Origin of the sequence: Thauera sp. 27, from assembly GCF_000310125.2 — a bacterium.
GTDB classification, from domain to species: domain Bacteria; phylum Pseudomonadota; class Gammaproteobacteria; order Burkholderiales; family Rhodocyclaceae; genus Thauera; species Thauera mechernichensis.
In genome coordinates this window covers 1-57,671 of record NZ_AMXB01000008.1, presented here as the reverse complement: position 1 = coordinate 57,671, position 57,671 = coordinate 1, and the positions used below count along the sequence as shown (strand labels likewise).

At 67.3% G+C, this 57,671-nt stretch carries 46 protein-coding genes and 1 pseudogene (1 of these 47 running past the window's edge); 29 read left to right on the top strand and 18 right to left on the bottom strand.

Annotated elements, in window-relative coordinates; genetic code table 11:
- The 9 genes and pseudogenes from B447_RS05915 to B447_RS05875 form a co-directional block, all read left to right on the top strand.
- Positions 1–29, top strand: partial view of a methyl-accepting chemotaxis protein gene (locus B447_RS05915; protein WP_002925463.1) — the end only. The gene continues 1,246 nt to the left of window position 1, outside the view; only the last 29 of its 1,275 coding nucleotides appear in the window; the start codon falls outside the window, past its left edge; its stop codon occupies positions 27–29.
- A gap of 8 nt (positions 30–37) precedes the next feature.
- Positions 38–358 carry an STAS domain-containing protein gene (locus B447_RS05910; RefSeq protein WP_002925465.1) on the top strand — a complete coding sequence of 107 codons (321 nt, stop codon included), beginning with the start codon at positions 38–40 and terminating at the stop codon, positions 356–358.
- 18 nt (positions 359–376) lie between these two features.
- On the top strand, positions 377–2,602 hold the full coding sequence (locus tag B447_RS05905; protein ID WP_002937648.1) for a chemotaxis protein CheA: 2,226 nt from the start codon (positions 377–379) through the stop codon (positions 2,600–2,602).
- Between the two features lie 39 nt (positions 2,603–2,641).
- Positions 2,642–4,862 (top strand): annotated as a pseudogene (locus tag B447_RS05900) (methyl-accepting chemotaxis protein).
- Between the two features lie 28 nt (positions 4,863–4,890).
- Positions 4,891–5,430: a chemotaxis protein CheW gene (locus B447_RS05895; protein WP_002934334.1), complete on the top strand. Its 540-nt coding sequence runs from the start codon at positions 4,891–4,893 to the stop codon at positions 5,428–5,430.
- On the top strand, positions 5,430–7,898 hold the full coding sequence (locus B447_RS05890; protein WP_002937647.1) for a methyl-accepting chemotaxis protein: 2,469 nt from the start codon (positions 5,430–5,432) through the stop codon (positions 7,896–7,898). The genes B447_RS05895 and B447_RS05890 overlap by 1 nt, the downstream gene beginning before the upstream one ends.
- Positions 7,899–7,935: 37 nt before the next feature.
- Positions 7,936–8,526 carry a chemotaxis protein CheD gene (locus tag B447_RS05885; protein WP_002937646.1) on the top strand — a complete coding sequence of 197 codons (591 nt, stop codon included), beginning with the start codon at positions 7,936–7,938 and terminating at the stop codon, positions 8,524–8,526.
- 20 nt (positions 8,527–8,546) lie between these two features.
- Complete coding sequence (locus B447_RS05880; protein WP_002937645.1) at positions 8,547–9,410, top strand: CheR family methyltransferase; 864 nt, start codon at positions 8,547–8,549, stop codon at positions 9,408–9,410.
- Positions 9,407–10,471: a protein-glutamate methylesterase/protein-glutamine glutaminase gene (locus B447_RS05875; protein WP_002937643.1), complete on the top strand. Its 1,065-nt coding sequence runs from the start codon at positions 9,407–9,409 to the stop codon at positions 10,469–10,471. Before B447_RS05880 ends, B447_RS05875 begins: the two co-directional genes overlap by 4 nt.
- 5 nt (positions 10,472–10,476) lie before the next feature.
- Here the strand turns inward: B447_RS05875 and B447_RS05870 are convergent, their stop codons facing one another.
- A complete protein-coding gene (locus B447_RS05870) occupies positions 10,477–11,565 on the bottom strand; it encodes a substrate-binding domain-containing protein (RefSeq protein ID WP_002937638.1) in 1,089 nt (362 codons plus the stop codon).
- Positions 11,566–11,693: 128 nt separating this feature from the next.
- Between B447_RS05870 and B447_RS05865 the strand changes: the two genes are divergently transcribed.
- Positions 11,694–12,527 (top strand): extracellular solute-binding protein, encoded by an 834-nt coding sequence (locus tag B447_RS05865; protein WP_002937636.1) that lies wholly within the window; start codon positions 11,694–11,696, stop codon positions 12,525–12,527.
- Between the two features lie 25 nt (positions 12,528–12,552).
- Here the strand turns inward: B447_RS05865 and B447_RS05860 are convergent, their stop codons facing one another.
- A complete protein-coding gene (locus tag B447_RS05860) occupies positions 12,553–13,023 on the bottom strand; it encodes an Lrp/AsnC family transcriptional regulator (RefSeq protein ID WP_198291753.1) in 471 nt (156 codons plus the stop codon).
- 171 nt (positions 13,024–13,194) lie between these two features.
- Here B447_RS05860 and leuA point away from each other — a divergent pair, with 171 nt between their 5' ends.
- Positions 13,195–14,907, top strand: a complete 1,713-nt coding sequence (gene leuA / locus B447_RS05855; protein ID WP_002937633.1) for a 2-isopropylmalate synthase — start codon at positions 13,195–13,197, stop codon at positions 14,905–14,907.
- Positions 14,908–14,925: 18 nt separating this feature from the next.
- On the opposite strand, the gene B447_RS05850 is transcribed toward leuA, so the two are convergent.
- The 3 genes from B447_RS05850 to B447_RS05840 form a co-directional block, all read right to left on the bottom strand.
- A complete protein-coding gene (locus B447_RS05850) occupies positions 14,926–15,270 on the bottom strand; it encodes a TFIIB-type zinc ribbon-containing protein (protein WP_157384644.1) in 345 nt (114 codons plus the stop codon).
- A gap of 122 nt (positions 15,271–15,392) precedes the next feature.
- A complete protein-coding gene (locus tag B447_RS05845; RefSeq protein WP_002937628.1) occupies positions 15,393–15,656 on the bottom strand; it encodes a hypothetical protein in 264 nt (87 codons plus the stop codon).
- A gap of 80 nt (positions 15,657–15,736) precedes the next feature.
- Entirely contained in the window at positions 15,737–16,618 is an 882-nt protein-coding gene (locus B447_RS05840; RefSeq protein WP_002937617.1) for a DUF2059 domain-containing protein, read from the bottom strand.
- A 282-nt stretch (positions 16,619–16,900) separates the two neighbouring features.
- Here B447_RS05840 and B447_RS05835 point away from each other — a divergent pair, with 282 nt between their 5' ends.
- The gene (locus tag B447_RS05835) at positions 16,901–17,734 is read left to right on the top strand and encodes a DUF3025 domain-containing protein (RefSeq protein WP_002937612.1); all 834 of its coding nucleotides are present in this window, start codon (positions 16,901–16,903) and stop codon (positions 17,732–17,734) included.
- 171 nt (positions 17,735–17,905) lie between these two features.
- The gene (locus tag B447_RS05830) at positions 17,906–18,787 is read left to right on the top strand and encodes a DNA ligase (protein ID WP_232431547.1); all 882 of its coding nucleotides are present in this window, start codon (positions 17,906–17,908) and stop codon (positions 18,785–18,787) included.
- Positions 18,788–18,805: 18 nt separating this feature from the next.
- On the opposite strand, the gene B447_RS05825 is transcribed toward B447_RS05830, so the two are convergent.
- Entirely contained in the window at positions 18,806–20,611 is a 1,806-nt protein-coding gene (locus B447_RS05825; protein ID WP_037982470.1) for an ABC transporter transmembrane domain-containing protein, read from the bottom strand.
- 143 nt (positions 20,612–20,754) lie between these two features.
- Between B447_RS05825 and B447_RS05820 the strand changes: the two genes are divergently transcribed.
- Positions 20,755–21,363, top strand: a complete 609-nt coding sequence (locus B447_RS05820; protein WP_002937599.1) for a DUF924 family protein — start codon at positions 20,755–20,757, stop codon at positions 21,361–21,363.
- 11 nt (positions 21,364–21,374) lie between these two features.
- Here B447_RS05820 and B447_RS05815 read toward each other — a convergent pair whose 3' ends face one another.
- On the bottom strand, positions 21,375–25,235 hold the full coding sequence (locus tag B447_RS05815) for an EAL domain-containing protein (protein ID WP_002937596.1): 3,861 nt from the start codon (positions 25,233–25,235) through the stop codon (positions 21,375–21,377).
- A 227-nt stretch (positions 25,236–25,462) separates the two neighbouring features.
- Between B447_RS05815 and B447_RS05810 the strand changes: the two genes are divergently transcribed.
- A complete protein-coding gene (locus tag B447_RS05810; protein ID WP_002937594.1) occupies positions 25,463–25,975 on the top strand; it encodes an LEA type 2 family protein in 513 nt (170 codons plus the stop codon).
- Positions 25,976–26,012: 37 nt separating this feature from the next.
- Positions 26,013–26,801 carry an enoyl-CoA hydratase-related protein gene (locus B447_RS05805; RefSeq protein WP_002937593.1) on the top strand — a complete coding sequence of 263 codons (789 nt, stop codon included), beginning with the start codon at positions 26,013–26,015 and terminating at the stop codon, positions 26,799–26,801.
- 48 nt (positions 26,802–26,849) lie between these two features.
- Here B447_RS05805 and B447_RS05800 read toward each other — a convergent pair whose 3' ends face one another.
- The gene (locus B447_RS05800; RefSeq protein ID WP_002925512.1) at positions 26,850–27,662 is read right to left on the bottom strand and encodes a helix-turn-helix domain-containing protein; all 813 of its coding nucleotides are present in this window, start codon (positions 27,660–27,662) and stop codon (positions 26,850–26,852) included.
- Positions 27,663–27,970: 308 nt separating this feature from the next.
- On the opposite strand from B447_RS05800, the gene B447_RS05795 reads away from it, so the two are divergent.
- From B447_RS05795 to B447_RS05775, 5 genes are all read left to right on the top strand, one after another.
- Positions 27,971–29,440, top strand: coding sequence for an alanine/glycine:cation symporter family protein (locus tag B447_RS05795; RefSeq protein ID WP_002937586.1), 1,470 nt, complete (start codon positions 27,971–27,973; stop codon positions 29,438–29,440).
- Positions 29,441–29,513: 73 nt separating this feature from the next.
- A complete protein-coding gene (locus B447_RS05790; protein WP_002937584.1) occupies positions 29,514–30,917 on the top strand; it encodes an aspartate ammonia-lyase in 1,404 nt (467 codons plus the stop codon).
- The gene (locus B447_RS05785; protein WP_002937580.1) at positions 30,914–31,918 is read left to right on the top strand and encodes an asparaginase; all 1,005 of its coding nucleotides are present in this window, start codon (positions 30,914–30,916) and stop codon (positions 31,916–31,918) included. Before B447_RS05790 ends, B447_RS05785 begins: the two co-directional genes overlap by 4 nt.
- A gap of 133 nt (positions 31,919–32,051) precedes the next feature.
- Positions 32,052–33,968 carry a B12-binding domain-containing radical SAM protein gene (locus B447_RS05780; protein WP_002937577.1) on the top strand — a complete coding sequence of 639 codons (1,917 nt, stop codon included), beginning with the start codon at positions 32,052–32,054 and terminating at the stop codon, positions 33,966–33,968.
- Positions 33,969–34,058: 90 nt separating this feature from the next.
- Positions 34,059–35,750 carry a DUF342 domain-containing protein gene (locus tag B447_RS05775; protein WP_002937575.1) on the top strand — a complete coding sequence of 564 codons (1,692 nt, stop codon included), beginning with the start codon at positions 34,059–34,061 and terminating at the stop codon, positions 35,748–35,750.
- 38 nt (positions 35,751–35,788) lie between these two features.
- Here B447_RS05775 and tpx read toward each other — a convergent pair whose 3' ends face one another.
- From tpx to phnD, 4 genes are all read right to left on the bottom strand, one after another.
- A complete protein-coding gene (tpx, locus tag B447_RS05770; protein WP_002937574.1) occupies positions 35,789–36,307 on the bottom strand; it encodes a thiol peroxidase in 519 nt (172 codons plus the stop codon).
- A gap of 99 nt (positions 36,308–36,406) precedes the next feature.
- On the bottom strand, positions 36,407–38,416 hold the full coding sequence (locus B447_RS05765; RefSeq protein ID WP_037982489.1) for a PhnE/PtxC family ABC transporter permease: 2,010 nt from the start codon (positions 38,414–38,416) through the stop codon (positions 36,407–36,409).
- A gap of 37 nt (positions 38,417–38,453) precedes the next feature.
- Positions 38,454–39,269: a phosphonate ABC transporter ATP-binding protein gene (locus tag B447_RS05760; protein ID WP_002925525.1), complete on the bottom strand. Its 816-nt coding sequence runs from the start codon at positions 39,267–39,269 to the stop codon at positions 38,454–38,456.
- Positions 39,270–39,337: 68 nt separating this feature from the next.
- Positions 39,338–40,258 carry a phosphate/phosphite/phosphonate ABC transporter substrate-binding protein gene (phnD, locus tag B447_RS05755; protein WP_002937572.1) on the bottom strand — a complete coding sequence of 307 codons (921 nt, stop codon included), beginning with the start codon at positions 40,256–40,258 and terminating at the stop codon, positions 39,338–39,340.
- A gap of 307 nt (positions 40,259–40,565) precedes the next feature.
- On the opposite strand from phnD, the gene B447_RS05750 reads away from it, so the two are divergent.
- Positions 40,566–41,702 carry a toll/interleukin-1 receptor domain-containing protein gene (locus B447_RS05750; protein WP_002937571.1) on the top strand — a complete coding sequence of 379 codons (1,137 nt, stop codon included), beginning with the start codon at positions 40,566–40,568 and terminating at the stop codon, positions 41,700–41,702.
- 5 nt (positions 41,703–41,707) lie between these two features.
- Here B447_RS05750 and htpX read toward each other — a convergent pair whose 3' ends face one another.
- The 3 genes from htpX to def all read right to left on the bottom strand — a co-directional run bounded on the left by htpX (position 41,708) and on the right by def (position 44,111).
- Positions 41,708–42,547, bottom strand: coding sequence for a zinc metalloprotease HtpX (gene htpX, locus B447_RS05745; RefSeq protein ID WP_002937570.1), 840 nt, complete (start codon positions 42,545–42,547; stop codon positions 41,708–41,710).
- A gap of 101 nt (positions 42,548–42,648) precedes the next feature.
- Positions 42,649–43,608, bottom strand: coding sequence for a methionyl-tRNA formyltransferase (fmt, locus tag B447_RS05740; protein WP_002937569.1), 960 nt, complete (start codon positions 43,606–43,608; stop codon positions 42,649–42,651).
- A complete protein-coding gene (gene def, locus B447_RS05735; protein WP_002937568.1) occupies positions 43,608–44,111 on the bottom strand; it encodes a peptide deformylase in 504 nt (167 codons plus the stop codon). The genes fmt and def overlap by 1 nt, the downstream gene beginning before the upstream one ends.
- A 187-nt stretch (positions 44,112–44,298) precedes the next feature.
- On the opposite strand from def, the gene B447_RS05730 reads away from it, so the two are divergent.
- The 4 genes from B447_RS05730 to B447_RS05715 all read left to right on the top strand — a co-directional run bounded on the left by B447_RS05730 (position 44,299) and on the right by B447_RS05715 (position 49,791).
- Complete coding sequence (locus B447_RS05730) at positions 44,299–45,333, top strand: LysM peptidoglycan-binding domain-containing protein (protein WP_198291752.1); 1,035 nt, start codon at positions 44,299–44,301, stop codon at positions 45,331–45,333.
- A 37-nt stretch (positions 45,334–45,370) separates the two neighbouring features.
- Positions 45,371–46,537: a DNA-processing protein DprA gene (gene dprA, locus B447_RS05725; protein WP_002937564.1), complete on the top strand. Its 1,167-nt coding sequence runs from the start codon at positions 45,371–45,373 to the stop codon at positions 46,535–46,537.
- Between the two features lie 113 nt (positions 46,538–46,650).
- A complete protein-coding gene (locus B447_RS05720) occupies positions 46,651–47,121 on the top strand; it encodes a DUF494 family protein (RefSeq protein WP_002937563.1) in 471 nt (156 codons plus the stop codon).
- 105 nt (positions 47,122–47,226) lie between these two features.
- Entirely contained in the window at positions 47,227–49,791 is a 2,565-nt protein-coding gene (locus tag B447_RS05715; protein ID WP_002937562.1) for a DNA topoisomerase III, read from the top strand.
- 145 nt (positions 49,792–49,936) lie between these two features.
- Here the strand turns inward: B447_RS05715 and ipdC are convergent, their stop codons facing one another.
- On the bottom strand, positions 49,937–51,565 hold the full coding sequence (gene ipdC / locus B447_RS05710; RefSeq protein ID WP_002937561.1) for an indolepyruvate/phenylpyruvate decarboxylase: 1,629 nt from the start codon (positions 51,563–51,565) through the stop codon (positions 49,937–49,939).
- Between the two features lie 121 nt (positions 51,566–51,686).
- On the opposite strand from ipdC, the gene B447_RS05705 reads away from it, so the two are divergent.
- Positions 51,687–52,208: an Lrp/AsnC family transcriptional regulator gene (locus B447_RS05705; RefSeq protein ID WP_002932997.1), complete on the top strand. Its 522-nt coding sequence runs from the start codon at positions 51,687–51,689 to the stop codon at positions 52,206–52,208.
- A 67-nt stretch (positions 52,209–52,275) separates the two neighbouring features.
- Here B447_RS05705 and B447_RS05700 read toward each other — a convergent pair whose 3' ends face one another.
- Both B447_RS05700 and B447_RS05695 read right to left on the bottom strand, forming a co-directional pair.
- On the bottom strand, positions 52,276–52,746 hold the full coding sequence (locus B447_RS05700; protein ID WP_002932999.1) for a Dps family protein: 471 nt from the start codon (positions 52,744–52,746) through the stop codon (positions 52,276–52,278).
- 118 nt (positions 52,747–52,864) lie between these two features.
- Positions 52,865–53,815 carry a hydrogen peroxide-inducible genes activator gene (locus B447_RS05695; RefSeq protein ID WP_002933000.1) on the bottom strand — a complete coding sequence of 317 codons (951 nt, stop codon included), beginning with the start codon at positions 53,813–53,815 and terminating at the stop codon, positions 52,865–52,867.
- Between the two features lie 134 nt (positions 53,816–53,949).
- On the opposite strand from B447_RS05695, the gene B447_RS05690 reads away from it, so the two are divergent.
- Complete coding sequence (locus tag B447_RS05690; RefSeq protein ID WP_002937558.1) at positions 53,950–55,998, top strand: TonB-dependent receptor plug domain-containing protein; 2,049 nt, start codon at positions 53,950–53,952, stop codon at positions 55,996–55,998.
- 154 nt (positions 55,999–56,152) lie between these two features.
- Positions 56,153–57,622 carry a DegQ family serine endoprotease gene (locus tag B447_RS05685; protein ID WP_002937556.1) on the top strand — a complete coding sequence of 490 codons (1,470 nt, stop codon included), beginning with the start codon at positions 56,153–56,155 and terminating at the stop codon, positions 57,620–57,622.
- Positions 57,623–57,671 lie beyond the last annotated feature (49 nt).

The following is a 57,671-nucleotide window of genomic DNA, read 5'->3' as shown; positions in this document are numbered from 1 at the left end:
CAGCAAATCCAAAGATCGAACTTTTCTGAGTACGACCATGCCTGCGCGCAAGAAAAAGACCGGGGATCGCATCGCCATCGCCGAGGACATGAGCATCTACCACGCTGCAGCACAGAAGCAGCAGCTCATCGACGCACTGCACCACGCAGCCGAGCGCCTTGAGATCGACCTCTCCGGCGTCGCCGAAATCGACACCGCCGGCTTCCAGCTTCTGATGCTGGTCAAGCGCGAGGCACGCCGACTCGGCAAGGAGGCACAGATCATCGCGCACAGCGAGGCAGTACGCGACGTGCTCGATTTCTACAACATGGCAGCCGAGTTCGGCGATCCGCTGCTTATCCCGGCAAACCAGGCCTGATTCCGGACGCGCAGAACCATGGACGAGATCACCACCGTATTCGTCACCGAGAGTCGCGAACAACTCGCAACCCTCGAGTCGGCCCTGCTGCAACTCGAGAACAGCCCCGACGACGACGACACCCTGAACGCGATCTTCCGTAGCGCGCACACCATCAAGGGGGGCGCCGCGGTCATCGAATGCGGTTACATCGTCGCCTTCACCCATGTGGTCGAGAACGTACTCGACAAGTTGCGCAACCGCGAGATCAAGCTCGACTCAGACCTCATCGCGTTGCTGCTGGGCTGCGGCGACCACATCGGCAATCTGCTCGGCGTGCTCGAATCCGCTGCCAGCAGCCCCGACCCCGACCTCGCCGCCGAGGGCGAAGGGCTGCTCGCCCGCCTGCAGCGCGACTGGCTGTCGGAGACGAAGGCCGACTCGAGCTCGGGGCCGCCAAGCGCCATGCCGCCACCGATCGAGAGCAGCGGTGGCGGCATGGTCGAAACCGATTGCTGGCATATTTCGCTGCGCTTCGGCCCCGACGTGCTGAGGAACGGCATGGACCCGCTGTCCTTTCTGCGCTACCTCGGCAGCATCGGGCGCATAGAGCGCCTGGAGACCATCGCCGACGCCATGCCGAACGCGGAGGACATGGATCCCGAGGCCTGCTACCTCGGCTTCGAGATCAGCTTCTCGTCCAATGCCGACAAGGCCGCCATCGAGCGCGTCTTCGACTTCGTGCGTGATGACTGCAGCCTGCACATCCTGCCGCCGCACAGCCGGCTGGACGACTACCTGGCGCACATAAACGCCCTGCCCGAAGACCCGATGCGCCTGGGCGAGATCCTGGTGAAGGTGGGTGCGCTGACCCAGGCCGAACTCGACGAGGGGCTCAGGCTGCAGCACGCGGACGACGGCGAAACCGTGCTGGCCGAGGCTCAGGACGCTCCCGCCGAGCCCCACCCGATCGGCGAGATCCTCGTCGAGCACAAGGTCGTCCAGGCCGAACTGGTCGATGCCGCGGTCGCCAAGCAGAAGCAGGTCACCGAAAAGAAGGTCTCCGAGGCGCGCCTGATCCGCATCCAGGCCGACAAGCTCGACCGCCTCATCGACCTCGTCGGCGAGCTCGTCATCGCCGGCGCCAGCGTCAGTCTTCTAGCCAGTCGCAGCGGCCTGGGCGAGCTGGTCGAAGCCAACTCCATTACCAGCCGCCTGGTCGAGAGTATTCGTGACGCTGCGCTGCAACTGCGCATGGTGCAGATCGGCGAGACCTTCAACCGCTTCAACCGCGTCGTGCGCGACACCGCACGCGAGATGGGCAAGGACATCGAGCTGGTGATCAGCGGCGGTGAAACCGAGCTCGACAAATCCATGGTCGAGAAGATCGGCGACCCGCTGATGCATCTGGTGCGCAATGCCATGGACCATGGCCTGGAGCAGCCTGCGGCGCGCGAGGCCAAGGGCAAACCGGCGCGCGGCCGGCTCGAACTCAACGCCTTCCACGACTCGGGCAGCATCGTCATCGAGGTGGCAGACGATGGCGCCGGCCTCAACCGCGACCGTATCCTCGCCAAGGCGATCGAGCGCGGACTCGCCCAGCCTGGCCAGGCCCTGTCGGACGCCGAGATCTACAACCTGATCTTCGAGCCCGGCTTTTCCACCGCCGAGAAGGTCACCAACATTTCCGGCCGTGGCGTCGGCATGGACGTCGTCCGCCGCAACATACAGAGCCTGCGCGGCAGCGTCGAGGTCAGCTCCGAGATCGGCAAGGGCTCGCGCTTCGCCATCCGCCTGCCGCTCACGCTGGCGATCATCGACGGCTTCCTCGTCGGCATCGGCGATGCCGCCTACGTCATCCCGCTCGACAGCGTGGTCGAGTGTGTCGAGCTCTCGGTGGATGGCTTCACCCGCGACTACGTCAACCTGCGCGGCGAAGTCCTGCCCCTGGTGCGGCTGCGCCAGATGTTCGACATGGCGGGCGAGGCACCGGCGCGTCAGAACGTGGTCGTCGTACAGTACGCCGGGATCAAGTCCGGCATCGTGGTCGATCAGCTGATGGGCGAATTCCAGACCGTCATCAAGCCGCTCGGCAGCATTTTCCGCCACATCAAGGGGATTGGCGGCTCAACCATCCTCGGCAGCGGCGAGGTCGCACTCATCCTCGACGTGCAGGCATTGGTTCAGCGCTGCGCTTCGAGCGAGGAGCAACGCGCCGGCGGCCACGCCACCACGCGCGCACCCGCCTTGGCAGCCCGCAACTGACGGCGACCTGGCTCGCATCGATTTTTCCTGGAGTACATCATGAAGAACCTGAAGATCGGCATCCGGCTCGGCATCGGCTTCGCCATCGTGCTGCTGCTGCTGGTCGCCATCGCGGCCGTGGGCAGCCTGCGACTGAGCAACCTGCAGGCCGAAATCACCGACATCGTCAGCGACAAGAACGTCAAGCTGTCGACCTCGAACGAGATGATCGCGTCGATCAATCTGATCGGGATGTTGCACCGGAACATGCTGATCATGCGCGGCGAGCAGGACCTGCGCGACTTCGCACAATCAACAAGCGCAGAACGCGCCAAGCTGCTTCAGAACCTGGAAAAGCTCAACGGCATGACGTATGGCGCTGAAGGCGCGCGCTTGCTGGAAGCCATCAAGACCACCCGGCAGGCTTTCATGGGCCTGCAGCAGGAGTTCGAGGGGCTGACCCAGCAGCGTGACTTCGACGCCGCGGCCACGATGTTCTCGGCAACCTATCGCCCAGCCTTCCTCGCCTATCTCGACGCCCTCAACGGGTTCATCGCCTATCAGACCACACTGACCCAGGAAACCGGCCGCAATGCCGAGACGCTCGCCGAGCGTTCCGTTACCGTACTGATCGGGCTGGCGATCGCCGCGCTGCTGGTCGGTATCGGCTTTGCCATCTTCATCACGCGCTCGATCACGCGCCCGGTGGGCGAGGTGAGCGCCGCTGCCGAGCGCATGGCCAGGGGCGACTTCGCCTTCGACCTCCAGTCCGACGCCAAGGACGAGGTGGGTAGCGTGGTGCGTGCAGTGGCCGGCGTCCAGACCAGCGTCAAGCGCATGATCGACGACGCCAGCATGCTGGCCGACGCCGCAATCGCCGGCAAGCTCGCCACCCGCGCCGACGCCAGCCGCCACGAGGGCGATTTCCGCAAGATCGTCGACGGCGTCAATGCCACGCTCGACGCCGTCATCGGGCCGCTCAACGTGGCCGCCGACTACGTCGACCAGATTGCCAAGGGCGCCATCCCCGCCCGCATCACCGACAGCTACAACGGTGACTTCAACACCATCAAGAACAACCTCAACACCGCCATCGACGCGGTCAATGCGCTCGTCACCGACGCCAACATGCTCGCCCAGGCCGCCGTCGAAGGCCGCCTGTCCACCCGCGCCGACGCCAGCCGTCACCACGGCGACTACGCCCGCATCGTCCAGGGCGTCAACGCCACCCTGGATGCGGTCATCGCCCCCATCGACGATGGTCAAGCGCGTCATGGTCGCGCTCTCCGGGGGCGACCTCACCCAGAAGATCACCGACAACTACGCCGGCGACTTCCAGGTGCTGCAGAACGCAGTCAACGAGTCCATGGACAAGCTCGCCGAGATCATCGAGCAGGTCCGTGGCGCGGCCGATGCGCTCACCAACGCCGCAGGCCAGGTCTCGGCCACCGCTCAGAGCCTGTCCCAGTCCTCCTCCGAGCAGGCCGCCAGCGTCGAGGAAACCTCGGCTTCGATCGAGCAGATGAGCGCCTCGATCAACCAGAACTCGGAAAACGCCAAGATCACCGACGCCATGGCCACCAAGGCCGCCTCCGAAGCCGGCGAGGGCGGCCAGGCCGTCAAATCCACGGTCGAGGCGATGAAGAACATCGCCGGCAAGATCGGCATCATCGATGACATCGCCTACCAGACCAACCTGCTCGCGCTCAACGCCGCCATCGAAGCGGCCCGTGCCGGCGAGCACGGCAAGGGCTTTGCGGTGGTCGCCGCCGAGGTCAGAAAGCTCGCCGAGCGCAGCCAGGTCGCCGCCCAGGAGATCGGCCAGCTCGCCGGCAACTCGGTCCACCTGGCCGAGCGCGCGGGTACGCTGCTCGACGAGATCGTGCCCTCGATCAACAAGACCTCCGACCTCGTGCAGGAGATCGCCTCGGCCAGCCAGGAGCAGACCGCCGGCGTCGGCCAGATCAACAACGCCATGGGCCAGCTCAACAAGGCCACCCAGCAGAACGCCTCGGCCTCCGAAGAGCTCGCCGCCACCGCCGAGGAGCTCGGCGGACAAGCCGGACAGCTGCAGGAGCTGATGGGCTTCTTCAGCGTCGGCAGCGACGACGCGACATCCAGGCGCAGCCCCGCACGCAAGCCAGCGGCGGCAGTGAGTCCTCCGTCCCCGGCGCCGACGGCAAGCGATAGCGCACCGCGCCGCAACACGGCGCGCACCAACAGCCGGCTGAAGATCGGCAAGTCAGTCAGCTTCAGCGAAAGCGATTTCGAGAAATTCTGAGCACACGCCACGCAGCAGGAGCCAGGCCATGAGCCAGAGCCTTACACAAACCAGACAGAAGATGCCTGCGATCGCCGATGCGGGACCGCAGCAATACCTCACCTTCAGCCTCGGCGGCGAGGTGTTCGCGCTCGGGATCCTGAACGTCAAGGAGATCATCGAGTTCGGCAACATCACGGAAATTCCGATGATGCCGGCCTTCATCCGCGGCGTGATCAACCTGCGCGGCGCGGTTGTGCCGGTGATCGACCTGTCTGCTCGCTTCGGCGGCGAGACCTCTGCCGTCTCCCGCCGCACCTGCATCGTCATCGTCGAGCTGGGCGACGGTGACGACCGCCAGGACCTCGGGGTGATCGTGGACGCCGTCAACGAAGTGCTGGAGATTCCACGCGGCGATATCGAGCCACCGCCGAGCTTTGGCGCAAAGATCAGGGCCGACTTCATCCAGGGCATGGGCAAAGTGGATAACCGATTCGTCATCATCCTCAATGTCGATCGCGTGCTCTCGACCGAGGAGATCACGATGCTCGCCAGCATGGGCGGCGACAGCGCCAAGGAAGAGGGCTGATGCCCATCCCCGGGAAGACCATGATGAATACGCAATCCTACGGCTGGCGCTCGATCCGGCTACGTCTTTTCCTCCTCTTTGCTATCGTGATCGCAGCGGTGCTGTTCTATGCGCTCACCGATGTCGCCCGCCAATGGCAGGCTCAGAACGCCATGCAGCGCGGCGCCCAGTACAGCCAGCTGTCGGTGCAGATCAACAACCTGGTGCACGAACTCCAGAAGGAGCGCGGGCTGTCGGCGGGCTTCATCGGTTCGCGCGGCGGCCGCTTCCAGGCCGAACTCGCCGCTCAGCATCAGGACTCGAATACGGCGCGCAACGCACTGGATGCCTGGCTGGCAAGCGCCGATCGAAACCTGCTGGGCAGCGACATCGTCACCGCAGTGGAGTCCGCGCAAGGCCGCCTCGCTGCGCTGCAGGATACCCGTGGGCGCGTCACGAGCCTGTCGCTGCCGGGCCCCGAGTCATTCAGCTATTACACCGGAACGATCGAACACCTGGTGGCGGTGATCGACATCGCCGCCTCCTCGGCCGAGGAGGTCGAGTTGTCGCGCGGCATGAACGCTTACCTGATGTTCGTGCTCGCCAAGGAGCAAGCCGGACGCGAACGTGCATCGATCAACGGGCTGTTCGCCGCCAACACTGCCGCCGATGTTGCCCTGCATCGGCGCATCATCACCATCCTGACCGCGCAGGACACCTATCTTTCGAACTTCCGCTCGATGGCACCGCAGAGCTGGATCGACGGCCTGCAATCGGCACTCGACAGCGAGGCGGGGCGCGAAACCGCGCGCATGCGCCAGATCGCGCTCGATCGCATGAACATCGGCGAGTTCGGCGTCGAGCCCGCCACCTGGTTCGCCACGATCACGCGCAAGATCGACCTGCTGAAGGTCGAGGAAGATCGTATCGCGTCCACGCTGCTCGACCGCGCCCAGGCGCTGCGCGCCGACTCATCGTCGCAACTGGCGCTGTCGGTCGCGATGACGGTGGCCGTCCTGGTCGCCGCCATCCTGTTCGGGCTGCAGGTGACCGGCCTGTTGCGCGGCCTGCGTGGCAACGCCGAAGCGGCCCATCGCATCGCGCAAGGCCAGCTCGACGAGAAGGTCACGGTGCGCAACCACAACGAACTCGGCGAGATCGAAGGCGCGCTGGCCGAGGTGCAGTCAAACCTGCACGCGATGATGGACGACACCGCGATGCTCTCTGCCGCCGCCGTCGAGGGCCGCCTCGCCACGCGGGCCGACGCCGATCGCCACCCTGGCGACTACGCCCGCATCGTGCAAGGCGTCAATGCCACGCTCGACGCCGTCATCGGGCCGCTCAACGTGGCCGCCGACTACGTCGACCAGATTGCCAAGGGCGCCATCCCCGCCCGCATCACCGACAGCTACAACGGTGACTTCAACACCATCAAGAACAACCTCAACACCGCCATCGACGCGGTCAATGCGCTCGTCACCGACGCCAACATGCTCGCCCAGGCCGCCGTCGAAGGCCGCCTGTCCACCCGCGCCGACGCCAGCCGTCACCACGGCGACTACGCCCGCATCGTCCAGGGCGTCAACGCCACCCTGGATGCGGTCATCGCCCCCATCGACGAGGTCAAGCGCGTCATGGTCGCACTCTCCGGGGGCGACCTCACCCAGAAGATCACCGACAACTACGCCGGCGACTTCCAGGTGCTGCAGAACGCAGTCAACGAGTCCATGGACAAGCTCGCCGAGATCATCGAGCAGGTCCGTGGCGCGGCCGATGCGCTCACCAACGCCGCAGGCCAGGTCTCGGCCACCGCTCAGAGCCTGTCCCAGTCCTCCTCCGAGCAGGCCGCCAGCGTCGAGGAAACCTCGGCTTCGATCGAGCAGATGAGCGCCTCGATCAACCAGAACTCGGAAAACGCCAAGATCACCGACGCCATGGCCACCAAGGCCGCCTCCGAAGCCGGCGAGGGCGGCCAGGCCGTCAAATCCACGGTCGAGGCGATGAAGAACATCGCCGGCAAGATCGGCATCATCGATGACATCGCCTACCAGACCAACCTGCTCGCGCTCAACGCCGCCATCGAAGCGGCCCGTGCCGGCGAGCACGGCAAGGGCTTTGCGGTGGTCGCCGCCGAGGTCAGAAAGCTCGCCGAGCGCAGCCAGGTCGCCGCCCAGGAGATCGGCCAGCTCGCCGGCAACTCGGTCCACCTGGCCGAGCGCGCGGGTACGCTGCTCGACGAGATCGTGCCCTCGATCAACAAGACCTCCGACCTCGTGCAGGAGATCGCCTCGGCCAGCCAGGAGCAGACCGCCGGCGTCGGCCAGATCAACAACGCCATGGGCCAGCTCAACAAGGCCACCCAGCAGAACGCCTCGGCCTCCGAAGAGCTCGCCGCCACCGCCGAGGAGCTCGGCGGGCAGGCCGGACAGCTGCAGGAGCTGATGGACTTCTTCACGGTGGTCAGCGCACACCGCGGTCGGGCGCGTTGAGGCTGGCACGACTGCAGGCTGCCGAGGACAGTCCCGCATGATCGACTGGCACAACATGTCGCCGCAGGAAATCGAGCGCCGGGCGAGGAACATTGCGCCGGGCGAGTGGGCGGTCGAAATGCAGAAACCGATCTCCACCCTGCTCGGCTCCTGCGTTGCCGTGTGCATGTACGACCCGGCTGTCGGGGTCGGTGGCATGAACCATTTCATGCTGCCGAACATGCGCAAGCGAGAGAGGACGGTCGACGTGGATTCGCTGCTGTCCGGAGACTACGCGATGGAGGTGTTGCTCAACGGCATCCTCGGCCGCGGCGGCGCTCGCCATCGCATCAAGGCGAAGGCGTTTGGCGGCGGTACGATCATCAGCGGCATCGCCGCTTCGGGCATCGGCAAGCGCAATGCCGACTTCGCGCGCGAATGGCTCGATCGCGAAGGCATCGAGCTGATCGCCTCGGACTTCCTCGGCGCTTGCTCACGCAAGCTGCTCTTCGTGCCGGCGACAGGTGATGCATACTGCCGGCGCATGACCACCACAATGGCCACGGCCCAGGAAGTCGCCAAGGCCGAGCAGGCCTATGCCGAATCACTGCGACGTCCCCCGCCCAAGTCCAATGTCGAACTGTTCTGAGCTCGGGACTCCACCCGTACATGGATAACCAAAGCCTGACCGACCAGGAATTCAGCCTGTTCCAGAAGCTGATCTACCGCCTTGCCGGCATCAACATGGCCGACAGCAAGAAGGCGCTGGTGGCCGGTCGCCTGTCACGACGCCTGCGCCACTACGGCCTCGACAGTTTCGGTGCCTATTACACGCTCGTCACCAGCGACGAAGCCCTCGACGAACGCCAGTTGATGGTCGATCTGCTGACCACCAACGAGACCTACTTCTTCCGCGAGGCGGCGCACTTCGACTTCCTGCAGGACTTCGCCGCCAGCCGGCGCGGCCGCCCGCTCAGGGTCTGGAGCGGTGCGTCGTCGAGCGGCGAGGAGCCCTATACCATTGCCATGGTGCTGGCCGAGACCCTGGGCATGTCAGCCCCCTGGGAGGTGATCGCCTCGGACATCAGCCTGACCGTGCTCGAACGCGCCGCAGCCGGGCTCTATCCGCTCGAACGCGGTCGCGGCATTCCTCCCGAGCTAATGAAGAAGTACTGCCTGAAGGGCGTTCGCAGCCAGGACGGAAACTTTCTCGTCATGTCCGCGCTACGCGAGCGGGTGACGTTCCGCCATCTCAACCTGCTCGAACCTCACCACCGCGACCTCGGCCAGTTCGACGTCATCTTCCTGCGCAACGTGATGATTTACTTCGACAACGACACCAAGCGCAAGGTCATCGCCAACATGCTCCCCCACCTGCGCGAGGACGGTGTCTTCATCGTCGGCCACTCGGAGACGCTGACCGGGATCACCGACCAGCTCGGCGCCCTGAGGCCGACGCTGTACTGCCGCGCGGGTGCCCGCGCCCAGCTCGAGCGCTACCGCAGCGCAACGCGAAGCGGGCACGGACGATGAGCAGCCGGATCAAGGTCATCATCGTCGATGACTCAGCGGTGGTGCGCCAGACCGTGCGCCAGGCCCTCGAGCGTGACAGCGGCATCGAGGTGATCGCGGCAGCCTCCGACCCCTTGTTTGCCATGGGCCACATGCAGCGCCAGTGGCCGGACGTGATCGTGCTCGACATCGAGATGCCACGCATGGACGGCCTGACCTTCCTGAAGAAGATCATGACCGAGCGCCCCACACCGGTGGTGATCTGCTCCTCGCTCGCAGAGAATGGCGCTGCCGCAACCATGCAGGCCCTGGCGGCCGGCGCGGCGGCGATCATCACGAAACCCAGGATGGGCGTGAAGCAGTTTCTCGAAGGCAGCGCCAACGACGTGGTACAGGCGGTGAAGGCCGCCGCACGGGCCAACGCGAGTCGGCTCGCGCCGCGTACCGTGGCTCCCAAACTGAGCGTCGACGCCATGATCGGCGCTGGCCTGGGAAGCGGCTCGAGCATGGTGCGTACCACCGAACGCGTCATCGCCATCGGCACATCCACCGGCGGTACGCAGGCACTCGAAGCCGTGCTGACCCGCCTGCCGGCAGTATGCCCGGGCATCGTCATCGTCCAGCACATGCCCGAGCGCTTCACCGCGATGTTCGCCGAACGCCTCGACAGCCTGTGTGCGCTGGAGGTGCGCGAAGCGTGCCACGGCGACCGCGTCATGCCCGGACGCGCGCTGATCGCCCCCGGCGGCAAGCACATGATGCTCGCCCGCAGCGGCGCACAGTACACCGTCGAAGTGGTCGATGGCCCGCTGATCAATCGCCATCGGCCCTCTGTCGATGTGCTGTTCCGCTCGTGCGCCAGATTCGCCGGTCGCAACGCGGTCGGCGTGATCATGACCGGCATGGGCGACGACGGCGCACGTGGCCTCAAGGAGATGCACGATGCCGGCGCCCACACCATCGCCGAGGACGAATCCACCTGCGTCGTGTTCGGCATGCCGCGCGAGGCGATCAAGCTCGGCGGCGTAGACCAGGTGCTGCCGCTGGAGCGCATACCGGACGCAATCCTGAAAGCTGTTTGAGTGCCTCACTTTCGTCTGGGGAAACGCCACCAGGGCAACACACGGCTCATCGAAAGCACCTCACCGCTATTCGAGGGTTGGTAGCCGGGGAGGCTCACCAGCCGACGCTGCCACGCGCTCGAACCGAGCAGTGCGAGAAGCGCACGGACTGCGGATTGATCCAGGGTGGACTTCAGGCAGGCGAGGAAGTATGTCTCCTCCACCAAGGGTATGAAGTCCAGCCCCCGGTCACGAGCACTTGCCTCAATCCCGAAACCGGCATCGGCCTCACCGCTTGCCACGGCCTGGGCAACCGCGGCGTGCGAAGGCTCGTCCACATCGTAGCCTCGGATCGAGAAAGGGCTCACCCCGAGCTCCCCCAGAAGCTCGTCGAATACGACACGCGTACCCGTACCGCGAGCCCGGTTGACGAAACGCACGCCTGGCCGCGGAAGATCACGCAGCCCGCATAGGGCGAGCGGATTACCCGGCGCCACGATCAAGCCCTGGCTGCGGCGCGCAAAACCGATGAGCTTATGAAGCCCGGGGCGCAACAGAGGCTTGTAGGTGTGGCGGGAGAGCGAGTCGGGCGCTGCGGGCTGGCGGACATGGAAGCCTGCCATCGTGCAACGGCCTTCGTTGAGCGCTCGGATGGCGTCGACGCTGCCCGTGAAGCGTATGTCCAAGTGCAGACGGCCAGAACGCGCCTCCTCGGCCAGGGCCGCAAGCCCTTGATCGTAGCTTGCGTGCAAGCTCAATACATGCGCCGACTCATCGAAAGCGATCGCAAAGGCGCGCTCCAGATCTCCACGCAGAGCTTCGATCTGCGGCAAAAGCCTCGCCTGCACCTGGCGTTCTGCCATAAGCAGCTTGGCCGCAAACGCGGTAAGCCGCGCCGCCTGTCCCTTCTCCCAAAGGATCAGCGGCTGACCAAGCTCGGCCTCCCAGCGCTTGAGTTCGCCCCAGACATGACGGTAGGACAAGCCAAGCGCGCGTGCTGCAGCCGAGATCGAGCCCTGCACACTGACCGCCTGCAGCAGGTCCAGCAAGGGGTTGCGCACCAAGGCGGGTGCCGCCGCCGGGCCGAGGGTGTAGTTGAGGCTGATCCTATGCATAGCCGTTCATATTGATGAGCTTAGGTTAGGCCAATAGATTGCGCCAAGCTGGTCGCTGAAGCCAATCCTGCCGATCACTCCAATTTGCCTACAACACGGTTGCCCGATAGCCGACGGAGACGATACCCATGCGCACCTCACTGCTTTCCCTCGCCAGCAAGCACGTCGCAAGCCTCGTTGCGGCCACCACCATCGCACTGTTACCGCTCGTCGCCCAGGCGCAAGCCACCTCGATCGTGATTGCATCCACCACCTCGACCGAGCAGTCGGGCCTGTTCGGCCACATCCTGCCCCAGTTCAAGCAGGCAACCGGCATCGACGTGAAGGTGGTCGCGCTGGGTACCGGACAGGCGCTGGATGTGGGCCGCCGCGGCGACGCCGACGTGGTGTTCGTGCATGACGCTGCGGCCGAGCAGAAATTCGTCGACGAGGGCCACGGCGTAGCGCACCGCCAGGTGATGTACAACGATTTCGTGCTGGTCGGCCCCAAGGGCGACCCGGCAAGCGCGGCAGGCAATGACATCGCCGCTGCGCTGCAGAAGCTCGCCGCCGCCGGAGCCCCTTTCGTGTCGCGCGGTGACAAGAGCGGCACCCACGCGGCCGAACTGCGCTACTGGAAAGCCGCCGGCCTGGAGGACAAGGGCAGTGGCTACAAGGAATGCGGCTGCGGTATGGGGCCGGCGCTCAACATGGCGGCATCGAGCGGCGCCTATGTCCTCACCGACCGCGGCACCTGGCTCAGCTTCAAGAACCGCGCCGACCTCGCAGTCCTGGTCGAGGGCGACACCCGGCTGTTCAACCAGTACGGCGTGATGGTCGTCAATCCGGCGCGCCACCCGCACGTCAAGGAAGCCGAAGCGCGCAGCTTCGTCGACTGGATCGTGTCGCCCGCCGGTCAGGAAGCGATCGCCTCGTACAGGATCGCTGGCGAGCAGCTCTTCTTCCCCAACGCCGGGCAGTAAGCGAACGCCGGCAAGTACGCAACGATCAGGCGCTGCCCAGCGGCAGCGCCGTCTTGTCGATCACCCGCCGCAGCACGAAGCTCGAATGCACCCCGGTGACACCGGGAATGCGGGTAATGCGGTTCAGCAGCAGTTCCTGGTAGCCATCCATATCGGTGACGACGACCTTCAGCTGGTAGTCGGCATCCTGACCGGTAATGAGCAGGCACTCGAGCACCTGCGGAATGTTCTCGACCTCGGCCTCGAAATGCGAGAAGCGCTCGGGCGTGTGGCGGTCCATCGAGATGTGGATCAGCGCCATCAGCGACAGGCCGAGCTTCTTTGCATCGAGCAGCGCGCGGTAGCCGATCACCAGGCCGGACTCCTCCAGCGCGCGCAATCGCCGCAGGCAGGCCGAAGGTGACAACGCGATACGGTCGGCGAGCTCCTGGTTGCTGATTCGACCATCCTGCTGCAACAGATCCAGAAGCTGGCGGTCATAGCGGTCAAGCTGCATGATCAGGCGCCTCATTGTTCATGAATCGCAGATTGTTGCACCAAACTTCCGTTTCGTGAACTTTTCTGCCGGCAAACACCGAATCGCACTGCAACAACGCAATCGTCTGCCGCAGCTCGGCGCGTAAACTCTCCTCCATCGAATCACGCCACGCCCCCCGAGGACCGCGCCATGATGTTGCAGAACCCCGCCGCCAAGTACCGCCCCTTCGCCCCGATCGCACTCGCCGACCGCCAATGGCCGAACAAGGTCATCGACCGTGCGCCGATCTGGATGAGCACCGACCTGCGCGACGGCAACCAGGCGCTGTTCGAGCCCATGAACGTCGAGCGCAAGATGCGCATGTTCCGCACCGTGTGCGATATCGGCTTCAAGGAGATCGAGGTCGGCTTTCCGTCCGCCTCGCAGACCGACTTCGACTTCGTACGCACCCTGATCGAGGGCGGCCACATCCCGGCGGACGTCACCATCCAGGTGCTCACCCAGGCGCGCGAGGACCTCATCCGCCGCACCATGGCGTCGGTACGCGGTGCGCCACGGGCGATCATCCACGTCTATAACGCCACCTCGCCCACCTTCCGCGAAGTCGTGTTCAATATGGACAAGCCCCAGGTGGTTGCGCTCGCGGTGTCGGCCGTGCGCTTGATCAAGCAGATCGGCGCGCAGATGAGGGCCGAGTGCGGCACCGAGATCCGCCTCCAGTACAGCCCGGAGACCTTCTCCGCCACCGAGCTCGACTTCGCCAAGGAAGTCTGCGACGCCGTCACCGCCGAATGGGGCGCGACGCCGGACAACAAGGTCATCATCAACCTCCCCGCCACGGTCGAGGTCGCCACGCCCAACGTCTACGCCGACCAGGTCGAGTGGATGCATCGCCAGCTCGAGCGCCGCGACAGCATCGTGCTCTCGCTCCACCCGCACAACGACCGCGGCAGCGGCATCGCCGCCGCCGAACTCGGCATGATGGCCGGCGCCGACCGCGTCGAGGGTTGCCTGTTCGGCAACGGCGAGCGCACCGGCAACGTCGATATCGTCACCCTCGCGCTCAACATGTACACCCAGGGCGTCACGCCCGGGCTCGATTTCTCCGACATCAACGCGGTTGCACGCACCGTCGAGTACTGCAACCAGTTGCCCATCCACCCACGCCACCCCTATGTGGGGGATCTCGTATTCACGGCCTTCTCCGGCTCCCACCAGGACGCCATCAAGAAGGGATTCGCCGCCCACAAGGCGGACACCCCGTGGAACGTACCCTACCTCCCGATCGACCCCGCCGACGTCGGCCGCAGCTACGACTCCGTGATCCGGGTGAATAGCCAGTCCGGCAAAGGCGGCATCGCCTACCTGCTCGAGACCGAGTACGGCATCGTCATGCCGCGTCGGCTGCAGGTGGAATTCTCGCGCGAGGTCCAGCAGGTCACCGACGCCAGCGGCGGCGAAATGTCGGCGTCGGCAATCTGGAACCTCTTCCGCAGCACTTACCTCGACACCGTCGCGCCGGTTCGCTACGTCGAGCACCATCTGTTCGAGCACGGCGAGGCGCAGGGCATCCGCCTGGTGGTGGAGATCGGCGGCACCCGACACCTGCTCGTCGGCGAGGGCAACGGCCCGATCGACGCCGCCATCCACGCCTTGCGCGGCGCCGGCATCGACGTCCAGGTGCGCAGCTTCGAGGAGCGCTCGATCACCCCCAGCGAGGACGGCGGCAACGCCCAGGCCTGCGCCTTCCTCGAGCTCACCGAGGCCGGCGGACAAGGCGGCGACCGCTACGGCGTGGGCGTAGACGGCAACATCGTCACCGCCTCGATCCGCGCCATCATCAGCGGCATCAATCGCCTACAGCCGGCGCGCGCAGCAGCACCGGCAGAAAAGGCGGCCTGAGGCGAGCGGCGGGCCCGGTCAAGGCGATAGCAAGCCCCCCAGCGCCTCTCCCAACCAATCCAGCGCATCGGAGACATCAAAGCCCGAGCCCTTGTTGCCCGCGAGCGTGTCATATCCTTGCGACAGGCCCTCGGTCTGCGCTTCTTCCTTCATCTCCTCGCGCATCCGCGCAGAGTGGATGGCGCCCAACTCGCCTTCGTCCAACCACACCGCACGGCAGTCTCTGCATAGGTCAATCTCGATACCCTCATGATGGGCGACGTGCATCATCCCGCCGCATTGCGGGCAACACAACGACGAGCGCGGCCACGCGGCCGAATACTCGACAACCTGCTCAAGCACAGGCAGCAGTTCGGGCGTCATTGACAAGGGCAGGAACGCACCCTCGCACTCGTTGCAGGAATACCAAGGCTGCCCCAAGTGTTCGCGGAGGGCTAGCAATGCGCCATCGTAGGGGCAGTGGAGACCGGACTTCATGGTGACCCTCAATCATCTCCGCCCATGCGTCGGCGAGCATAGTGCTCCGGCCAGCGCCAGCGGGCGAGAAGGATGAGCGCCGCCAAGACCAAAACCGCCGTGCCAAGGGGTTGCGCCAGGTTGGCGAACCACTGGGCGCCGGTCATGGCGTCCTTACCGCCGAGGGCATCGGCGATCAACCGCTGAGTGCGGCTATAGCCCCACGCGCCTATCAGCCACACGGTCGCCATGCCTGCCAACACGAGGAGTACCCATAGGGTTTGCGCCACCATCACGCCGCGTCCTCGCGCATGGTTTCGATCACCCGGATGGCGCTGCAACTGCAATCAATCCGGCCCCGGGCGTCATCCTCTCAAACGGGTCGTTGCCCCAGCCGCCGCCCGGCGGCCTCTCCGACCACCTCGGACAGGGCCGCCAGGGTCTGGTAGAAGCGGGTGCCGAATTCGATATACAGTGCCCGACCAGCCGGACTGTTCGCCCTTTTCAGCAGCTGTCCGAGTTCCTCCGTATCGAACTCCTGGTACGCGGCGGCAGAGTGAACGAGCAGCATCTGAGCCATCTGTGCCCGCATCGCAAAACGCTGTGCATTCATGTGGCTCTGCACCTCGTCGAAGCTGGGTCTCGCCGTGCCCTGCGGCAGGGTCGAGATCAAACCCCACTCGAGCGCCAACTGGCTTTGCAGCGCCATGTTGGTGGCCTGCTCCACCGCATCGGTGGCCTGCAGCCAGGACTGCAGCAGTGCCATCCGGCTGGCATCCTGGCTGAGCGTCTCCATGATCTGCGGCGCCCGCTCCATCATCTCGCGCTGGAAGGCCGGCGAGGCCGCGTGCTCGTCGGCGGCGGTCAGCTTCCTGCCCAGCGGCGTCGCATAGAAGCCCAGCCAATCGGCCAGCTGCTCTGCGCTCAGGCTGGCTTGCAGGTGGGCGGTGACCGCCTGCTGCAAGCCCTCGAAGCCAAACACCTCGTCGGCCGCAGCCTTGAGCGCAGCCTCGACCTCGGGAGGCACCGCCGCCCCCTGAGCCCTGGCCTGGTCGAGCCCCTGCCTGAAATAGGTGGGCAGCTCCCGCACCATCCGCTCGATGCTGGTCACCTGCAACAGCCGCCGCCAGTCGGTGGCGGCTGCATCGGCCTGGACGCCCTGCATGCCGTCCTGCTGCGCAAACACATGCGCCCCCGGTGCAAGCAAGCTCAACGCGAGCAGCCCTGCCCCCAGGAATCGAAACCGTTTGAACATGATCACTCCTTATCAATGAAACACTCAGGCAGCATCAGGACCGCCAAGTCCGGCCAGCCAGGTTCGAGAGCGCTGGCCCGGCACCAGGCTGCGCGCACACTGACGAACACGGGGGCTGTTAGACGAGACCAGCGGATCTGCGTGTTGATACTCTGTAGTAAATGCCTTTCATTATCATTTACTTTTTTGTCATTTTATCTCCTTCTGCTCCCCGCTTGTCAAGCGCATACGGCTCAGATGAGTTTCCAGAAACAGGCGGTTTGGAGAAGGCACAATGCGAGGATGAGCACCGCAGATCACCATCCCGCAAGTCTCGCTACACAGCCTCTGTTCGCACCGATCGGGCGCTGGCTCGAACGCTGCGCCGGCACCGGCCTGCCTGACCACGCGGCGCTCGACGCCCTGCTCGCCGAGGCGGCCCCGGGCACCCGCAGCGGTGGCGGGGCGCCGATCCGCTTCGTGCCGCCCGGGGAGACGCCTGCGGGCTACGAGGCCCACATCTTCGCCCGCGGCGAGGTGCCGACCCGCAGCGGCGACTGGCACGATTTCTTCAATGCGCTGGCCTGGTGCGCTTGGCCGCGCACCAAGGCCACGCTCAACCGCCTGCATGTCGAAGAACTGCAGACCCGCACGGCGGCAGGCCTTTCCGGGCGCGGGCCGCGCCGCGACGCACTGACCCAGTTCGACGAATGCGGCATCGTGGTGGTGTCGGCCGATACCGAGATCCCCGCGCTGCTCGCTGCGCATGAGTGGGAAGCCGCATTCTGGGACCGCCGTCAGCGCCTCGCACGGACCACCCGCTTTCTCGTCTTCGGACACGCCACCTGGGAGCTGCTGCGCGCGCCCTTCTTCGGCCTGTGCGCGAAAGCCCTCTACCGCAGGGTCGCACCCGACTGGCTGGCGCTGCCGGCGGACGCAGCGCTGGCCGACACCGACGCCTGGCTCGCCCACGAGTTCACCACCATGATCGGCGACTTCAGCCCGCGCAGCCTGTCAGCCCTGCCACTGCTCGGCATCCCCGGCATGACGCCCGAAAACGAATGCGCCGCGTATTACCGCGACACCCGCCAGTTCCGCCCGCGCCGCGCGCATGAGGCCCACGCCGCCATCCTCTGATATTCGATATGGATAATCCGGACGGCGCCATGTACAATGCCTTCGTCATTGACAGCGCAGATGCTCATGCCGCGTCCACCCACCTCCCCAGAGACGACCCCCAGGACTACCCAGCGGGCCTGCACCGCCTGCGCGCCCGCACCCACGGGCACTCAACGCCCCCGACGGCCAATGAACGCTGCATCGCGACTCGGGCCTGCCCGCACGCACCGCACATTGATCCTGGCGCTGCTGGTGGCCGCGGTCAGCGGCGCGGCCTGGTCCGACCCGCACACGCCATCGGCGCCCGCCCCCATGCTCGCGCTGCGCTACGACGCGGCCATCGACCCGGCCCAGTACTGGATCAGCGAAAAGCTCGACGGCGTACGCGCGCTGTGGGACGGCCGCCAGTTGCGCTTCCGCAGCGGGCGGCCGATCGTCGCGCCCGACTGGTTCGTTGCCGGGTTACCCCACACGCCGCTCGACGGCGAGCTGTGGCTGGGCCGCCAGCGCTTCGACGAACTCTCCGGCCTCATCCGCCGCGCCGACCCACAGCACCCGGGCTGGCGCGCGGTGCGCTACATGGTGTTCGACCAGCCCGCCGGGGCGGGCGACTTCAGCGCCCGTCTGCAGGCGCTCCAGGCCCTCGTCATGGCGGCCGACCGGCCCTGGCTCCAGGTCGTGGAGCAGCGCCGGGTCACCGACCGCGCAGCACTGCAGCGCCTGCTCGACGACACCGTCGCCGGCGGGGGAGAGGGACTCATGCTGCACCGCGCCGACGCCCACTGGCAGCCCGGCCGCAGCGACGCCCTGCTCAAGCTCACCCCATGGCTCGACGCCGAAGCCCGCGTCGTCGGCTACATCCCCGGCAAGGGCCGGCTGCAGGGCAAGGTCGGCGCACTGGAGGTCGAGACCGACGACGGCCGCCGCTTTCGCATCGGCAGTGGCCTGACCGACGCCCTGCGCAACACCCCGCCCGCCATCGGCACGCTGGTCACCTACCGCTACCGCGAACTTACCCCCAGCGGGCAACCACGCTTTCCACGCTATGTGCGCGAGCGCACGCTGCCGTAGAGCCCCGCGCCACCCTCCTCACGCCTCCAGCTGCAGCGCCGCCAGCCGTGCATACAGCCCGCCCTGGCGGCGCAGGTCGGCCGGGGTACCGGTCTCGACGATGCGGCCGGCGTCCATCACCACGATGCGGTCCACCTTCTGCACCGTGGCCAGGCGGTGGGCGATGATGAGCGTGGTCCGCCCCCGCATCGCGGCGGCCAGGCCCTGCTGCACCAGGATTTCGGATTCGGCGTCGAGCGCACTGGTGGCTTCATCGAGCAGCAGGATGGGCGCACCCTTGAGGATCGCACGCGCGATCGCGATGCGCTGGCGCTGGCCGCCCGAGAGCCGGGTGCCGCGTTCGCCGAGGAAGCTGGCGTAGCCTTCGGGCAGGCGGGCGATGAATTCGTCGGCAGCCGCGGCGCGGGCGGCGGCGATCACCTCGGCGTCGCTGGCGTCGGGACGGCCGTAGCGGATGTTCTCCAGCGCGCTTGCCGAGAAGATCACAGGGTCCTGCGGCACGATCGCGATCCCGGCGCGCAGCGCATGCAGCGACAACGCGCGGATGTCGCTGCCACTGATACGGATACAGCCCGCGCTCGCCTCGTAGTAGCGCAGCAGGAGCTGGAACAGGCTGGTCTTGCCGGCGCCGGAGGGGCCGACGAGCGCAATCCGCTCGCCGGGTGCGATCTGCAGCGAGATGTCGTCGATCGCGCGCACGCCCGGGCGTGCCGGGTAGCAGAACACGACGTGCTCGAACGCGATCGCGGGCAGGGCGGCGTCGGCTGCGGGCGTGGCGCAGGCGCCCTCGCCGGCGCGGGCCGCGTCGCCATCCCGGATCGCCGGCTCGGCGTGCAGCAGCTCCATCAGGCGCTCGGTGGCGCCGCTTGCACGCATGACGTCGCCCCACACCTCGGCCAGCGTGCCCACACCGCCCGCCACCAGCGCGGCATAGATGAGGAAGGCGCCGAGTTCGCCCACCGACAGTGTGCCCGCCTGTACCTGGCGCGCGCCAATCCACAGCACGAAGATGATCGTGCCCATCACCGCCGCGATGATGAGCGCGGTGAGCAGGGCGCGCACGCGGGTACGCTGCACGGCAGCCTGGAACCCGGTCTCGCTGCGTGCAGCGAAGCGCCGCGCCTCGTTCGCTTCCTGGGTGAAGGCCTGCACCGTGGGCATGGCGTTGAGGATCTCGCCGGCCAGGGCCGAGGCATCGGCGATGCGGTCCTGCGACGCGCGCGACAGCCGGCGCACGCGCCGGCCGATGACGGCGATGGGCAAGGCCAGCACAGTCATCAGGCCGACGATGAGGCCGAACAGCTGCACGCTGGTCACCGCCAGCATGAGCATGCCGCCGACGAACTGGAACAGGCTGCGCAAGCCCATCGAGATCGAGCTGCCAACGACGGTCTGCACAAGGGTGGTGTCGCCCGTGAGCCTCGAGAGCACTTCGCCGGTCTGCAAGGTCTCGAAGAACTGTGGCGACTGATGCAGCACGCGGGCATACACCGCGCTGCGCAGGTCGGCCGTGACGCGCTCGCCGATCCAGGACACCGTGTAGTAGCGCGCCGCGACCACCACCGCCCAGAACAGCGCGAGGCCGACCAGCGCCACGAAGCGGCCGTCCAGGCCCTGCGCACCGAATAGCCCGGCCCCCGCCACATCACCGCCAAAACCCGCGTCGATCAGGTCGCGGAAAGCCAGCGGCACGACGAGGATCGCGGCCGAACCGAGGCAGAGCAGCACGAAGGCCAGGACCACCCGGCCACGATGCGGGCGCAGGAATGGCAACAGGCCGCGCAGTGCGGAGAGTGGGCGAGCAATCGGGGGCGAGGACGTCATGGTCGGTAGGCAGGCACGGTGAATGCCCGATTATTGCCGGATTTCCCGCGCTCGAACGCGAACGCCATACCGCACCGAGCTCGCAGACACGGACGGTCGACTGCGCTATGGTGTCCGTACCGCCCGCCCGCAGGAGGTCCCGCTTGGACACGCCCGACTCAATCCACGCCTTCTGGTTCGGCCCGGACGCCGACACGACCGCGCAGACAGCCATCATCGAACGTCAGTCCGCACTATGGTGGCGGAAACAGGCCGAGGTCGACGCCGACATGCGCCAGCGCTTCGCAGCGCTCGTCGGCCGAGCGGGTGCCGGCGAGCTGGACGGCTGGCTGGGTACGCTGCGCGGCCGGCTTGCGCTGATCCTGCTTACCGACCAGTTCCCACGCAATATCTGGCGCGGGCAAGCTGCCGCCTTCGCCTTCGACGTGCTCGCACTGCGCTGGGCGCGGGACACGATCAGGCTCGGCCTCGACCTCGATGCGCGCCCGATCGAGCGCGTGTTCCTGTATCTGCCACTGGAACACTCCGAGGATCTGGCCGATCAGCGCGAAGCCGTCCGTCTCTTCGACGTGCTCGCCTCAGGCCTTGGCGCGGCAGAGCGGCCCGCCTTCGATGGCTATGTCGATTACGCGCGCCGTCACCTGGAGATCATCGACCGCTTCGGCCGCTTTCCCCATCGCAACGCAGCCCTGGGCCGCGAATCGACGCCGGATGAAGTCGCCTTCCTGCAACAGCCCGGATCCGGATTCTGACGTAACCGGACTCAGCCAGCGCGAAGCACGGCGTCGAGCGCGCTCTCGATTGCGGCTCGGCGTGCGCCCAGCTCCGCAATCAGGGACGGACGACTGCCGGCGGCAGCAGGCGCGCCAGCACAGCGCTCGCACAGCTGCGCCAGTTGGGCGAGTTCATCCTGCAGGGCTTCGCAGGCCGGTGCGTCGACAGCGCCGGACGCACGCTCTGCGGCCAGCCAACGCCCGAAGGCGCTGCCCTCGATGTCGAACGCGGGCACCTCCGCGCCCTGGTTGCCAAGCGCCGCCGCAGCCAAAGCGCACCAGTGTGCAAGCTCGGCCCCGGCATACAACAGCAGCACCTGGTCGCGGCCGAGTTCTGCCGCACTCTGCCAGGATGGATCCGGTCGCCAGGCCGTCACCCACACGGGTACGGCGGCCGCAGGCATCGGCCGTGCAATACCGTAGCCCTGGGCAAACTCGCACCCCAGCAACAGCAGGCGGCGCGCATGTACGATGCTCTCCACCCCTTCGGCAACCGCCTGACGGCGGAAGGCCTTGGCCAGGCCGATGACCCCCTCCAGGATCGCCAGGTCATCGGGGTCCTCCAGCATGTCGCGTACAAAGGTCTGGTCGATCTTGAGCACGTCGGCCGGCAGGTGCTTGAGGTAGGCGAGCGACGCATAGCCGGTGCCGAAGTCGTCGAGCGCAAACCGCACGCCGAGGCGCCGGCAGCCGCGGATCACCTCTGCGACATGCTCGAGGTTGCTGAGCGCGCTGGTTTCGAGAACCTCGATCTCGAGACGCCCGGGGCCAATGTCGCGCTGACGTCCGAGCAAGGCCTCCAGGCGGGCGACGAAGTCCGCGCGCTGCAGGTGCTCGGCCGAGATGTTGACGCTGACCGGCAGGTCCAGTCCCTGCTCGCGCCAACTCACATGCTGGGCGAGCGCGGTATCGATGACCCATTCACCGAGCTCCACGGCAAGCGGGCTGGCCTCGACATCGGCGAGGAAGGCGCCCGGTGAAAGCAGGCCGCGCTGCGGGTGATGCCAGCGGATCAGCGCCTCCAGCCCGATCACCGCACCGGTACGCATGTTGACCTTGGGCTGGTAGAAGAGCTCGAACTCGCCCCTGCGGAGACCCGCGGCAACCTGGGCCAGCGTCTCATGATGGCCGCGCACGCTGCGATCGAGCTCGGTGTCGAAGATGCAGAAGCGGTTCTTGCCGGCCAGCTTGGCCTGGTACATCGCCTGGTCGGCCTGGCGCAACAACTGGTCGGCATCGACGACATCGGGCTGTGGGAACAAGCTGACGCCGATGCTGGCCGACAACTGCAGTCGCACGCCATCGATGTCCACCGGGCGGGACACGACATCGAGCAAGCGCATCACGAAGGGCACGAAGGCACCATGCTCGCCGACATCGACGAGCACGGCCGCAAACTCGTCACCGCCGAGGCGTGCGATGGTGTCGCCCTCACGCAAGGCCGCGCGCATGCCGCCGGCGAACTGCTTGAGCAGGCGGTCGCCGAGCGCGTGGCCATGCTGGTCATTGACCAGCTTGAAACCGTCGAGGTCGAGGTAGGCCACCGCCACGCGCTGCTCGCGGCGGCGGGCCTGCGCGATGGCCTGCTCAAGGCGGTCGCGCAGCAGCGCCCGGTTGGGCAAGCCGGTAAGGGCGTCGTGGTGGGCGAGGAACTCGAGCTCGGCCTCGTGCGCCTTCTGCGCTGCGATATCGGCATACAGGGCAACATAGCGCAGCGCCTCACCGCCGGCGTCCGGCACCGCGCTGATGGTGAGCAGCGCCGGGTAGTGCTCACCGGATTTGCGCCGGTTCCAGATCTCGCCACTCCAGAAACCGCGCTCGCTCAGGCTTCGCCTCATCACGGCGTAGAACTCCGCACCATGTCGCCCCGACTGGAACATCCCCGCCGGATGACCCAGGATCTCCTCGCGCGTATAGCCGCACTGCCTGCAGTAGGCCTCGTTGGCGTCGACGATCAGGCCTTGCCCGTCGGTGATCAGGATGCCTTCGCGGGCATACGAGAACACGCTCGCCGCCAGGCGCTGGCTGGCCTGCGCCTGGCGTTGCTCGGTGAGGTCGATGTCGATGCAGTACATCTCGAACTCACCATCAGCGTTGCGCTGCATGACGTGGCTGGAGAAAACCGGCACGCTGCTGCCATCCTTGCGCAGCAGGTTGAGCTCCCCTGCAGGGATCTCGACGCCTTTCTCGATCCAGTCGCGATGCAAAACCTCGAGGTCAGCGCGCATCTCGAGCGGAATCAGCAGTTCGTCCAGCCTGCGCCCGAGCGCTTCCTCGGCACTGAAGCCATAAAGCGCGGTGCTCGCTTCGTTCCAGAAGATCACGTTGCGCTGGGCATCGTAGCCCTGCACCGAGATGTTGGGGATCTTCTCGAACAGCTGGCGGAAGCGCGCCTCGCTCTGGCGCAGCCGGCGCTCGGCATCGCGGCGCTCGAGCGCGTTGCGGATGGCGTCGCCGGCAAGCGCGAGCAAGGCCTTCTCCTCGTCGGCCCAGCGTCGCCGGGCATGCACCGAGTCGAAGCCGATGAAGCCGGACAGGCGCTTGTTCGAGCGCATCGGCGCTGCCAGCGTGGAATGGATGCCCTGCGCCAGCAGTATCTCGCGGTCGAGGCGAGCCTCGTCGTCCAGCGCCTCCACGTCCTCGATATCGACGCAGTCGAACGCCCTCAGCGTACGTGCGAACAGCAGCTCGTGATCGAAACGGACCTGCTGCAGGCTGCCGATCTGCGTCAACACCCCCGGCGCGCACCACTCATGGGTATTGCAGGCGTGGGCGTCGTCCTCCGCGACCGCGAACACGTAGGCTCGATCGGCACGCGCATGGCCGGCGAGCTCGCCGAGCGCCTCGACGATCACCTCGTCGAGGCGCTCATGCTCGGCACCGACGATGCGCGCCGAGATGCGTGCCAGGGTCTGCTCGAGCGACACCCGCCGCCGCAGGGCGGACAGATTGCGGCTGTTCTCGAGCTCCGCGCTGACCGGTGCGTCGAAGATCTGGAGCAGGTCGAGCACCACTTGCGGCTGGGCCAATGGACGCCGGCTGAGCAGCGCAAGCAGCCCCAGCGGGTGCCCGGCATGATCGATCAGCGGCACCGCGCAATAGCCTTCTATGCCCTTGCGTACGAGCGCCTCGTCGCGCGGGAAGCGCATCGCGACGCCCTCGGCATAGACGCAGGGCGCCCGCCCGATCACATGCTCGCAGGGCGAGTCCGCAAGCGCGTAGTCGAAGGCCTGCATGCGCCCCGCGCTCGACCAGCCGGCGACCGCATTGACCCGCTCGCCGACCGCGTCGACCGCACCGACGAACACATAGTCGGCATCGAGCGCCTCAACCAGGTGCCGGCACACGCGCTCATGGAAGGCGACCCCGGTACGCGGAGTGGAATCTGCGGCAAGCAGATCGAGTGCGGCCCGCATGCGCCGCTCGTGGGTGACGTCGTGGGCAATGCCGAGCACGCCGATGAGGCGTCCATCCGCGCCGTGCAGGGGCGCCTTGGTAGTGAGGACAAGCTCACGGTGGCCGTCGCGGGCAAAGGTGAGCCACTCCTCACGGCTCACGGGCTGCATGGCGGCCAGGGCCCGCAGATCGTCCGCGCGAAAGGCTGCGGCCTCTGCTTCGGCAAAGAAATCAGCGTCCGTCCGCCCGAGGATCTGGTCACGGGACCGGCCAAGCAAGGCCTCGACCTGGCGGTTGCAGTGCAGGAACACACCGTCGGGGCTCTTTACCCACACCAGCGCGGGCAACGCATCGACGAGCGCATCAAGCCCGCCGTCGGCAAACACGGAGGTGGCGGCCGGTCCAGCGCCGCCAGCGGCTGGCAGATTGAGGCTCGGATGCGTATGGTCGATCACTCGGACTCCTTCACCGATGCACAGCCGCAGCGGGCGCTACGCATACTGGATTCTAGACAGCTGCCGAAACACCGGTAGTGAAAACCGCACGCCTGGCGAGATACGCCGGTGCCTGCCCCGGTGATGACCTTTGCCCATGCGCAAGCCGGCGTGGGCACGCGCCTGGCCAGAGGCCCGTCTGCAGGTAGAATGGACCAGGCCCGGCTTTCACAATGGAAGTTCCGCCCATGCATGCCGCCATCCCCATCCGCCTCGCACACCTCTGCTACCGCAGTTTCACTGCGGTACTGGTCGTCCTTGCCCTGCTCGCGGTCGGCGGCTGCGCCAGCCTGGTGCACCGCGAACCGGTTCGAATCAACGTCGTCGGCCTGGAGCCCATCCCGGGCGAGGGCATGGAGATGCGCTTCAAGGTCAGGATGCGGGTGCAGAACCCCAACGACTCGGCAATCGACTTCGACGGCCTCGCGCTCGAACTCGAGCTCAATGGTCGGCCCTTCGCCACCGGCGTCAGCGATCGCGCGGGCAGCGTGCCGCGTTTCGGCGAGACGCTGATCGAGATCCCGGTGTCGGTATCGGCGATCGCCGTGGTACGCCAGGCGCTCGGCGTGATCGAAGGCGAGACCAAGGCCGAAGTACCCTACACGCTGCGCGGCCGGCTCGCCGGTGGTCTGGCGGGTGGCATGCGCTTCTCCGACTCCGGTACCCTCAAGCTACCCGATCCGCTCAGGACGCCACGCTGAAACCCGCCGCGCGCGACACTCAAAAGGAGACCGAATGATGTCCCAGCCCGCCCTCAAGGACGCCCGCCTGCAACTCGACGATCGCGTCGCCACCCTCACCCTGGCGCGCGACGACGTGCGCAATGCGCTCACCGGCACCGCACTCATCGACGACATCGTCGATGTGGCCGAGTGGGTAAACGGCTGCGACGAGGTCTCCGTGCTGGTGATCACCGGCGAGGGTGCAGCCTTCTCCGCGGGGGGCAACATCAAGGACATGGCCGAGCGCGGCGGCGACTTTGCCGGCGATGTGGCCGAGGTCGCCACCCGCTACCGCCGCGGCATCCAGCGCATCCCGCTGGCCTTGCAGGCGGTCGAGGTGCCGATCATCGCCGCAGTCAATGGGCCCGCAATCGGCGCCGGCTTTGATCTGGCCAACATGGCCGACATCCGCATCGCCTCCACCCGGGCGAAGTTCGGCGAGACCTTCCTCAACCTCGGCATCATTCCGGGCGACGGCGGCGCCTGGTTCATGCAGCGCCTGATCGGCTACCAGCAGGCCTTCGAGCTCACCCTGTCGGGACGCATTGTCGGTGCGGAGGAGGCGAAGACCCTGGGCATCGCGCTCGAGGTCGTCGAGCCTGAGCAGTTGCTGGCACGCGCCCACGACATGGCCGCGCGCTTCGCCGCCCAGCCGCCCAAGGCGCTGCGCCTGACCAAGCGCCTGATGAAGATGGCCCAGCGCACCGAACTCAAGGACTTCCTCGACCTGTGCGCGGCCTTCCAGGGCATGTGCCACAACGAGCCGGAACACCTCGCGGCAGTCGAGCGCTTCCTGAAGCGCTGAACTGCAGTCAGCCAGGCCCAGCCGTGCAGGCGAGGTGCGCGCGCACGCTCAGTGGCGCGCGCGGAAATGCCACTCGCCGGCTGCGATATCGTTGGCCACGGCCCGGCGCGTCGCCTCATCCACCCGTGTGTCATCGAGCGGATACAGGCCGCACAGGCGCAGCGCGCGCCGGACCTCGATGGCCTGGCCGAGGTATTCATACACGACCCGGGCGCAACATGGCATGCGCTCGCCGCTGCCCGACACCCCTAGCTTGAGCCCGGTGAGCCGGGTGACACGGTTCTTGAACGAGGGGAAGAGGATGGTCTGAGTCATCTCCAGACCAGTCAGCGTCTCGTAGTCGGTCAGGAAGATCCGGTCGGTGAGGAAATGCGCCAGGCCGCGATAGATGCCATGGTAGGCCTTCTCGCGCGGATGCTCGATGAGGCGCTCGGTACGCTGGTAATACACCCGGTCGTCACGCCTTTCCAGGCATACCAGGGTACGCAGAAGCTGCCCGGGGCAGGCCATCGACAGGTAGGTCTCGAAGTAATAGCCCAGGTACTTGTCCAGCCCTGCGCTACCGATCTCCTTCAGGTGGGCGAGATCCGCCGCCTCCGGTGCGTGCGCCACGGCGGGCACCACCGGCCGCGGGCGGACTTGCACCAGGCGCTCGAACTGCGCGCTGGGCATCATGATTTCGTGCTCGTCCACCCCGAAGAAGGCGCAGAACCGGCGCAGCGTATGGGCCGAGGGCCGATAGCGCCCGCTCAGGTAGCGGTTGAACTGCGGCCGGTTGATGTCGAGCCGGCGGCAGACCTCGGCCACGGAGCGGTAGTAGCTGCACAACAGGCGCAGGTTGCGGGCGAAATCCTCGTTCATGGTGGCTCCAGGGGCGACGCGGCGGGCAACAGGAGTGGCGGCTCACGCGTACGGCCCCGGTCGGTGGCACACCTTGGATATGTCGCAGTATGGCGCAGTTTGTGCGCCCATTGGCAACGGCTTGAGCCAGGTCGTCAAATTCCCGTGCTGCCCGCGGCTTGCTGAAATGTCCGTGCTCCCGCCGTTCGCGCGGGGGAAAACGACAACAGCGGCCACGCGCCGCGCAGCAAGGAGACATCTCATGCCTGCCTACCCGTGTCACGTCCCGGCCCTGGCCGCCTGCCACCTCCGCCAGGGAGGGCGCCGTCATGCTTGACCTGCTCAATGACCTGCTATGGTCCAAGGTGCTGATCGTCGTGCTGATCGGCCTCGGCCTGTGGTTCACCATCGGTTCGCGCTGCGTGCAGTTCCGCCACTTCGGACGCATGTTCCGCATCCTCGGCGCCAATCAGGCCTTTGCACGTGACAAGCACGGCCACATCAGCTCCTTCCAGGCCCTGATGCTGTCCGTGGCCGGCCGCGTCGGCGGCGGCAACATCGCCGGCGTCGCCGTCGCCATCACGCTGGGCGGCCCCGGCGCCATCTTCTGGATGTGGATGGTGGGCCTGATCGGCATGGCCACAAGCTACTTCGAGTGCACGCTCGCCCAGGCCTACAAGACTGCCGAGCCTGACGGCACCTACCGCGGCGGCCCCGCGCACTACATCGCCCGCGGCATGGGGCGGCGCTGGAAGTGGCTGGCGGCGGTCTATTCGGTGCTGCTGCTGCTGACCTTCGGCTTTGCCTTCAGCGCGCTGCAGTCGTACTCGGTCGCCACCTCGATCAACGACGCCTTCGGCATCCCGGTCAGCGTGACCGGCGGCATCCTCGCCGTGATCGTCGGCGCGATCATCTTCGGCGGCGTCAAGCGCATCGCCAAGGTGGCCGAGGTGCTCGTGCCGGTGATGGCGGTCGGCTACATCGCCATCGCGCTGGTGGTGGTGGTGCTCAACCTCGGCGAGTTGCCGGGCGTGCTGGCACTGATCGTCAAGAGCGCCTTCGGCCTCGAACCCGCGATCGGCGGCGGCATCGGCGCGGCGATCGTGATGGGCGTCAAGCGCGGCCTGTTCTCCAACGAGGCCGGCCTGGGCAGCGCGCCCAACGTCGCCGCGGTGGCCTACGTGCGCCACCCCGCCAGCCAGGGCATCGTGCAGGCCTTCTCGGTGTTCATCGACACCCTGATCGTGTGCTCGTGCACCGCCTTCATCGTGTTGCTCGGCGACGTCTACCAACCCGGCACAGGAGCTCAGGTCGGCGGCGTGGCCCTCACCCAGGCATCGCTGGCCGGTCTCGTCGGCGAATGGGGCCGGGTGTTCGTAAGCGTTGCGCTGATGCTGTTCGGCTTCACAACCATCATCTACAACTACTACCTCGGCGAGAACAGCCTGAGCTGGTTCAACGCCAGCAACCGCGGGCTGGTCGTGCTCTACCGCGCGGTGGTGATCGCACTGTGCGGCTGGGGCGCCACCACCGACCTCGGCACCGTGTTCGCCTTCGCCGACGTGACCATGGGCCTGCTCGCGCTCGCCAACCTGCTTGCGCTCGCGGCGCTGTTCAAGCCCGGACTGCGCCTGATGCGCGACTACGACGCGCAGATCGACGCCGGCGTCGCCGAGCCGGTGTTCGACGCCACACGCTTCAGCGACCTGGACATCGACGCCGACGCATGGCGCCTGGAGGAAGAAGACCGCGCGGCGATCCAGTCGCCCGCCGCGGACCCGGTTCCGGCCAAGGCCTGATCCGCGACCTCACCCGACCACTCCCGGTGGCTGGCGCACACGGCGCCTGCCACCGCCACAGGAACACACCAACATGAACACCCGCATCGAACACGACCTGCTGGGCGACATGGCGCTGCCCGCCGCCACCTGGTACGGCATCCAGACCCAGCGCGCTGTCGACAACTTCACCATCACCGGCGTACCCATCAGCCACTTCCCGGCGCTCGTCAACGCGCTGGCCATGGTCAAGGCCGCTGCCGCGCGCGCCAACCACGAACTCGGGCTGCTCCCGGCCCACAAGGCCGACGCCATCCTCGCCGCCTGCTCGGACATCATCGGCGGTCGCCTGCACGAGGCCTTCGTCGTCGACCTGATCCAGGGCGGCGCCGGCACCTCGACCAACATGAACGCCAACGAGGTCATCGCCAACCTCGCGCTGGAGAAGCTCGGCCAGCCCAAGGGCGCGTATGCACACCTGCACCCCAACGACGACGTGAACATGTCGCAGTCGACCAACGACGCTTACCCGACCGCGGTCTGCGTCGGCCTGCAGTTCGCCGTCGAGCCGCTGGTGGACGCCATCGCCAGCCTCAAGCGCGCCCTCGAAGCGAAGGGCCGCGAGTTCGCCGACGTCATCAAGATGGGCCGCACCCAGCTGCAGGACGCCGTGCCGATGACGCTCGGCCTGGAATTCGAAGCCTTCGCAGTGAACCTGGGCGAGGACATCGACCGCCTGCGCGAGGTCTGCGCCCTGCTGTGCGAGGTCAACCTCGGCGGCACCGCGATCGGCACCGGCATCAACACCCACCCCGACTACGCCGCACTCGCCGTGCGCCATCTCGCCGAGATCTCGGGCAAGCCGATCGTGCCCGCGGCCAACCTGGTCGAGGCGACCTCGGACATGGGCGCCTTCGTGCTCTTCTCGGGCGTGCTCAAGCGCTTCGCCGTCAAGCTGTCCAAGCTCGCCAACGACCTGCGCCTGCTCTCCAGCGGGCCACGCACCGGCTTCGGCGAGATCCACCTGCCGCCGATGCAGCCGGGCTCGTCGATCATGCCGGGCAAGGTCAACCCGGTGATCCCGGAGGCGGTTAACCAGACCGCCTACCAGGTGATCGGCAACGACCTCGCGGTAACGATGGCGGCCGAGGCCGGCCAGCTCCAGCTCAACGCCATGGAGCCGCTGATCGTCTACAACCTGCTGTCCTCGGTACGCATGCTCGACGCCGCCTGCCGCATGCTGGAGGAACGCTGCATCCGCGGCATCCGCGCCGACCGCGAGCAGTGCCGCCGCCACGTCGAGCACAGCATCGGCGTGATCACCGCGCTGGTGCCGCACATCGGCTACGCCAACGCCTCGCGCATCGCAGCCCAGGCGCTGCACAGCGGCGACACCGTGCGCGCCCTGGTGCTGGGCGAGGGCCTGCTTGGCGAGGCCGAACTCGATGCGCTGCTCAGCCCGCAATCCATGCTCGCCCCGCAAAGGCAGCCGGCATGAACGAGCGCATCCTGGTGCTGCACACGGGCGGCACCATCGGCATGGAGCGCGGCACGGACGGCTATCGTCCGATGCCGGGCTTCGGCGCGGTGCTACGGCGCCATCTGGACGGCGTGGCAGGCCTGCCCGCCTTCGATCTCGTCGAACTGGCACAGCCGATCGACAGCGCCAACCTGCAGCCAGCGCAATGGACCGCGATCGCCCGCGAGCTCGTCACGCGCTGGAACGACTACCGCGGCTTCGTGGTGCTGCACGGTACCGACACCATGGCGTGGACGGCGTCGGCGCTGTCCTTCATGCTGCAGGGCGCCGATCGACCGGTGATCCTCACCGGTGCGCAGGTTCCGCTCGTCGAGCCGCGCACGGACGCACTGGCCAACCTGCAGTCGGCGCTGCTGCTCGCCGACAGCTTGCCGCACGGCGAAGTCGGCGTGTTCTTCGGCCGCCAACTGCTGCGCGGCAACCGCAGCACCAAGGCGAGCAGCACGGCCTTCGAAGCATTCGCCTCACCCAACGCAGCCGCGCTGGCCGAGGTCGGGATCACGCTCAATGTGCATGCGCAGCGCCTGCAGCCTGCAGGCGCACGCAACTTCCGGCTCCCCGAGTTCGATCCGCGCGCGGTGACGGTGCTGACCGTGCATCCGGGCCTGGGCGCACACCAGGTCGATGCGCTCGCGGCCGATCCCGCATTGCGCGGCCTGGTGCTGTGCAGCTACGGCGCCGGCAACCTGCCCGATGCCGAGCCCGGCCTTCTCGATGCGCTCGCGCGCGCCGTAGCGCGCGGCGTGGTGGTGGTGAACCGGACCCAGTGCAGCCACGGCACGGTGATGCAGGGCGCCTACGCAACCGGCGCAGCACTGCACCGCATCGGTGTCGTCCCGGCCGCAGACATGACGCTCGAGGCGGCCTTCGCCAAGCTGCATGTGCTGCTCGCGACCGACGGCGATCCTGCGCAGGTGCGCGCGCGCTTCGGCACCGCGCTGTGCGGGGAGATGTCCTGAACCTGGCGCCGGGCACGGCGCGCCGGCGGGGCTGACGTAGAATGGCGCTCCCCGCCCCCGCACAAGACAAGTGCTCGGCCCGACGCCGCGACCGCCCTCATCCCGGCGAGCGACACGGGTGAGCCCCCCCATCATGGCAGACAGCTCACCACGCGTGCTTTCGGTGATCCCGCCGATGACGCAGCTCAACACGCCGTATCCGTCCACGGCCTATCTCACCGGCTTCCTGCGTTCGCGCGGCATCGACGCGGTGCAGGAGGATCTTGCGCTGAAACTGGTGCTGCGCCTGCTGTCGCCCACCGGCCTGGACGACATCCGCGCCCGCGCCGAGACCTTGGCACGCAGACAGCGCACGCCGCTGGTGCAGGGCTTTCTCGAGCACTTCACGCGCTACCGCTACACCGTCGGCCCCACCATCGCCTTCCTGCAAGGCCGCGACCCCACCATCGCCCATCGCATCGCGAGCCGGACCTTCCTGCCCGAGGGGCCGCGCTTCGACACGCTCGATGCCTATGTCGACCCGGACGATCCCGAAGGCGGCGACCCGCTCGCCTGGGCCTTCGGCGCCCTCGGCCTCGCCGACCGTGCGCGCCACCTCGCCACGCTGTACCTGAACGAGCTCGCCGACATCCTGCGCGACGCCATCGATCCGCGCTTCGAATTCGTGCGCTACGCCGAATCGCTGGCCATGAGCCAGGCCACCTTCGACGCGCTCGCCGACGCCCTGGCCGCCTCACCGACCTTGGTCGATGCCTACCTCAAGGAACTGACCCTCGAGGCCATCTCCCACCATCGGCCGCAGCTCGTCCTCGTCTCCACGCCCTTCCCCGGCTCGGTGTACGGCGCTTTCCGCATCGCCCAGGCGATCAAGGCCGCCCATCCGGGCATCGTCACCGTGCTCGGCGGCGGCTTCGTGAACACCGAGCTGCGCGAGCTGTCCGAGCCGCGCGTGTTCGACTACTTCGACTACGTCACCCTCGACGACGGCGAGCGCCCCCTGCTGGCGCTGCTCGAACACCTGCAGGGCAAGCGTGGCAAGTCCCGTCTGGTGCGCACCTTCGTGCGCGACGCGGACACGCGTACGGTGCGCTACATCAACCTCATCGAGCCCGACGTGCCCTTCGCCGAGGTCGGCACGCCGACCTGGGACGGCCTGCCCCTGGACGGCTACCTGTCGGTGCTCGACATGCTCAACCCGATGCACCGGCTATGGTCCGACGGGCGCTGGAACAAGCTCACGGTGGCCCACGGCTGCTACTGGAAGAAGTGCAGCTTCTGCGACGTCAGCCTCGACTACATCGGCCGCTACGACGGCGCCCCGGCCGCGCTGCTGGTCGACCGCATCGAAGCGATCATCGCCGAGACCGGCCAGACCGGCTTCCACTTCGTCGACGAGGCGGCGCCGCCCAAGGCCCTGCGCGCGCTCGCCGAGGAGCTGCTGCGCCGCGGCGTGGCAATTTCGTGGTGGGGCAACATCCGCTTCGAGAAGTCCTTCACCCCCGAGCTTTGCCAGCTGCTCGCCGACAGCGGCTGCATCGCGGTGTCGGGCGGGCTGGAAGTGGCCTCGGACCGGCTGCTCAAGCTGATGAAGAAGGGCGTGTCGGTGGACCAGGTCGCACGCGTCACCCATGCCTTCACCGAAGCCGGGGTACTGGTCCACGCATACCTGATGTACGGCTTCCCAACGCAGACGGTGCACGACACCGTTGATGCGCTGGAATACGTGCGCCAGCTCTTCGAAGCCGGCTGCATCCAGTCGGGCTTCTTCCACCGCTTTGCGTGCACCGTACACTCACCGGTGGGGATGAACCCGCAGGAGTACGGTATCGAGCTCGTACCGCTGCCACCGGTAAGCTTCGCGAAAAACGACATCGGCTTCATCGACCCCACCGGTGTCGACCACGATCGCCTCGGCAAAGCGCTCAACAAGGCGCTATACAACTATATGCACGGTATCGGCCTCGATGCGGACGTGCGCCAGTGGTTTGCCGACAAGGTGCCGCGCCCGCGCGTGGCGCGACAGTTCATTGCCCGAGCGCTCGGGCAATGATGCTCGCACTTGATCTCGCGCATGCATGCACGCCCCCGATGAGGGCTAGAATCCCGCCCCGCCTCCCTTCAACGCCACTGCACCGCGCGCATGGACAATGACCTGGCCCCAGGCCCTCTACTGAGCCTCACCCTCGACGCGGCGACCCGTGTGCTCAGCGCGAACCTGGCACATGACGCACGCTTCCCGCGCATCGATGCACTCTGGTTGCGCGAGCAGCTCGGCGCGGCCGGCTACGCCGAACTGCGCATCCGGCCGGATGCGATCAAGGGGCTGATCGCGCGCTACAACGCCGGGCAATCGGTCGAGGCCGTCGAGATCGCCGAGTGCGCGGATGCCATGCTCGAGGTCGAAGTCGCGGCCGATGGCCTCAGCGCGGAACTCACCCTCACCCCGGCCAAGGGCGGCCGTCCGGCAACCAAGGCAGAACTGCTCGGCCTGCTCGCCGCACGCGGCATCGTCGAGGGCGTGCTGGTCGACGAGATCAACCGCGCGATCGCCAAGGGCCAGGCCAACCGCCTGGTGATCGCCCGCGGCCGCGAAGCCGTGCCCGGTGAGGACGGCTGGCTCGAACGCCTGCTGCCCGAGACACCTGCGCGCGTACCCAACGTCCGCCCCTGCGGCCGTACCGACTTCCGCGACTTCGGCGAGATCCTCGTGGTGCAGGAGGGAGAGGGCCTGATGCGACGGCATCCCGCGACTCGTGGCGAGGACGGCCGCAACGTGCTCGGCCAGCCGATCGCGCCCAAGCCGGGGCGCGATGTCCGCTTCGCCAGCGGCTTGCGCGGCACGCGCGCCGCGGCCGAGGATCCCGACCTCCTCGTCGCTGCCTGCGACGGCCAACCCGTGGAGGTGCGCGATGGCATCATCGTCGAGCCCATCTACACCGTCGACTCGGTGAACATGGCCACCGGCAACATCGACTTCGATGGCACGGTCAGGGTACGCAACGACATCCAGGCCGGCATGAGCGTCCGCGCCAGCGGCGACATCGAGGTCGGCGGCGTGGTCGAGCCCGCCACGCTGGAGGCCGGCGGCAACATCATCGTGCGCGGCGGCGTGATGGGCGGGCTCGGCGGCAAGACGGCAGGCAAGGATTTCAGCGCCGTCGCCATCCGTTGCGACGGCAGCTTCACCGCCACCTATGCTCAACAGGCACGCATCACGGCGGGCGACTCGATCTTCATCGATGATCTGGCCATGCAGTGCCAGCTCGTGGCGCGGAACCATATCCGCGTCGGCAACCAGCGTCGCGGCCACATCATCGGCGGCAAGGCCTGCGCGAACCTGTCGATCCATGCCCGTGTGATCGGCGCGCACAACCGCATCCGCACCGAACTCGAGATCGGCGCCGACACGGCACTCTCCCAGGCGGTGCAGGCCAAGGCCCAGGAGCGCGACATCCAGGAAAACAAGCTGCTCGAAGTCGGCAAGCTGCTCAACTTCGCCGACCGCAATCCGGGCAAGGTCACAAGCGAGATGCTGAGCCGCGCCGAGCTTGCAGCGGCGGCGCTGTCGACCGGGATCGAGGCCTTGCGTAACGAGGAAGAGGCCTTGCGTTTCCGGCTCGAGCTCGCCCAGCAGGCGCGGGTGAATGTGGAGCAGACCGTGTTCGAAGGCGTCACGGTCAGCATGGGTGAGCGCAGCCTGCGCATCCCGCAAGTACTCGCCGCCAGCACCATCCGCCTTGCAGACCAGGGGCTCGGCGTGTTTCCGCTCGAGGATGACAGCCACTTTGACGAGCCACAGAAACCGGGTGGCGAGTCCGCTCGCCGCCGCTGAGCGGAAAAGGCAAGGACCCCGACTGGGGCCCCTGCCTTTCACTGCATGACTGCCGCTTTCTTCAGCGCGGCAAGCGCGGCCGCATAGTCCGGCTCATCCTTGATCTCGCCCACGCGCTGGGCATGTACGACCTTGTCGTTGGCATCGATCACCACCACTGCACGCGCGGTAATGCCGGCGAGCGGGCCGGAAGTGATGGCCACGCCATAGGCCTCGGCAAAGCCCGGGTTGCGGAAGGTCGACAACGTCTGTACGTTCGCCAGGCCTTCGGTCTCGCAGAAGCGCTTGGCCGCGAAGGGCAGGTCGGCAGAAACCACCAGTACGACGGTATCGGCCAGCTTGCCGGCTTCCTCGTTGAACTTGCGCGTCGAGGTCGCGCACACCGGGGTGTCAAGGCTGGGAACGATGTTCAGTACCTTGCGCTTGCCGGCAAAGGCCTCGAGGCCGACGTCGGCAAGGTCGGCGGCGGTGAGCTTGAAGGCGGGGGCGGCATCGCCGGCTTGCGGGAAACGGCCCGCCACGTCGATCGGATTGCCGCCGAGGGTCACTGCGCTCATGGTTATCTCCTGTGGGTGAGGGTGGTGCCGGCTTGTTCGTGGGGCACCGGCTGGTCCGCCCGCTAGCCTACACCAAGGCGCTGCCCGCTGCCCGGCCGTTCAACGCCCGACGCGGGACAGCTTGAGCAGGCGCGAACCGCGGTCGATCAGCACCGTCAGCAACACGATCATGAGCAGGTAGGTGCCGGCCCGCTCGAAACGGAACCACTCGAAGTTGAAGCTGAACTGGAAGCCCAGGCCGCCCACGCCGACCAGCCCGAGCACCACCGCCGCGCGCACGTTGCTCTCGAACTGGAAAAAACCATAGGTCATCCAGTCGCGCCACACCCGCGGCACCGCCACCAGGCCGTAGGTTGCCAGGCGCGAGCCACCGCAGGTGGGCTCGAAGCGGCGCAGGGGCTGGTTGTCCACCGCCTCGCCGAACACCCGGGTGAGCACGCCCAGCGTGTGCAGCGCGATGGCCAAGGTCCCCGCCACCAGGCCGGGACCAAAGAAGGCGATGCACAGGAAGGCCCACATCACCTCAGGCACGCCACGTGCGATCACCGCCGTGGCGCGCGCCGCCGCGAGCTGCAGGGCGCGCAGCGCGCGTTGCCAGGGCGCCGGCGTCTCGCCGCTGAAGCGTGCGGCGTGGAGCTGGAAGCTGGCCGAATGCGGATAGGTGAGCAGGATCGCCCCGGCCACGCCAAGCACCGTGCCGACGACCGCAATGGCGAGCGGGATCGCCGCCGATTCCACCACCCGCCACACGAACCACTTCTGCAGCTCCTGCTGCCAGGCCAGCCACGCCGACGGTCGCCAGACATCGAGCGCGCCATGGGTGGCGAACAATTCGACCGCCTTGCCCTGCTCGAGGCGCGCCGCCACCTTGGCCGGGTCGCCCAGGCCGATCGCGGCGAGGTCGAGCTCGGGCTGCAGCAGGCGTTCGAAGAAGCGCAGCTTTCCCCAGGCCTCACCACTCAGCAGCTCCATGGCCGGTGCGAGGTGGTTGCGTGCAGCCCCATCCTCGCCGCCACGGTTGCCCCAGCCCATGAACCACAGCGACCACAGCAGGGCCAGCACGACCAGACCGGTGGCCAGCCAGGGGCCGAACGGCGGACGGGAGACGCCAGCCGCAATGGGCGGCGCCGCAGCATCGCCCTCAGGCCGTCCCTGGCGCGACGCATCGCCAGCCCCCGCCACCGCGCACGAGGCACCGCCGCTCTGGCGGGACTGGTCACCGCGCAGCTGGCGACGAATGGTGTTGCTGACGAGATCCGCGGCCAGCGTCAGTAACAAGGTGAACAGGATCAGCGTGCCGACCTTGTCCCATGCGCCGAAGCGCACCTGGTACCAGATCTCCGAGCCCAGCCCGCCGCCGCCCACCGCACCGATCACCGCCGCGTTGCGGATCGCGCATTCGGCGCGCATCAGCGTGAAGGACAGCACGTTGCGCGAGGCGAGCGGACGGATGCCGTAAAGGAAGGTCGCCAGCCGGCCACCGCCCAGGCTGCGGACCTGGCCATAACGCGCCGGATCAACGCTGTCCCAAAGCTCGCTGTACACCTTGGCCAGAATGCCGGTGATGTTGAGCGCCAGCGCGAGCGCGCCGGTGAGCGGGCCGAGGCCAACCAGTGCGACCAGGATGATCGCCCACACGAAATCCGGCACCGCGCGCAGGATGTCCTGCACCAGCCGGCAGGCCGCGCACAGCAAGGCGGCCGGCGAGCGCAGCGGCAACCACCGCCACAGGCGGGCGACGAGGTTGCCTCCCACAGCGCTGCGTTCATCGCCGACACACACCGCACGGCTCGCACCCATCGCCAACGGCCAGGCCAGCAGCACCGCCAGCGCCGTACCGAGGATGGCAGCGGACAGGGTCTGCAGGGTCAGGTCCCAGGCATGGCGCACGAAGTCCGGCGACAGGTCGGGGCGAGCGAAGGCCGCCAGCCAGGCGCCAATGCGCGCTGCCGCCTGAGCGCGGCGCTCGGCGTCAGTGAGCGCCCCCCAGTCCCAGTCGGCGGCGGCGAAGGCCGCCAGCAAGGCCAGCAGGACGGCGAGCAGGGCGACGAAATGGCCCAGCGGGCGGCGCTCGTAACGCGCGCTGGCGGCCAGGGCGAGCGTACTCACCAAGACACCCCCGGCACACAGCTGCGGCAGCCGTGCTTCATTCCTGCACCTCGATCTCGTCCAGGTGCAGCGCGCGATATTCGGCGCCGTAGAGCTCGCGCAGCAGATGCTGGGTGATCTGCGCTGGCTCGCCCTGCCAGAACAGACGACCGCCACGCAGCGCGATCACACGGTCGAAATGGCCTTGCAGCAGGTCCAGCGTGTGCAGATTGACCACCAGCGTCACGCCGTCGCGCTGCGCCAGTTGGCATAGCAAGCCGATGATCTCGCGCCCGAGGCGCAGGTCGAGCGCGCTCACCGGCTCGTCCGCCAGCACCAGGCGCGGCTGCTGCACGATCAGGCGGGCGACGGCGACGCGCTGCTGCTGGCCGCCGGAGAGTTCGTCGGGCAGCGCCCACAGCTTGTCGGCGAGCTCGACGCGCGCCAGCGCAGCGCGCGCGCGTTCGATCTGCTGCGGCCACAGCAGGGACAGCAGCGCACGCGCCAGCGACCAGTGGCCGAGCCGGCCCATCAGCACGTTGTGCACCACGCGCAGCTGAGGGATCAGGTTGTCCTGCTGGTAAAGGAAGCCGAGCTCGCGGCGCAGCCGCGCCAGCCGCCGTCCGCGCAGGCGGCGGGTATCCTCGCCCAGCGTCAGCGCGCAACCAGCCGCAGGCTTGACCAGGCCAGCGATGAGACGGAACAGCGTGGTCTTGCCCGCGCCCGAGGGCCCGATGACGGCGACGCGCTCGCCCGGAGCGATGTCCAGGCTGATGTCGTCGAGTACGCGCTGGCCGCCGTAGGCGACCGCGGCGCCCTGCAGGCGAACCGGGTGCTCGGGCACGGCCTGCGCATCAATGGAGTCTGTATTCATGATGATGAGCGGGCAGGGGGCGGCACAGCATCCGGCCGGACGCTGCGCCTACCGGTCCCAGCCAGCCCTCAGCCGCCGATGTCGATACCCGACTCGAGCAGGTCGACGTAACCCTGCCACTCGCCGATGTCGGCCTCGATGAACTTGCCTGCCTTCAGGTACTTGAGCACCTGGGCACCTTCCGGCGTGCTGCCATCGACGGCGAGCAGCGCGGCACGCAGCCTGGCGAGCAGGTCCGGGCCGAGATCGGCACGGGCGGCGAGGGCGTAGTTGGTATAGGGCGGGGTCTTGTAGACGATCGGCGCACGCGCCTTGAGCGCGTCGTCGGCCTTGTCCCACGATGCGTAGTTGAGCGCGCCGACCTGATGAGTGCCGTCGGCCACCATCTGCATCACCACGTCATGGCTGCCGGAATAGGCCACACTGCGGAACACACGCTCCGGCGCGGCACCGGCCTGGTCCATGAAGTACTTGCGCGGCATCATGTGGCCCGAGGTGCTGCTCTTGCTGCCGAAGGTGAAGCTCCAGCCCTTGCCCTGCGCGGCCTTGGCGAGTTCTCCGAGATCGCCCACGGTGCCCAGACCGGTCGCCGGGTTGGCGATGAAGTAGCTGACGAAGCCCTTGTCGATGTCGCGGCAGCCGAGGATGGTGAGCGCATCGCCCATCTGCATGCGCGCCTGCGCGGTGGTCACCGCGCCGAGCCAGGCGACATGGGCGCGGCCGGTGGCGAGCGCAGTGACGCTGGCGGCGTAGTTCTCCACGTGCATGTACTCGACCGGGATGCCCACGGCCTTGCCGAGATGACGGGCCAGCGCGCCGAAGTTCTCGCGCATGCGGTCGGCGTCGCCGTCGTCGGGGATCGCGGTGATGACGAGCTTGGCCGGCTGGGCCAAGGCATCGCCTGCGTTCAGACCCAGGCTGCCGGCCACGGCGAGAGCGGCGGCGGACAGCAGGAAGCCTCTGCGCGAGGCAGTGCGTTGATGGTGCATGTGCTGCTCCGGTTGTTCGGAGACCGCCGGCAGTCGCGCCGCCGATCGGCTTCCAGCCACCCCGGTGCGGGCGCGCCGGGGTTTAATGGCCCGGCATTCCGACCGGGCAGATAGGGTTCGGACGCTTGTCGATATGTAGATCGACGTTCAGGTGTCCGGCGCGCATTATCCGCAATGCTGGCCGGCAAAGGTAGGGTCAGGCGCAGCTGGCGCCGCACCCACGCAGGCCCATGCACCATCGCTTGCTGACGGCGCGGACAGCCTGATCTATGTTGAAGATCGGGCTGTATCGCATGGGAGCGTCGTCATGGAACCGGTCGATCTGTTCTACAGCTATGCACACGAAGACGAGAAACTCCGCGACGAGCTCGATGGCCACCTTGCGCTCCTGCGGCGCAAGGGCGTGATCCGCCCCTGGCACGATCGCAGCATCGTTGCGGGCCAGAAATGGGACGAGGCGATCGATGCCCAGCTCAGCACGGCAGACCTGATCCTGCTGCTGGTGAGCATGGACTTCCTCAACTCCGACTACATATGGGGCAAGGAACTTGCATCGGCAGTAGCGCGTGCCGAGCGCGGCGACGCCAGCGTGGTGCCGGTGCTGTTGCGCGCAGTGGACATCGAAGGGGCGCCCTTTGCCCACCTTCAGGGCCTGCCCACCGACCTGCGCCCGGTCACCTCCTGGCCCAACCGCGACGAGGCGTGGACCGATGTCGCCAAGGGCATCCGGCGCGCCGTCGAGGCAATCCAGCAGCGCTGGGTGAGTGCAGCACCCGCGGCCGCCGCCGCACCGAGGTCGAGCGACTTCGGCGCCACCTCAGCAAGTGTGGCCGCATCGGCAGCCGAGGACGACAGCTGGGCGCTCGAGGCCGCAGCGCCAGAAGGTACGGGCGACACCGCGGCACGCAAGCACGAAGAACCCGACAGTCTGGTCCGGCGCATGATGGCCGGCTTCACCAACGAACTGGCGGTCGCGGCACGAATACGCGGCGCACCCGCGATGGATGGCGCCGAGGCCGAAGATACGGCACTGGCGCTGATCGACATGCCCGAGCAGAAGCGGCTGCTGTGGGTGGACGACAAACCGGAAAGCAACGCGCACGAAATCGCCGCGCTCGCAAAACTGCAGGTCGAAGTCGTGACCGCACACAGCACGGAAGAAGCGCTCACGCGCCTCGACGCCGATACCGAGGGCTTCGACCTGGTGCTATCGGACTGGAGCCGACCCGAAGCACTGGAAGGTCAGCCGAGCGCCGCGTTGAGACTGCTGCGCGCGCTGGCGTCGAGACCGCGCCGGCCTCCGCTGATCGTCTACCACGGCGAGTTCGACGATGCTCGCCGCACGGCCCGACGCGACATGCTGCTGCGTGCGGGCGCCTTGGGCGAGGCCGTCGCCCCGGGCGAACTGCTCGCCTTGGTGAAGACCGCCCTGCAGGCGCGCTGAGGCACTCAGCGCATCGCGCGCAGGCGGGCGATGCGGTCCTGGGTCGCCGGGTGGGTCGAGAACAGCCCGCGCAGGCCGCCGCCGGAGAGCGGGTTCATGATCATCATCTGCGCCGTCTCGGGGTGCTGCTCGGCGGTATGCATGGGGATGCCACGCGCGTAGGCGTCGATCTTGGCGAGCGCGCTGGCCAGCGCCTCGGGGTCGCCGGAGATTTCAGCACCGCCACGATCGGCACCGAACTCTCGGGTGCGGCTGATCGCCATCTGGATGATCATGCCGGCCATCGGCGCCAGGATCATCATCGCGATCGACACGATCGGGTTGGGACGGTTCTCGCCGTCGCGACCACCGAAGAACATGCCGAAGTTGGCCAGCATCGAGATCGCGCCCGCCACCGTGGCCGAGATCGTCGAGATCAGGATGTCGCGGTTCTTCACATGCGCCAGCTCGTGCGCCATGACGCCGCGCAGCTCGCGCTCGGACAGCATGCGCATGATGCCGGTGGTGGCGGCCACCGCGGCATTCTCGGGGTTGCGGCCGGTGGCAAAGGCGTTGGGCTGGGCCTCGTCGATGATGTACACCTTGGGCATCGGCAGGTCGGCGCGCTGGGCGAGCTCGCGCACCATGTTGTAGAGGTAGGGCGAGGAGGCGGCATCGACCTGGCGCGCGTTGTACATCTTGAGCACGGCCTTGTCGGAGAACCAGTAGGCCCAGAAGTTCATGGCGCCGCCGATGACGAGCGCGATCAGCATGCCCTGCTGGCCGCCGATGGCCGCGCCCATGGCGCCGAACAGGGCGACGATGCCGGCCATCAGGATGGAGGTCTTGATCCAGTTACCGAACATTGCGGTGTCCTTCCTGCAAAAGGTTGATTCAAAAGCCTAGTTTGGGGCCCGACCAGGCAAATTCAAGCATGGAGCGAGGCCCACCGGCCCAACCGTGGCGCTCAGGCCACGGTTGCGAAGCGTTCGCCCACAGAGACCGGGAAGCCGCGCAGGAATTCCGCGGCAGGCAGGCGCTTGCTGCCCGGACGCTGTAACACCGTGCAACGCAGGGCGTCGCGACCGCAGGCGACGGTGATGCCGTCCTCGCCTGCCGCGATCACCGTGCCGGGCTCGCCCCGGCCGGGCACGACCTCGGCCGACCAGCACTTGACCACCGTATCGCGCAAGCTGGAAGCCGCCCCGGGGAAGGGGTCGAAGGCACGCGTCGCGCGCTCGATGTCGGCCGCCGGGCGGGTCCAGTCGATGTTCGCCTCGGCACGCCCGATCTTGGCAGCGTAGGTCACGCCCTCGGCCGGCTGCGGCCTGGCGACCAACTCGCCGCGCTGCAGGGCGGCCAGCGCGGCGACGATGCACTCACCGCCGAGCGCCGCGAGGCGGTCGTGCAGCGTGGCGGTCGTGTCGCGGGGCAGGATCGGCGTCGAGCGCTCGAGCAGCATCGCACCGGTGTCCAGGCCCTCGTCCATCTGCATGATGGTGATGCCGGTCGCGGCGTCGCCGGCTTCGATGGCGCGGTGGATGGGCGCGGCGCCTCGCCAGCGCGGCAACAGCGAGGCGTGGATGTTGAGGCAGCCCAGGCGCGGCATGTCCAGCACCGCCTTGGGCAGGATCAATCCGTAGGCCGCCACCACCAGCACGTCCGGCGCACAGGCCGACAGGCGCGCACGCTGCTCGTCCGTGCGCAGCCTCTCCGGTTGGTCGACCTCGATGCCACGCGCCAGGGCGAGCTGCTTGACCGCGCTCGGCGTGAGCTTCATGCCACGGCCGGCAGGGCGGTCGGGCTGGGTGAGCACCAGCGGCACCGTGTAGCCGGCCCCAAGGATGGCTTCGAGCGCGCAGGCGGCAAACTCGGGCGTACCGGCGAAGGCGACGCGCAGCGCCGCGGGGGAGAGGGTGTCGGCCATCACGCGGTGATGCGGGCCTTCTTGGCCAGCTTGCTCTTGATGCGGCCGAGCTTGAGCTGGGACAGGTATTCGACGAAGACCTTGCCGTCGAGGTGATCGATCTCGTGCTGGATGCAGACCGCGAGCAAGCCGTCGGCCGCAAGTTCGTAGGGCTCGCCCTTGTCGTCGAGGGCGCGCACCCGAACCCGCTCCGCGCGCGTCACCTTCTCGTAGATACCGGGGACGGAGAGACAGCCTTCCTCGCACACCTGTTCGCCCGAGCGCTCGAGAATCTCGGGGTTGATCAGCGTCATCAGGCCGGATCTGTCCTCGCTGACGTCGATGACCACCACGCGCATGTGGACGTTGACCTGGGTGGCCGCGAGCCCGATGCCGGGCGCCTCGTACATGGTCTCGGCCATGTCGCGCACGAGCTGGCGGATGTCGTCATCGACCGCTGCAACCGGCTTGGCAACCGTATGCAGGCGGGGATCGGGGTATCTGAGAATGGGTAGGAGAGCCATGAATGCCTTGCCGCGTTAAACCTTTAAGTGCAGAATTTCAAGCGTTTTCACATGCATGCGCATGTACTGCGCCGGGGACTCGAAGCGCTTCACGACCGTGTTTGCTTCGCGCATCCGGTTCGACCCTGTCCATGCAACAGCGTTCCAGGGCCTCGTCGGCACGCCCCGCATCTACCGGAAGCGATCAATGACCCGAATTATATTCCCTCTGCTCGTCGCCTTCGCGGCCCTGTTTGGCGCGAGCGCCCACGCTCAATCCGGTGTCCGCCTTGCTGACAACGCACCCGACAGCTACACGGTGGTCCGTGGTGACACTCTGTGGGACATCTCGGGCCGCTTCCTGCAGGAACCCTGGCGCTGGCCCGAAGTCTGGCGCCTCAACCGCGAACAGATCCGCAACCCGCACCTCATCTACCCGGGGCAGGTCATCCTGCTCGACCGCAGCGGCCCCTGGCTGAGCATCGGCCGGCGCATCGGCGGCACCCAGGACGATCGCGTGCAGCCGCGCATCTACAGCGAAGCACTCGACAGCGCCCTGCCCAGCATCCCGCTGCAGGTGATCGAGCCCTTCCTGAACCGCCCGCTGGTCATTGACGGCCCCCGTCTGGAAGGCTCGGCGACCATCATCGCCACCGAGACCAGCCGCGTGCTGACCGGCACGGGCGACACCATCTTCGCCAAGGACGTCGGCGACGCCGCCGAGGTGTGGCACATCTACCGCCCGGCCAAACCGCTCGAAGACCCGGTGACGCGCGAAACCCTGGCCTGGGAGGCTGCCTACCTCGGCACCGCGCGCGTGACCGAACGCGGCCAGCCAACCACCCTCGAGGTCACCACCTCGGTCGAGGAAATCGGCGTCGGCGACCTGATGATGCCGAGCGATCGCCCGAGCGTGTTCTCCTTTGCGCCGCATGCGCCCGAGCGCGACGTGAACGGGCGCATCATCTCGATTCATCGCGGCGTGAGCGAAACCGGTCGTCTTCACGTGGTGGCGCTCAACGTCGGCGAACGTGACGGCATCGAGCGCGGCCACGTGCTGGCCCTGTTCCGCAACCGCGGCACGGCCGAATATACCGGCGACGGCGGCAAGGAGACCTTCCAGCTGCCCGAGAAGCGCTACGGCATGGTGTTCGTGTTCCGCGTCTTCGATCGCATCTCCTACGCCCTGGTGATGGAATCCGACGGCCCGGTCACCCTCTCCGACGTCGTACGCCAGCCCTGACGGTCGCCGCCGAGACTCACACGCACTCCCAGGCCTCTTGTCCGCCGATCACGACGACCTCGCCGACTGGTTGCGCCTGAGCTCGCTGCCGGGCCTGGGCGCCGACCGCCAGCGCAGCCTGCTTGCCGCCTTCGGCCTGCCGCGCCACATCTTCGGCGCCGGCCGCAGTACGCTCGCGGCAGTGGTGGGGGGCGAAGCCGCGGATACAGTGCTCGGCACCCCGCAGGCCGAATGGATGGAGCGCGCGCTCGCCTGGGCGGCCGAGCCCGGCAGCCACGTGCTCACCCTTGCCGACGAAGCCTATCCACGCAGCCTGCTCGACATGGCCGACCCGCCGGTGCTGCTCTACGTCAAGGGCGACCCGGCCCTGCTCCAGCGCCCGGCGATCGCCCTGGTGGGGGCGCGCTCCGCAACCGCCCAGGGAGAGGCCAACGCCGAAGCCTTCGCCCGCGAGCTGGCGGCGCAGGGCTTCACCATCGTCAGCGGGCTTGCTCTAGGTATCGACGCGGCAGCCCATCGCGGCGCGCTCGCCGCAGGTACAGCCGGGGGCGGTACGATCGCCGTGATCGGTACCGGAATCGATCGCATCTACCCCGCACGCAACGCAACACTTGCCCGCGACATCGCCCGCTGCGGCGTGGTCGTCAGCGAGTTCCCGCTCGGCACACCGCCACTGCAGCACAACTTCCCGCGCCGCAACCGGCTCATCGCCGGTCTCGGGCAAGGCGTGCTGGTGGTCGAGGCGGCACTCAACAGCGGCTCACTGATCACCGCGCGACTGGCGACCGAATGCGGCCGCGAGGTGTTCGCGATCCCGGGCTCGATCCATTCGCCACTGTCGCGCGGCTGCCACCGCCTGATCCGTGAAGGCGCCAAGCTGGTCGAGACGGCCGAAGACGTCGTCGAGGAATTGCGCGGCCGGCTCGGCTGGGCGGCACCCGAGCGCCCGCACACGGCGGCCGGACGCCGTCGACGCGAACGCAAGGATGCCGCTTCGACACCGCCGACCGTGTCCCAGGCCGAGCTTGCCCTCGACGGCGAGGCGGCACGGGTGCTGCAGATCATCGGCCATGACCCGGTGGACATCGACACGCTGGCCCAGCGCTGCAGCTTGACGGTCGATGCCCTGTACGCCATCCTGCTTCCGCTCGAGCTGGATGGACTCCTCGCGCGCTTGCCCGGGGGGCGCCTCCAGCGCATCTGAATCCGGCCGCACATCACCAGCCGCACGCAAGCACAGCGGGCGGAGCCCTCCATCCGGCATGCCGGTCCTGGAACCGCCCACCACGCTGCCGACCGCCCCCAAATGAGGCCGCCTTGTTCGACATCCTCGTATATCTCTTCGAAAGCTACATCCACGCAGACGCCTGCCCCGAATCCGATCTGCTCGCCCGCAAGCTGTCGGCGGCCGGATTCGACCAGGACGAGATTTCCGAAGCGCTCGACTGGCTGGCAGGCCTGCGCCGCGTGGCACGCGACATCCACCCCGGCATCGCGCCCAGCAGCGGATCGGTACGGATCTACACCGATGAAGAGCAGAAGCAACTCGACGCCCGCTGCCGCGGCTTTCTGAGCCTGCTCGAAAGCGCCGGCGTTCTCGGCGCCGCGCACCGCGAGCTGATCATCGAGCGTGCGATGGCCCTGAACGACTTCACCATCTCGCTGAATCGCCTCAAGGTCATCGTACTGATGGTGCTGTGGCAGCAGGAAGAGCCTATCGACACCCTGATGGTGGACGAGCTCCTCACCGAAGAGGAAGACTGGGCCTACGAACCGACCTTGCATTGAGTGGTCAATCCAGCCTGCTTGCAAGCGCAAGCAGGCTGTCCTTATCATCCGCCGCTTCCCGAACCCCGCGCGCCCGCTGGGCGCCACAGTCGTCTCGACACGAGCATGAGCAAGCAACTGATCATCGCGGAAAAGCCTTCCGTTGCGCAGGACATCGCCCGTGCGCTGGGCGGCTTCACCAAGGAGAAGGACTACTTCGAGTCCGACGAATATGTATTGTCGTCGGCCGTGGGTCACCTTCTCGAGCTCACCGTGCCGGAGGAGTTCGAGGTCAAGCGCGGCAAGTGGACCTTCGCCCATCTGCCGGTGATCCCGCCCCACTTCGCGGTCAAGCCGATCGAGAAGACCGAGGATCGGCTCAAGCTGCTCACCCGGCTCATCAAGCGCAAGGACGTCACCGGCCTCATCAACGCCTGTGACGCGGGCCGCGAGGGCGAGCTGATCTTCAACTTCATCGCCCAGCACGCGGGCAGCAAGAAGCCGATGCAGCGCCTGTGGCTGCAGTCGATGACCGCGCAGGCGATCCGCGACGGCTTCGCCCACCTGCGCGCCGCGCAGGAGGTCGAGGGCCTGCGCAACGCCGCGATCTGCCGCGCCGAATCCGACTGGCTGATCGGCATCAACGGCACGCGCGCGATGACCGCGTTCAACTCCAAGACCGGCGGCTTCCACCTCACCACCGTGGGCCGGGTGCAGACACCGACGCTGGCGATGGTGGTCGAGCGCGAGGACCGCATCCGCAAGTTCAGGTCGCGCGACTACTGGGAGCTCGAGGCGCGCTTCGGCTGCGCCGCCGGCGAGTACCCGGGGCGCTGGTTCGACGAGAAGTTCAAGAAGCCCGAGGGCGACGAGCACGCCACCGCCTTCCGCCTGTGGGACAAGGCCCAGGCCGAGGCCATCCGCAGCAAGTGCGCAGGCAAGCCGGGCGTGGTCAGTGAAGAGGCCAAGCCCTCCACCCAGTTGTCGCCGCTGCTGTTCGACCTCACCAGCCTGCAGCGCGAGGCCAACGGCCGCTTCGGCTTCTCCGCCCGGGTGACGCTGCAACTCGCCCAGGCGCTGTACGAGAAGCACAAGGTGCTGACCTACCCGCGTACCGACGCGCGCGCACTGCCCGAGGACTACCTCGCCACGGTGAGCGAGGTCATGCGCACGCTGCCCGACCAGTACGCGCCCTTCGCCAACGAGATCGCCAAGCACGGCTGGGTGAAGCCCAACAAGCGCATCTTCAACAACGCCAAGATCTCCGACCACTTCGCGATCATCCCCACCGGCGCACTGCCGAAGAACCTGTCCGAAGCCGAACACAAGATCTACGACCTCGTCACCAAGCGCTTCCTGGCGGTTTTCTACCCCGCGGCCGAGTACCAGATCACCACCCGCATCACGCGCGTCGAGGGCGAGGCCTTCAAGACCGAGGGCAAGGTGCTGGTCAATCCGGGCTGGCTGGCGGTGTATGGCAAGGAAGCGGCCAACGACGAGAAGGATGCCAAGGACGGCAGCGCACCGCAGCTGGTCGCTGTGAAGCAGGGCGAAACGGTGTCCACCGAGGACATCACGGTCAAGTCGCTGCAGACCAAGCCGCCAGCGCGCTTCAACGAAGCCACGCTGCTCTCCGCAATGGAAGGCGCGGGCAAGATGGTCGACGACGAGGAATTGCGCGCGGCGATGGCCGAACGCGGTCTCGGCACGCCAGCCACCCGCGCGCAGATCATCGAAGGCCTGATCAGCGAGCAGTACATCCATCGCGAAGGCCGCGAACTGATCCCGAGCGCCAAGGCCTTCTCGCTGATCACGCTGCTGAAGGGACTGGGCGTCACCGCGCTGACCTCGCCCGAACTCACCGGCGGCTGGGAATACAAGCTCGCGCAGATGGAGCACGGCAAGCTCAGCCGCGAAGCCTTCATGAGCGAGATCGCCGAGATGACGCGCGAGGTCGTCGAGCGCGCAAAGCGCTACGAGTCCGACACCGTGCCGGGCGAGTTCGTGACGCTGCAGACGCCGTGCCCGAAGTGCGGCGGCGTCGTGAAGGAAAACTACAAGAAGTTCGCCTGCCAGGCCTGCGACTGGAGCACCTGGAAGATCGTCGCCGGCCGCCAGTTCGAGTACGACGAGATCGAGACCCTGCTGCGCGAGGGCAAGGTCGGCCCGCTGCTCGGCTTCCGCAACAAGATGGGGCGCCTGTTCAATGCCGACATCGTGTTGAACGAGGACAAGCAGCCCACCTTCGACTTCGGCCAGCCCAAGGAGGGCGAGGAGGCCGAGGCGGTGGACTTCTCCGCGCAGGAGGCCGTCGGTGCCTGCCCGAAGTGCGCCAGCCGGGTGTACGAGCACGGCATGGCCTATGTGTGCGAGAAATCGGTGGGACCAGGCAAGAGCTGCGATTTCCGCTCCGGCAAGATCATCCTGCAGCAGCCAATCGAACGCGAGCAGATGGCCAAGCTGCTGACCGAGGGCAAGACCGACCTGCTCAAGGGCTTCGTGTCGGCACGCACGCGGCGCAAGTTCTCCGCCTTTCTGGTGCGCGGCAAGGACGGCAAGGTTGGCTTCGAGTTCGAAGCCAAGGCACCGAAGGCGACCAAGCCCGCAGCGGCGAAGGCGGGCGAAACCGCAGGCGAGGGTGCTGAAGCACCCGCTCCGCGCAAACGCAGCACCACGCGCAAGGCGAGCTGAACAGACCAGAAAGCTCGCGACTTGCGTCGCGCCTACAGCGAGGCCGCACGCGGCGCGGCTTTCCGCGTGGAAGCGGCGCCCGCCGCGAGGAGTTGAAGGCGATGCCCCCTTCAGCCCCCTCGGCCGCGCACGCCGATCCGGTGGTTCAGCCTGATTTGGCGGCGTTCAGGCGCTTGACCCCGGCGACGAAGCGCGACAGCGTCTCGGACAGCACACCACGCGGGATCATCACTTCGATGAGCTGGAAACGCCCACGCGTCGCCATCGCACGATCCAGCGCCTGCTTGAGCTGGGCCCGGGTGTGCACGCGCACGCCGTCGCCGCCCATGCCCGCGGCCATCTGCGCGAAGCCCCAGTCGTCGAGATCATTGAAGCCCGACTCGGGCTGGAAGGTGCGCAGCATCTCCCAGCTGCTGTTGTTGAACAGCAGCACGATCGGATCCCAGCCGTAGCGTCGGCAGTTGCCCAGTTCCCAGCCCGTCATCTGAAAGGCGCCGTCGCCAACGAGGATGAGCGGACGCTGGCCCGTAGCCGCCTGCAGGCCGAGGCCCGCGGGCACACCAAAACCCATCGTGGCGTAATAGCCCGGCGCCACCAGGGCGGTGTGCTCGATGTCCATCGCGGTGAACAGGCAGTCGCCCATGTCGGAGGCGATCGGCAGCTTGCCATGCGCGGCCATCAGGTCATTGACGGCCAATGCCACGTCGGCTGGCGCGATGGTGGCCTCGTCGGCCACCAGGCCATGCGGGAAAGCCGGGCGCGACACCTCGAAGTGTTTCGCCGCCGGGGGCACGCAGGCAAGCAGGCCATCGACGAGCGCATCGAGCGGGATGCGTGGGTAGGTGTGGTAACCCATCGTCACCCGTCCCTCCAGCGCCTGGATGGTCTTGCGCAGATCGATGTGCTTCTCTGACACCGCGAAGTTGGTGTCCGAGATGATCACGCCGAGCAGGAACAGACCGTCGGAGTCCTCCACCAGCCGCGTCACCTCGGGCAGGCCGGCCAGGCCCATGTAGGTACCCACCAGCGGTGCGCCATGATCTGCAAGCAGGCCGCGGCCCATGAAGCTTGTCACCACCGGCAGGCCAAGGCGGCGCGACAGCTCGGCGACCTTGTCCTCGAGCCCGAAGCGGCGCACCTCGACCCCCACCATCAGCACCGGCGCGGATGCGCGCCCGATACGTTCGAGGATCTCTGCGACACACGCCTGCAGCGCCTCGCCATCGACCGCCGGCGGCGGCTCGGCGATCACCGCTGCGCAGGGCTGGGCGACCATGTCGCGCGGGATCTCGATGTACACCGGCTGCGAGTTGCGCAGGCAATTGGCGAGGACGCGCGCGATGTCGGCGGGCGCGCGCGCTGCATCGTCCAGACGCACCTGATCGCAGGTGATCTCACGGAAGATCTGGAACTGGGAGTCGAGCGTCTTGGCCTGGTGATGCAGCAGCAGCCCGGAGTTCGACTCGCCGCGGCCCGGACCGCCGGACAGGACCACCAGCGGTGATTTCTCGGCATACGCTGCGGCCACCGAGTTGATCATGTTGAGCGCACCTGCGCCGTAGGTTACCGCGGCCACGCCCAGTCCGCCGCCGATGCGTCCGGCCGCGTCGGCGGCGAAGCCCACCCCTGGCTCATGCGAGAGCGTATGCAGGGGCAGGATCTTCGATTCCTCGATGATGCGGAAATAGGGCAGGGCGAAGTCGCCCGGGATGCCGAAGATCTGCCGCGCGCCATGCGCCTTGAGCGCATGCAGCAAGGATTCGGTAAGCGTCATGGGGTGTCTCCTCAGGTGGTCTTGTGAGGAGCATTATGCTGCGCATCCCACACATAAAGTGCGCGTTATTCGCGCATTTATCGTTAATATGCGCACAATTCATGCATATGAAAGCACATAAATGAGCACTTTCACCGTAGATCGTCAGGATCTGGCACTCCTCGATGCCCTGCAGCGCAGCGGCAATGCCACCAATGCCACTCTTGGCGAACAGGTCCACCTGTCCGCATCCCAGGTGAGCCGGCGCCTGCAGCGCCTGCAGGAAGGCGGACTGATCGCCGGTTACGCTGCACTGCTGAACCCCGCAGCCGTCGGCCTGGGCGTCACCGCCTTCGCCCATGTCGTGCTCGAGCGCCAGGGCGGGGCACGCAGCGAAGCCTTCGAAGCCGCCGTCGCCGGCTTGCCCGAGGTACTCGAGTGCTTTTCGGTGAGCGGCAACGCCGACTACGTACTGCGCCTGGTCGCTCCCGACCTGGCCGCTTTCTCCGAACTGATGATGAAGCGCGTGCTGTGCCTGCCCGGCATCGCCAACGTGAAGACCGACATCGTGCTCGGCCGCGTGAAGCAGACCCATGTCCTGCCCCTGGACCACATCACCCAGCCCAGCCAGCCCAGGCAACGCGTGCGCTTTTCCGGAGGCTGAAATGAGGACGGGCCCCGCAGGGCCCGTATGCAACTCCGCGCGCCGACCGGCGCGGCTGCACTCAAGCTCAGGCTTCGAGCAGGCTGCGCAGCATCCAGGCGGTTTTCTCGTGCACCTGCATGCGCTGGGTCAGCAGGTCGAGCGTAGGTTCGTCGCTCGCCTTGTCGGCGACCGGCGCGATGCTGCGTGCGGTCTTGATCACCGCTTCCTGGCCCTGGACGAGCAGGCGGATCATGTCCTGCGCCGAGGGTACCCCGTCCGGCTCACTCATGCTGGTGAGCTTCTGGAACTCCTTGTAGGTGCCGGGCGCCGGGAAGCCCAGCGCGCGGATGCGCTCGGCGATCTGGTCAACTGCGAGTGCGAGTTCGTTGTATTGCGCCTCGAACATGAGGTGCAGCGTGTTGAACATCGGCCCGGTGACGTTCCAGTGGAAATTGTGTGTGGTCAGGTACAGGGTGTAGCTGTCCGCCAACAGGCGCGAAAGGCCTTCGGCGATCTTGGCGCGATCCTTCTTGGTGATGCCGATATCGATTTCCATGTCGCTTCTCCTGTGATTGATGCGCTGGAGCGGCTGCGTCCAGCCGGGATGGTTCAATCGTAAGCCAATCGGTCCAATGAATCCAATTGATCGCCGGAATACCTTTCATGCCGCAGGGCTATGCCTGGCGCAGCCCCGTATCCACCTGTGGAACACGCCCCACCGGCCGTACCCCGGGCAGTTCGCTGTCCAGGATCGCCGCCCGCAGCACGTCGATCGCCCCGCTGCGCGGGTAGGTGACACGCCACGCCAGGGCGACACGGCGCTGAGGCTCGGGGTCGCTGAACGGCCGTACCGCGACCAAGGGGTTCTGCGCCGACATCTCGTCGACCGCCGAACTGGGCAACACCGTCACGCCGAGACCCGTGGCCACCATGTGGCGGATGGTCTCGAGCGAACTGCCCTCCAGCGTGCGCTGCAGCCCGCCGATGTTGCGGCAGCTCGGGCACACCTCGAGCACTTGCTCGCGGAAGCAGTTGCCCGCGCCAAGCAGCAACAACTGGTCGTCGGCGAGGTGCTCGGCCGAGACCGACTCATCCTGCGTCCACGGATGGGCCGACGGCATCAGCACCCGGAACGGCTCGTCGTAGACCGGCTGGGCGACGATGCCGGGCTCCTCGAACGGCAGGCTGATGATGATGACATCGAGCTCGCCGCGCTTGAGCGACTCGGCCAGGCGAGCGGTGAAGTTCTCCTGGATGATCAGCGGCATCCGCGGCGCAAGCTGGTGCACGCGCGGGATCAGGCGCGGCAGCAGGTAAGGGCCGATGGTGTAGATCACCCCTACGCGCAGCGGGCCTGCAAGCGGATCCTTGCCCGCCGCGGCGATCTCCTGGATCTGGCTCGCCTCCATCAGCACCTTCTCTGCCTGCGCGACGATGCGGCGACCGGTCTCGGTGATCTTGACCTCGGAGGCGCTGCGCTCGAAGAGCTGGACGCCGAGCTCTTCCTCGACCTTCTTGACCGCCACAGACAGCGTCGGCTGTGACACATGGCATTTCTCGGCCGCACGGCCGAAATGACGCTCGTACGCCAACGCGACGAGGTAGCGGAGATCGGTCAGGGTCATGGCGTTTATGCGTTCCGGAAAAGGAATGGAGCCTGAAGCGGATAGCTGGGGATGTTACAGCTTCCAATGCCCTCCTGCGCGACCGGCGACTCACCGCTATACTTCGCCAGCCCTGACTCAGCTCAAACCCATCGATGCGCTCCCACTCCGGTACTGCCGGCGGACTGGCCCTGATTCTCACCGCAAGCCTGTGCGCAGGACAGGTGCGGGCGGAAGACAGCTTCTTCGCACCGCTGCCGGTCGTGCTCAGCGCCTCGCGCCTGCCCCAGACCCTGCACGACAGCCCGGCTGCGGTCACGGTATTCGATGCGGACTTCATCGCTGCCACCGGCTACCGCGACCTCAGCCGCCTGATGCGGCTCGTCCCCGGCTTCCAGGTTGGCCAGGAACGCGGCAACGCACACTGGGTCACCTACCATGGCCTGGGCATGGACTATCCACTGCAGATGCAGGTCCTGATCGACGGACGCTCTTTTCCTGCGCCCTCGTTCAACTCTTCGGCGGAGCGCATCTCGCTGCAGGATATCGAGCGCATCGAGGTGGTACGCGGCTCGAACTCCGCCGCCTTCGGCTCGAACGCCTTCCTGGGCATCGTCAACATCCGCACCCGGCATAGCGCCGACAGCACCGGAACAAGCCTGCGTCTGAGCCGTGGCGCGCCCGGCATCCTGGACGTCAGCGCGCGCCATGCCGTCGAATCGGCCCCGCTCAGCCTGCGCATCAGTGCGCAGCACGAGGCCGACGAAGGCTTTGCCGGGCTGCATGATGGTCGCCGCACGAACCTGTTGTCGGTGCGGGGAGATCTCCAGCTCGACGAACGCAACGAGCTCAACCTCAATGCGGTGCTTGCCGAGGGCCGGCGCGACGCGGGCTATGAGCGCTCCTTCTTCAACAGCGCCGGCATGCGCGAATCGCAGCACGCCAACCGCACCTTGCACCTGCGCTGGCGCCACGTCGCCGCGGCCGAAGAGGAGTGGCTGGTGTCGGCCTACTGGAATCGCCAGCGCGTGCGTGACGAATGGCGGCTGGATTCGCGCATCAACCCCCCGCTCCCGCTCGCGCCTGGCGTTGCCTTCGGCGCCGACGTCGGCAACACCGCAGTGACCGACCAGCACAGTCTCGAAGTCGAGCACCGCTGGCGCCTCGATCCCGCCACACGCGTGCTGTGGGGCGCCGAATGGCGGCATGTCGAGCAGGCCTCGCCCTTTTATTTCCACGCTGCCAAGGCGCACCAGCGCAGCGAGCAGCGCCTGTTCGCCAATCTGGAATGGCGCAGCGCACCGGCATGGCTATGGAACTTCGGCGGCATGGTGGAGAAGCTCGGTGGCGATGCCGCTCGTTTTGCGCCGCGCGTATTCCTCAACTGGCAGGCCGCTCCCGACATGACCTGGCGTCTCGGCCACTCGCGCGCCTGGCGCCAGCCCGGACTTTTCGAACGCAATGCCGATGTGCGCATCGTTTCCGACACCGGTACGCTGCTGCAGCAACGCCAGCTTCCCAATCCGGCCCTGAGGCCGCAGCGCATCGACGCCTTCGAACTCGGCTTCCTGGGCATCCTGCCTGACCAGCGCAGCACCCTCGACGTGCGCCTGTTCCATGAGCGCATCGATGATCTCATCGTGCGCCAGCCTGGACCGCTCATCACCGACCTGCCCCGCACCGGCGACGCGGGCTACCTTGCCTTCCTGGAGACCCTGCGCAGCACGCGCTGGGAGAACTACGCCGGCGAGGTCCGCCTCAGCGGACTCGAGTACCAGTTGCGCACCAGCCCATGGCCCGGGACCGAGTTCATCCTGTCGCACAGCATGATCGATCGCCGCGCCGCGGACGACCGCATCCGCGGCAATACCGCACCCTACTCCGGCAGCCTGAGCTGGCTGCAACGCGTCGGCCCCTGGCAATCGATGCTGAGCGTACTGCGCATGGGACCGATCGACGCCGGCTTCAGCTACGTGCCCGGCTTCAGCTACACCGTGCCTGCGTACACCACCGTGGACTGGAGTGCAGCGCGCAGCTTCCGCCTTGAACACGGCACCCTGAGCTTGCGGCTGAGCGCGATCAACCTGCTCGGCCGCCACCAGGAACTGGCCAACCGGCCACTGCAGGCACAGGCGGAGTATCGCAACCGGCCGGCGAACCAGGCCGGGCGACAGGTCCATGTCACGCTGCAGGCGGAATTCTGACGCCCCTGGCGAGCAGGCAGAGGCGCCGGCCTTGAAGTCACGCCCGCTCGGCCCGATCTGAAAGCGGACGTGTTGTCGGGAACAGGATGCGGATTCCCGCGTCCACGCACTCGTGCACGTCCATCAACTTCCACGACCACGCGTGAATACCGATATGAAGAAGATCATTGCCGTCAGTGCCCTCGCCGTCGCGCTTGCAGCGGCGCTCCCGCAGGGGGCCTTCGTGTCGCCGGCCATGGCGCAGGCGACCGCTCCCTCCATGGTGTCGCCCAACCGCTACGGGCTGCCGGACTTCGGCGACCTGGTCGAGCAGGTCGGACCTGCGGTCGTCAACATCAGCGTCGTCCAGCGCCAGGCACAGGGCGTCACCGGTGAGAACCCGTTCGCGAACGACCCCTTCTACGACTTCCTGCGTCGCTTCGGGGTACCCATGCCGGGATTCCCGGGCCAGCCGGGCATGGGGCCGCGCACACGCCAAGGCATCGGCTCGGGTTTCATCGTCAGCCAGGACGGCTATGTGCTGACCAATGCCCATGTGGTGGCAGGCGAGAACGCGGATGCCGCGCTGTCCGAGGTCACCGTGCGGCTGATCGACAAGCGCGAGTTCAAGGCAACGGTGGTGGGGGTCGACCGCCGCACCGACGTCGCCCTGCTCAAGATCGACGCGCAGAACCTGCCCACCCTCAGGATCGGCAATGCCGACGAGGCCCGCGTCGGCGAGTGGGTGGTGGCGATGGGCTCCCCCTTCGGATTCGACAACACGGTCACCGCCGGCATCATCTCGGCCAAGGCGCGCCGCCTGCCGGACGAGACCTACGTACCCTTCATCCAGACCGACGTCGCGATCAACCCGGGCAACTCGGGCGGCCCCTTGTTCAACCTCGCGGGCGAAGTGATCGGCATCAATTCGCAGATCTACTCGCGCTCGGGCGGCTTCATGGGCATTTCGTTCGCAATCCCGATCGACGTTGCCATGAACGTCAAGGACCAGCTCGTCGCCCACGGCCGTGTCCAGCGCGGCCGCCTGGGCATTGCCATCCAGGGCGTCGACAAGGAGCTTGCCCAGTCCTTCGGGCTGGCCGAGGCTCACGGCGCGCTGGTGGCCAGCGTCGACCCGGGCAGCGCGGCGGAGAAGGCCGGCCTGCAGCCCGGTGACGTGGTGCTGCAAGTGGATGGCCGACGCATCTCCGATTCGGCCGAACTGCCGCGCGTGATCGGCGAGAAACGCCCGGGGACTCAGGTGCGCATGGAGATCTGGCGCGATGGCCGCAGCCGCAGCGTGACCGCAACGCTCGACGAACTGACCACCGATACGGTGGCCGCAGCCGACCCCCTGCCCAGCCAGGTGGAAAAGCTGGGCGACAAGCTCGGGCTGAGCGCACGCGCCCTCACCGCCCAGGAGGCTTCCGAACTGCGGCTGCGCGGCGGCCTTGCCGTGGAGAGCGTCGATGGCGCCGCCGCGCGTGCCGGATTGCAGCGCGGCGATGTAATCCTGGCCATCAACAACCAGCCGGTGACCACCATCGCCGAGTTCCGCGCTCAGTTGCAGCGTTCGGGCAACCGCTTCGCACTGCTGATCCAGCGCGGCAGCGCACGCATCTTCGTCCCCGTCCGCATCGAATAAGTCATTCGACACGCTGGCGGGGGCTGCAGCACGTGTGCTGCAGCCCCCG

Bases quoted from the DNA above. Each gene is read 5' to 3' on its own strand.
- B447_RS05850 (WP_157384644.1), bottom strand. From the start codon at position 15,270: ATGACGCCCGAACTGCTGCCTGTGCTTGAGCAGGTTGTCGAGTATTCG.
- B447_RS05775 (WP_002937575.1), top strand. From the start codon at position 34,059: ATGGACAATGACCTGGCCCCAGGCCCTCTACTGAGCCTCACCCTCGAC.
- ipdC (WP_002937561.1), bottom strand. From the start codon at position 51,565: ATGACGCTTACCGAATCCTTGCTGCATGCGCTCAAGGCGCATGGCGCG.
- B447_RS05785 (WP_002937580.1), top strand. From the start codon at position 30,914: ATGAACGAGCGCATCCTGGTGCTGCACACGGGCGGCACCATCGGCATG.
- B447_RS05830 (WP_232431547.1), top strand. From the start codon at position 17,906: ATGAACGCTGCATCGCGACTCGGGCCTGCCCGCACGCACCGCACATTG.
- B447_RS05810 (WP_002937594.1), top strand. From the start codon at position 25,463: ATGCATGCCGCCATCCCCATCCGCCTCGCACACCTCTGCTACCGCAGT.
- B447_RS05860 (WP_198291753.1), bottom strand. From the start codon at position 13,023: ATGCAGCTTGACCGCTATGACCGCCAGCTTCTGGATCTGTTGCAGCAG.
- B447_RS05690 (WP_002937558.1), top strand. From the start codon at position 53,950: ATGCGCTCCCACTCCGGTACTGCCGGCGGACTGGCCCTGATTCTCACC.
- B447_RS05870 (WP_002937638.1), bottom strand. From the start codon at position 11,565: ATGCATAGGATCAGCCTCAACTACACCCTCGGCCCGGCGGCGGCACCC.
- B447_RS05865 (WP_002937636.1), top strand. From the start codon at position 11,694: ATGCGCACCTCACTGCTTTCCCTCGCCAGCAAGCACGTCGCAAGCCTC.
- B447_RS05760 (WP_002925525.1), bottom strand. From the start codon at position 39,269: ATGAATACAGACTCCATTGATGCGCAGGCCGTGCCCGAGCACCCGGTT.
- B447_RS05695 (WP_002933000.1), bottom strand. From the start codon at position 53,815: ATGACCCTGACCGATCTCCGCTACCTCGTCGCGTTGGCGTACGAGCGT.
- def (WP_002937568.1), bottom strand. From the start codon at position 44,111: ATGGCTCTCCTACCCATTCTCAGATACCCCGATCCCCGCCTGCATACG.
- B447_RS05700 (WP_002932999.1), bottom strand. From the start codon at position 52,746: ATGGAAATCGATATCGGCATCACCAAGAAGGATCGCGCCAAGATCGCC.
- B447_RS05835 (WP_002937612.1), top strand. From the start codon at position 16,901: ATGAGCACCGCAGATCACCATCCCGCAAGTCTCGCTACACAGCCTCTG.
- B447_RS05905 (WP_002937648.1), top strand. From the start codon at position 377: ATGGACGAGATCACCACCGTATTCGTCACCGAGAGTCGCGAACAACTC.
- B447_RS05795 (WP_002937586.1), top strand. From the start codon at position 27,971: ATGCTTGACCTGCTCAATGACCTGCTATGGTCCAAGGTGCTGATCGTC.
- B447_RS05825 (WP_037982470.1), bottom strand. From the start codon at position 20,611: ATGACGTCCTCGCCCCCGATTGCTCGCCCACTCTCCGCACTGCGCGGC.
- B447_RS05840 (WP_002937617.1), bottom strand. From the start codon at position 16,618: ATGTTCAAACGGTTTCGATTCCTGGGGGCAGGGCTGCTCGCGTTGAGC.
- B447_RS05705 (WP_002932997.1), top strand. From the start codon at position 51,687: ATGAGCACTTTCACCGTAGATCGTCAGGATCTGGCACTCCTCGATGCC.
- phnD (WP_002937572.1), bottom strand. From the start codon at position 40,258: ATGCACCATCAACGCACTGCCTCGCGCAGAGGCTTCCTGCTGTCCGCC.
- B447_RS05730 (WP_198291752.1), top strand. From the start codon at position 44,299: ATGACCCGAATTATATTCCCTCTGCTCGTCGCCTTCGCGGCCCTGTTT.
- B447_RS05845 (WP_002937628.1), bottom strand. From the start codon at position 15,656: ATGGTGGCGCAAACCCTATGGGTACTCCTCGTGTTGGCAGGCATGGCG.
- B447_RS05875 (WP_002937643.1), top strand. From the start codon at position 9,407: ATGAGCAGCCGGATCAAGGTCATCATCGTCGATGACTCAGCGGTGGTG.
- B447_RS05805 (WP_002937593.1), top strand. From the start codon at position 26,013: ATGTCCCAGCCCGCCCTCAAGGACGCCCGCCTGCAACTCGACGATCGC.
- B447_RS05750 (WP_002937571.1), top strand. From the start codon at position 40,566: ATGGAACCGGTCGATCTGTTCTACAGCTATGCACACGAAGACGAGAAA.
- B447_RS05880 (WP_002937645.1), top strand. From the start codon at position 8,547: ATGGATAACCAAAGCCTGACCGACCAGGAATTCAGCCTGTTCCAGAAG.
- B447_RS05895 (WP_002934334.1), top strand. From the start codon at position 4,891: ATGAGCCAGAGCCTTACACAAACCAGACAGAAGATGCCTGCGATCGCC.
- B447_RS05890 (WP_002937647.1), top strand. From the start codon at position 5,430: ATGCCCATCCCCGGGAAGACCATGATGAATACGCAATCCTACGGCTGG.
- B447_RS05715 (WP_002937562.1), top strand. From the start codon at position 47,227: ATGAGCAAGCAACTGATCATCGCGGAAAAGCCTTCCGTTGCGCAGGAC.
- fmt (WP_002937569.1), bottom strand. From the start codon at position 43,608: ATGGCCGACACCCTCTCCCCCGCGGCGCTGCGCGTCGCCTTCGCCGGT.
- htpX (WP_002937570.1), bottom strand. From the start codon at position 42,547: ATGTTCGGTAACTGGATCAAGACCTCCATCCTGATGGCCGGCATCGTC.
- B447_RS05910 (WP_002925465.1), top strand. From the start codon at position 38: ATGCCTGCGCGCAAGAAAAAGACCGGGGATCGCATCGCCATCGCCGAG.
- B447_RS05800 (WP_002925512.1), bottom strand. From the start codon at position 27,662: ATGAACGAGGATTTCGCCCGCAACCTGCGCCTGTTGTGCAGCTACTAC.
- B447_RS05780 (WP_002937577.1), top strand. From the start codon at position 32,052: ATGGCAGACAGCTCACCACGCGTGCTTTCGGTGATCCCGCCGATGACG.
- tpx (WP_002937574.1), bottom strand. From the start codon at position 36,307: ATGAGCGCAGTGACCCTCGGCGGCAATCCGATCGACGTGGCGGGCCGT.
- B447_RS05885 (WP_002937646.1), top strand. From the start codon at position 7,936: ATGATCGACTGGCACAACATGTCGCCGCAGGAAATCGAGCGCCGGGCG.
- B447_RS05790 (WP_002937584.1), top strand. From the start codon at position 29,514: ATGAACACCCGCATCGAACACGACCTGCTGGGCGACATGGCGCTGCCC.
- leuA (WP_002937633.1), top strand. From the start codon at position 13,195: ATGATGTTGCAGAACCCCGCCGCCAAGTACCGCCCCTTCGCCCCGATC.
- B447_RS05685 (WP_002937556.1), top strand. From the start codon at position 56,153: ATGAAGAAGATCATTGCCGTCAGTGCCCTCGCCGTCGCGCTTGCAGCG.